Below are 40,832 nucleotides of genomic sequence, written 5' to 3' on the forward strand. Positions count from 1 at the left end.
CTTTTTTTACTGCTTTGATTTCATGTTTAATTTCACGTTGCTTAGTAATGAAAACGTAAACCATTCCAATCAAAAATGGCATCAAATAAGTTGCATAACGATACAACAGCAAGGATGAAACAGCATCGACTTTACCGATGACATGGCGGAACAATAATACATAAACAAATTCGAATCCACCAATCCCTCCTGGTGCTGGTAAAACACCTCCGATAATGACTGAAAAACTGATCAACGCTACCGTTAATAGTAAATCGATTTGAGGATGATCATGAACTAGGATAAAAAATGGGATACTATACCAGACAGCTAATTTAGCCATATTTGAACAAAATACGCGAATGACCGCATTTCGATCATGGATAAAGGTCTGGATCGCCTCTCTTAGTGAATAAATTTGTTCATTCAAACGATCAACGATGTCCCGTAATTTTTGCTTTTTCAAAAAACGATTACAAATACGAACAAAAAAGACTTGCGCATTGATATTTAAGCTTAGAATAAGCAAGGTTGAGATAATCAAAATCGTTACTGCAATTCCCGCGATCACCCAGACAATACCATTGGCGATTTGAGCCTGGATAGCATTACTCTTGATAAACAGAAAAAAGATTGCCCAAACGATCAATGCGATTTTGTATGTGATCATCCGCAAGGTACTCGTCCCTGTTCCTTCAGAAAACTTCAATCCTTTTTTATGATAATAGATCACTTCAGCAACAATTGATCCTGTTCCAAATGTTACTACTCGATAAAAGGTCGAGTATGCTGAGGCAAAAAAACCATCTCTAATAGTAAATTTAGGATTAAATTCACCAGCGATTGTTTTGATCGAATACCCTTCAATTATTTGACTAACTACTCCTAATACCGTTACTCCAACCAACACCGGCAATGATGTTTTTCCTAATTCAGTAAATATTTCGCCTAACGAATCACGAATCACAAAAATAATGATTCCAATCATGACTATAAATAAGCCAATATTTAAAATCAGTTTACGACTGACTGATAAATTCATTGATTTCCCTCATTTTTCATTTATTACTCTAGCCTAACATACGGTCCGCCGCAAAAAAAGAAAAAGCGCTAAGTTTCCTTAGCACTTTTTCAAAAAAATTATTTTCCGTTATTCTCAACGATTTTGACGATCACATCGACAGCTTTTTCCATTGTTTGTAATGAAACAAATTCAAAACGTCCATGCATATTTTCTGCACCAGCAAAAATGTTTGGTGTAGGTATTCCCATAAATGAGATCTTAGAGCCATCTGTACCACCACGAATTGGTTCGATCAATGGTGTGATACCCACTTCTTCCATCGCACCTTTTGCTAATTCAATCACGCTCATATCTTTTTCAATGATTTCACCCATATTATAATATTGATCATACATATTGATTTCAACACGTTCTTGATCAAATTGACTATTCATTTTTGCTTGAAGATCGGTGATGATTTGTTTACGTTCTTCAAATTTATCACGGTCATGGTCACGAATAATGTAAGTCATTTTTGCTTCTTCCACATTACCGTCTAAGGCTAATAAGTGGAAGAATCCTTCACGACCTTCAGTTTTTTCAGGACGATCTGCTTCTGGTAGTTGATTGTGGAAATCGATTGCCATTTGCAATGCATTGATCATGGTATTTTTAGCTGTTCCTGGATGAACATTCTTACCATACATAGTAATTTCAGCTTGGGCAGCACTAAATGTTTCGTATTGCAATTCACCGATTGGTCCGCCATCCATTGTATAGGCAAAATCCGTATTGAATTCTTTGACGTCAAACTTATCTGCGCCGATACCGATTTCTTCATCCGGACCAAAACCAACTCGTACTTCCCCGTGTTTGATTTCTGGATGTTTAATCAAATATTCCATCGCTGTCATGATTTCAGCAATCCCCGATTTATCATCTGAACCCAATAACGTTGATCCATCTGTTGTGATCAATGTTTGGCCTGAATAATTTTTTAAGTTAGGAAAATCTTTGGTATTTAACGTGTATTTTCCATCAGCGTCTAATTTAATCGTTGATTCGCCATCATAGTTTTCAACGATTTGAGGATTTACTCCTTTTGCATTGAAATCAGCTGTATCCATGTGAGAGATAAAACCGATCGTCCGCGCTTCTTTATCTAAATTACTTGGTAAAGTTGCAATGACATAGCCATTTTTTTCATTATAAGAAATATCGCTCATACCGATTTCTTCTAATTCTTTCATCAACTCATGTGCAAAAGTAACCTGTGTTTGTGTTGATGGCGTGGTCGTACTTGTTGCATCTGATTGAGTTTCTGTTTTCACGTAGCGTAAAAAACGCGGTAATAAATTTTCGTACATTTTTCTCTCTCCTTTAATGCTGTTTATTTAAATGAGAATGGATTGGTCGATGTTTCAGAAATAAAGAAATCAACGCTCCAACCTTCTTCATTTTTCCATTGTTCAAATAGTTCCACCATTTTTACTTTGCATAACGACTCAATATAATGACCTGGATCAATTACTAACATGCCCGTTTCCTGCATATCATGGGCCGTATGATAATAGACATCGCCTGTGATATAAACGTCGGCCTCCGCGGCTAAAGCATTGCGATAAAATTTCTCGCCACTGCCCCCGCAAATCGCAACTCGTTTAATGGTTTCTTTTTCTTTGTGCGGATAAACGACGCGCAAACCAGATAAATCAAACGTCTTTTTGACTTTTTGAATAAATTCTTCGGTCGTCAACGCTTGTTCCAATTCACCCACTCGACCGATACCATAGGTTTGCGTTAGATTATCTAAAGTATAAACATCGTAAGCTGGTTCTTTATATGGATGTGCTGCGAGCATTGCTGTAATAATTTGTTTTTCTTTTGTTTCTGGAAAAATCACTTCGATTTTACTTTCTTGGACTTGTTCCGGAACATTTACTGAACCGATTGTAGGATTTGCAGCCGTTTCAGGCGTAAAACGTCCCGTTCCATTGATAGTAAAAGACGTAGCATGATAATTCCCTTGTTCTCCTGCCCCAGCTGTTGATAATACTTCGCGCATTTTTTTTGCTTCTGTTTGTGGCGTATAGACAGCAAGCTTTTTCATTTTTACTGTGTGTGTCGGAATCAGATAGCTTGTATCCTTTACGGCTAAAAGCTCACAAAACCAATCATTCAATCCATTATCGATGATATCCATATTCGTATGGGCTGCATAAACCGCAATATCATGTTTAATCAGTTCTGCATACATATTTGTTTGGATATCGTCTGTGACTAACCGATCGATAGGCCGAAAAATCGGCGGATGTTTTACTATCAGTAAATCAATCTTTTTTTCGATTGCTTCGGCAACGACGGCTGGACGAACATCTAAACTCATCATGATTCGCTCAACTTGTTTGTTCAAAGTACCGATATGCAGGCCAACTGGGTCGCCGTCTTCTGCTAGCCATTCTGGACAATAATCATTAAAACGTTGAATAAATTCAATCCCTTGCACTGGCAATTACCTCCTGGATCCACGTAATTTCTTGTTCTACTTCTTTGATTTTATCAGCCACATCTTGATCGCTGCGTTTTAGACTTACTAATATTTTTTCACTTTTGATCAATTTGTGCTGCCATTTTTCAATAAAAATCTGATTTTTTTCTTGTAATAATCGTGGACCAAAAAATAACTCTTTTAATGAATAGGTGGTGGCGGCAGTATTTTTTTCAGCTACGATAATTTCATAAACTTTTTGATTTTCTTCAAGGATTGATTCAGCGATAATCGTATAACCTTCTTGAACTAACCATTCACGTAATTGGCGTTCCCCAACATTTGGTTGTAAAATCAAGCGTTCATTACCAGATAGGCGTTGCTGTTCTTTTCCTCGTTGTAAAATATCTCGAATCAAAACACCGCCCATACCACAGATAGTGATTGCTGATACCTCATCCGCTAAAGTGACTGCTTCTAGGCCATCCGCTAAGCGAACATCGATTTTATCTACTAAACCATTTTTGGCTACTTGACGTTTGGCTGATTCAAAAGGACCTTTAACTACTTCACCGGCAATTCCGTATGAAATTTTATTTTGTAACATCAAAGCGACAGGCAAATAAGCATGATCAGAGCCGATATCTGCCAGTCTAGCTCCTTGAGGTACATATTCTGCAGCTTTTTGTAAACGCATTGATAAGTCTTTGGCATTCATTTAATCCACATCCCATTTTTAATTATAACACTCATTAAAAAAAAGCCCCCTAAAAAAGAGCAAAATGATAGCGCTTTTTAATAGGGTGTTAGCTTTTTTCTTAGAAAAATTTCTTTTTTTTAACCATTTCGGCGATTTTCACCAACCACCCAAACTTCTCTACTTAAATATCGAACGCGCTCCATGATCCGTTTTGCTTTTAACGGTTCCTCATCGCCGCGCTGTGTAACGGATAGATGTTGCTCCAATTGATTCATATTGAAATTCGATGAAAAAAAGGTCGGTAATTGTTCTTGCATCCGATGTTGTAAAATGACACCTAAGACTTCATCGCGAATCCAAGCGCTCATCGAATCGGCTCCGATATCATCGATCATTAAAATCGGCGCTCGCTTGACTTCATCTAATTTAGGACCAACTTTATCATTTGAGATCGCTTGTTTCATCTCGCCCGCAAATGTTGGAAAATGAATCAAGGTTGTTTCAAAACCCTTAACAGCTAATTCGTGGGCAACCGCACCTAATAAATACGTTTTACCTACACCGAAATCCCCAACTAAATAAAGTGCCTTATGAAAATTTCTAGGATTCTCTTCGTATTGATTGATGAAATCCAAGGTTGCTTCTAATGCTTCACTTCGACCCGAGGTCACTTCAAAATTACGGATGGAAGCTTTACGAATATCTTTTGGCATATCAACAGAATTCACCCGATTGCGGATCTCTTCTTCACGTTTGCGGCGAAGCAAGTCATCTGTCGGCACATACGTCACATCGATAAAGTGAAAATTCAAACTCAATTGCGGCTCATAGCCTGGTGCGATCATCGTCGGATCTGAATTCAAATATTTTTTCTTTTCTTGGACGAATTCGTATAGTTTTGCAAAAGACTTTTCAATGTCTTCTTGCGTCAGTTTTGCTTTATGCACTTCGATGAATTGATTCACGTCCGGATCAGCTAACACTTCTTCCATCATTTGTCGGTAACGACCATCGACACCGCGACTTTTAATGATGCGATTTAATTCTTTTCCTACATCTTCCATTAATCGTCACCTTCTTTGTTTAAATATGCTGCTAATTTACGATTCAGCTCAGCTTCCTTTTCAGGGCTGAGTTTTGTTTCTTTTGGCGGTTGTTTGATATGTTCAGGCAGTGCCTCTTTTCGGCCGGCTCCTCTTTTTTGATAACTTGGCCGACTCGCTTGCGGTTTACGAACAAGCTTTTGATTGTTTTCTCGAACATGATTAATCGCATCTTCCGGCGTTGCGATTTTCTTTTGGGCCCAATCATTAGCAATCGCATTGAGATAGTTCGCATTGATCACTGCTTGATTTTGGATGACTAAAATATAATTGATGATGATATTGATCACACTCTTCGGTAATAGATTCCGACCAATCAGTTCTTCTAATAAACGGACTTCCGTATTTGTCTCAAAGCCGCCTTTTTCACGTTTGATAGCTCTTAAAAAAGTAACTGGCGCAATTTTTTTACTTTGAGCAATAATTTCTGTTTCTTGGGGTGAAAAATTATTTTCAGCACTCGTTGATTTCTCAGTAGACTGTTCGTTCACCTTTGTCGCTTCTGCTGCAACATTCGGCCGTTTTTCTTTGTTCATCAATTGACGTAAGTAATTAAAGTTCAGGCCATTTTTTTCACCCGCACTTGCTTTAGCTACATATTCAGCTAAGTCAAGTTCGTTCAAACCATAAAGTGTTTGAAAAGTTTGTAGTTTTTCTCGTTCTTCAATCGTTAAAATCAAATTGAATCGGCGCAATTGTTGACTGAAAAGCGACCAGTCAAAATCACTTTTTTCTGTAAAATCATCTTGGGTTTGTTCTAGGATCTCACTCTGGCTAGCAAAGGCTTGTTCATCTAAACGATAGACTTCTCGAAAGCGTTTAGTAATATTTTGGGCTTCAGACCTATCGATCATTTTAGGTTTGAAACGTTCAACTAAACGCCCATAGCGACGTTTGCCGATTTTATCCATCAATAAATAGGACATTAAAGGATCTTGGAAAAATTTTTCCGGCGTTAATGGCGCACGCAAAACATAAAGTAATTGCATCCCTAATTCCGGGTCTTCCTTTTGATACGTTTCTAATAACCCGATACCTTCTAAGTGTTCCCGTGCTTTTAAAAAGTGCATCAACCCAGTATCGATTGCGGATAAAAGATCAGCGTGCATAAAACTAGCGCTCATCCCTTCTGCATCAATATCACTTTTCATTGTAAAATAAACACTTAATGCAACACTACCGATAATCGGTTGGTATAAATACACTAAGGCATCACGCTTGCTTTCATCGAGCTGTGGCTCACCATAAACAGTGTAAAAGGTGCTAGGTTTTAATTCTTCTGCCACAAAAAAGCCTCCTAGTCATTATCTGTTGATTTTGCTTTATCAACAATTTCTTGTAATTCTTTCAAAAAGACGGACATATCTTTGAATTGTCGATAAACACTTGCAAAGCGGATATAGGCAATCTCATCAACATTCATCAAATCTTCCATAACAAATTCTCCGATTTTACTCGTTGGCATTTCATTTTCTCCCATGCTGCGTACACGATTTTCAACATGATCAACGATTTGTTCCATCTGCTCCATCGCAACTGGGCGTTTTTCCGCTGAACGAATAAGTCCGCGTAAAATTTTATCACGGCTGAACTCTTCACGATCACCATTGCGTTTTACTACTAATAAAGGAACGACTTCGATTCGTTCAAAAGTTGTGAAACGAAATCCACAATTTTCGCATTCTCTACGACGACGGATCGCACGTCCATCGTCCGTTTGTCGGCTATCGATCACTCGAGAATTATTATGATTGCATTTTGGACAACGCATATTCTCCCCCACACTTTCTTGACTATTTATAAATTCACTTTAATTTGTGAAAATTGATTTGTTCATTCATTTTTTATTCCACAAATAACCTTTTATTACTTCTGGTTATTCGTTTATATAACAAGAGTTTACCATAACAAAGCGACTAAAAAAAGCGTCGTACTGCTACGACGCTTAATTCTTTAAGAAACAAATTGATTTTTGATCAGCCAATCGATAACTTGTTTTCTCAATTGTTCGAGAGAGCCGCAATTATCAAAAATAATCTCTGCTTTTTTCTTTTTCATTTCCAATGACATCTGACTGTCGATCCGTTTTTGTGCATCTGATTGTGATAGTAAATTGCGTTTCATCAAACGTTCCAACTGATATTCGGGAGTAACATAAACAACGGCTACCGCATCCATCAACTCTTCATAACGTCCTTCATACAATAAAGGAATATCTACGATCACTAAATTGCTGAGTGACTTAGCATCGATTGTTTGTTGTGTGATTTCTTTACGTATGAAGGGATCCAGTACGTGATTTAATTGTTGGCGTTTTTGCTCATCGTGAAAAACGAGATCGCCTAATTTTTTTCGATCTAATCGGCCGTCAGCTTGCAAAATTGCTGGACCGAATGTATCGATCAAAGCTGCTAACCCCGGTGTCTTAGGTTCAACAACTTTTCGAGCGATCAGATCACCATCAACGATTGGAAATTGTCTTTCGGCAAAAATTTTTACTACAGTCGACTTTCCGCTTGCGATTCCGCCGGTGATTCCTAGTACAAAACTCATCGCTTTCTATCCTTTCGACTCGTTTAATTTTTGACAATGCGGACAAAGATGGGTACCGCGTTGAGCTACTTTGATTTTAATGATCGGTGTCCCACAGCGGGGGCAAGGCGTACCTGTTTGTCCATAAACATGTAATTCCTGTTGGAAATGACCTGCTTCGCCCAAAGCGTTTAAATACGTACGAATCGTTGTCCCGCCAGCTTCTTTAGCTTTTGCGATGACTTCAATAATCGCTTCGCGTAATTCAGCAACTTCCTTGGGTTTCAATGTATTTGCTGGACGTTCTGGGTGGATTTTAGCTAGCCATAATACTTCATCGACATAAATATTGCCTAGCCCAGCAACGATTTTTTGATTTAGTAATAGCGGTTTGATCATTGTCTTCGCTTTCCCTAAGTTTTTTGCGAATTGATTTAACTCAAAGTCTTCCTCAGTCGGCTCAGGTCCTAGCTGTGACAATCCTTTATACTCTTTTGCAGTTCCTTTTTGTAATAACGCCATTCTACCGAATTTTCGAACATCATGATAGATCAATTCTGTCCCATCTGTAAAAATAAAACGAACATGGCTGTGTTTGTCTAGCGGCGTTGCCTCTTTGAAAAATTCATATTTCCCTTCCATTCTCAAATGAGAGACCATCTCATAGTGAGTAAATTCAAAAATCAAATATTTTCCTCTGCGCGTTACTGTTTCGATCGTTTCGCCAACTAATTGACGATTGAAAGTTTCTACTTCGGGAAATTCAATCATCCGCGGCCAATAAACATCGACTTTCGCGATTGTTTTGCCTGTTACTAATGAAACCAATCCTCTTCTTACTGTTTCCACTTCAGGTAATTCTGGCATTCTCTACACGTCCCATTCTATCTAAAAATAGTCATTCGTAATACCGACTGGAAATTTATTTAAACTAGTTGCTTTGAAACGGTATAAAAGAAGCTGGAATCTCTTCCAGCTTTTTTCTATTTCGCTTCGTACCACGTTTCGCCCCAATTACTATCGGTTAACAATGGCACATCTAATTGTACCGTATTCTCCATGACATCTTTTACTAATTGATCCAATGCTTCTAATTCACTTTCAGGAACTTCAAATACTAGCTCATCGTGAACTTGTAACAACATCGTTGCTTGTAAATCAGATTCTTTTAGTCGTTTGGCCATTTCGATCATCGCCAATTTCAATATATCGGCCGCACTGCCTTGGATTGGTGTGTTAATAGCCGTCCGTTCAGCAAATGACCTTACATTGAAGTTTCGTGAATTGATATCGGGTAAATAACGACGACGATTATACAGTGTGGCTGCATAGCCTTTATCTTTGGCTTCTCTGACACTTTCTTCCATATAACGTTTTACATCCGGATAGTTTTCAAAATACGTATCAATGTATTCTTGTGCCGCTTTACGTGTGATTCCTAAATTTTGCGACAAGCCATAATCAGAGATCCCATAAACGATCCCGAAATTTACCGCTTTAGCATTGCGCCGCATATTAGGTGTCACCTCAGCTTCAGAAACGTTGAAGACCCGCATCGCCGTACTTGTATGGATATCCATTCCATCACGGAAAGCTTGCTTCAAATGTTCATCGCCTGAAATATGCGCCAATACTCTCAATTCAATTTGTGAATAATCCGATGAATAAATCAACCAATTTTTTTCTCTCGGTACAAAGGCTTGACGGATCTTGCGTCCTTCTTCTAAACGAATCGGAATATTTTGCAAGTTAGGATCTACTGAACTCAAACGGCCGGTTTGAGTTAGAGTTTGGATATAGCGCGTATGGATCTTGTTGTCTCCTTGGATCACTTTCAACAAGCCTTCAACATAAGTAGATTGAATTTTTGCTAATTGACGATAATCTAAAATATGCTCAACAATTGGTGCTTGTTCTTTTAATTGCTCTAAGACATCCACTGCTGTCGAATAACCTGTTTTTGTTTTTTTTATTACTGGAAGATTCATTTTTTCAAATAAGATCACACCTAATTGTTTCGGTGAATTGATATTGAATTCTTCTCCAGCTTCTTGATAGATTCGTTGTTCGATCTCTTGAAGACGTTTTGAAAATTCTCCCCGCATTCCTTGTAAACGTTGAGCGTCGACTGTAATCCCAGCAATCTCCATTTCAGCTAAAATCCGTGAAAGCGGCAATTCCATTTGATAAAATAATTTGTCTTGTTGTTTCTCTTCTAATTCTTTTTCCAACTTTTCACTCAGAAACTGGATTGCTTTGATTTTACGGGCTAAATGACCATAAAAAAGTTCTGGATCTTCGGGTAAGCCTTTTTTAGCTCCTTTACCGTATACTTGTTCATCTGTTTGGATTTCTGTATAACCATAGTATTGAGAGACTCCTGCAATATCATTGCTATTGTCATTTGTATCTAATAGATAGGCTGCTAGTAAAACATCAAAATTAATCCCTTCTGTTTTACCAATGTAACGATTCAGCGCCACATATGTCCGTTTGGCATCATAAACTTTTTTACCATTAGACTGCTCCAACCATTTTTTAAAGGCTGCATTTTCAAATAAAGCCAATTCATCCGTCACATAAATTTTTTCTTTAGTTCCCCAAGCGACAGCTACGATATCTGAAAGATGGTAATTATCTTCTAACATCTCTACATATAGAGCTGCATCTGGTTCAAACATTGATGTATCAAACTCATTGACTACCTCAAAGACGATATCTTCTAGTTCGACTTCTTCTTCCACGTTCAGTTTGCTAAGAAAACCTTTGAAATCCATTTCCTTATAGAAAGGAATCAATTTATCTAAATCTTTTCCATGGTAAGCTAATTCATCGATTGAGATCTCGACTGGGGCATCTACTGCGATTGTCGCCAATTCCTTGGAAAGAAATGCCTGTTCTTTATCGTTGATCAAGTTTTCTTTCATTTTACTTTTCTTTAGTTCATCGATGTTTTCGTAAACACCTTCGACACTGCCAAATTGTTTCAATAATTTAATTGCTGTTTTTTCGCCGACTTTTGTCACACCAGGATAATTATCCGAAGTATCCCCTGCTAAACCTTTCATGTCAATGATCTGGTTTGGTGTTAATCCATCATACTTTTCAGCCACATGTGCTGGTGTATAAGATTCGATTTCACTAACACCTTTGACTGTGATATCGACTTTCACTTTATCAGTGGCTAACTGAGTTAAATCTCGATCTCCTGATAAAACGACCACATCAAAACCTTGAGCTTCTGCACGATGAGCCAATGTTCCAATAATATCATCAGCTTCATAATTTTCCAGCTCGTAATGTTTAACGCCTAAACCTACTAATAACTCTCGTAAATAGGGCATTTGTTCTCGGAATTCTCCCGGTGTTTTTGAACGGCCACCTTTATAATCTGAATACATTTCTGTTCGAAAAGTTGTTTTGCCTGCATCAAAAGCAACTAAAACGTGCGAGGGCTGCTCACGGTCCATGACATTTTCGAACATATTATTAAACGCATAAATGGCATTTGTATGTAAGCCATTTTGATTTTTGAACCGCTCCAAAGAATTGTGTAACGCAAAAAAAGCACGGAAGGCCACGCTATTTCCGTCAACCAGTAATAATTTATTTTCATTCATAATTTCGACTCCTAGTCTCATTCCTAATTTAAGGCATCTATTTTAACTTTTCGTTTGTCTAAATCTCCACGTTTTATTTTAACAAAGTATCACTTGAAAAGAAAAGATTGAAACTGCTTTATTCAGTTATTCTTGAAAAATAAGGCAAAAAAATAGAGGCGATCGATCGCCTCTATTTAGTATTACCAAAAATTCTTAAGAATGAAATGAACAAATTGATGAAATCTAAGTAAAGACTCAAGGCCATAAATACCGCGGTACCATTTCCAGCTTGACCATTTGAACTGATATAGATTTTTCTGACCATTTGATTGTCATAGGCAGTGATCCCAGACATGATGACTACCATCAAAATCGAAATAAAGAAATCCACCGCACTGCTTTGTAAAACAAAAATATTTAACAGCGTGGCAATGATGATCCCAAATAAACAACTTAGACCCGCACGACCGATTCCTGATAGATCTCGTTTGGTAAACGAACCAATCAATGACATTACTAAGAAAGTTGCGGCAGCTGTTACAAAGGCTTGCGTAACTGTCCCTAGATCATACATGGCTAACGTTACTGCTAACGTCAAACCATTAAGCGCTGAATAAACAACAAATCCGCCGATAGCCAGTGTTGGATTTTTTTGAGCTTTTACACCTAAGAAAATAACCAAAGCCATTTCAGCGATCCATAATCCCCAAAAGCCTAAAGGAAAATGATTGATAAAATTTGATACTTGATAAATCCATGGTCCTAAAGCCATATATGAGATCACAGCACTGATACCAATTCCTAAAGCTAAAAAGGCATAAATTTTTCCGTAAAAACGGTTCAAACCATATACTTGTGTTTCTTGATTATTCATTTATATCATCTCCTATTGGATGTGGCTGATGTGGCTGCGGTGGCTTCACCATAACAACCGCATCTAAGATACGTTTCTCTTCATTATCTGTGGATTCGATAGCTTCAACAGAAATGGTAACAACATCTTTCATTTTATCCACTTTGATCACTTCGAACTTAAAGGTCAATGTTTCATAATGAAAAACAGGATCAATAAAATTGATCGAAAAATTCACAACGTGGGAACCCGGTCCTGGTAAATGTTTTGAAATCGCACTCGTAATGATCCCCATCAACATCACTGATGGCACAAGTGGTTGTTCATATTCGGTGTTTTTAGCGTAATCGTGTTGGATATATAAAGGATTGGCATCATTCGTTAATCCTAAATACAAAAGAATCTGATTGTCTTCAATGGATTCTGTTAACGATAACGAGTCACCTTCCTCGATTTCATCAATCGTTTTTCCAATTTTCCGAGACTTCATGTTATACAAATTTATTCCCTCCGTATATTAGTTATACTACTGATTATTTTAGCAGAAAGTGTTAAAAACACAAGCGCGGGTCTTTTGAAGTTTTAATTTTTCTAAAGTAATCTTCATTTTTCATTAAAAAAGACTCGATGATTTCATCGAGTCTTTTAAAAGTATCATCTGCAATTATAATACGTTACGAGTCGTATTGCTTAATAAATCTTCATACGCACGTTCAAATTTTTGAACATCGCCGGCACCCATAAAGATAACAACAGCATTTTCATGATCCAATAATGGAGACATGTTTTCTTCTTTGATGACTTGGCCGCCTTTTTGGATCTTCGCGCCTAAATCTTCAATTTTTACATCGCCAGCTGTTTCGCGAGCAGATGAGAAAATATCACAAAGATAAACTTTATCTGCACGATCCAACGCTTCAGCAAAATCATCCATCAAGGCGATCGTACGAGTGAACGTATGTGGTTGGAAGACAGCGATCAATTCTTTTTCAGGATATTTTTGACGAGCGGCATCAATCGTCGCTTTGATTTCTGCTGGATGGTGCGCATAGTCATCCACGATTGTCATATCAGCGACCGTTTTTTCACTAAAACGACGTTTGACACCAGAGAAAGTCAACATTTCTTCACGGACTTGATCCATATCTAACTCTTCAAAGTACGCTACTGCGATCACTGACAAAGCATTTAAGATATTGTGTTTGCCAAATGACGGAACTGCAAAACGACCAATGAATTTTTCATTATGATAAACATCAAAAGCAGAGCCATTGGTTGTACGAACGATGTTGCGGGCTTGAATATCATCATTTGCAGACAAACCATAGTAGTAGATTGGAACATCTGCTTTTAATTTACGCAAGTATTCATCGTCACCATAGGCAAAAATACCTTTTTTGACTTGAGATGCCAACGTTTGGAAAGCATCGAAAACATCGTCGATACTCTTGAAATAATCAGGATGATCAAAATCGATATTCGTCATGATTGAATAATCAGGTGAATAAGCTAAGAAGTGACGTTGGTATTCACAGGCTTCAAAAGCAAAGAATTTGGCATCTGGAACACCATGACCTGTACCATCACCGATCAAATAACTTGTTGGAGCTAAGCCATTTAAAACATGCGCTAATAAACCAGTCGTACTTGTTTTTCCATGAGAACCAGTTACAGCGATGCTTGTATATGGTTGAATAAATTTGCCGATAAAATCATGATAACGAATGATTTCTAGGCCTAATTCTTTGGCACGAGCGATTTCTTCATGTGTATCTGGAAACGCATTTCCTTGAATGATCGTCATACCTTCTTTAATATTGTCTTTACTAAATGGCAAAATAGTAATGCCGGCTTTTTCTAAATCGCGTTGAGTGAAGAAATAATTTTCAACGTCAGAACCTTGTACATTGAATCCTTTTTCATGTAAGACCAATGCTAGAGAACTCATCCCTGATCCTTTGATTCCGACAAAATGATAAAGCATATCTTTTTTATTCATCTAATCCTCTTCCTTATATGTACAAAATTGATTGCGGTTCACATTATCATATAAAAAGACAAAAATAGCAATCTTTTATCCTCCAACTAAGACTGGATTCTTCTACATTTCAATTGTCTTCAAAAATTTCAGTCTTCCTTGACAACTTCCGCAAACATAGCGGGCGGTATTGATTTTACGTCGACGTTTGATTTCTTGCTGACACGTTTGGCAACGATACACTTGATAAAGTGACGTACTAAGCGGCGGTGTAAAACGAGAACCGCCTACTAACTTGAGCAACTGTTTAAATTCCCTATCTTTATGTTGATAGCCGCGACCTGTGATATGCAAATGGTAATGACACAACTCATGTTTGATCACCCTGATCAATTCTGGCTCGCCGTATTTTTCATAGACCAATTGATTAAAATCTAAATCATGGCTGGTCAGATGATAACGACCGCCCGTCGTTTTTAATCGCGAATTAAAACTTGCTTGATGACAAAATGGCTGGTGAAAAGATTCTCGCGAAATCTTTTCAACCAAAGCCTGTAATTCTTGATTAGTCATTTTTCTCACTTTGGATCATCGTTAAGCTGATACGTCCTTTTTTCACATCGACAGCCTCGACCCAAACAGTCACAACATCACCGACAGAAACGACATCGGTTGGATGTTTGACATAATTTTTACTTAACTTAGAGATATGGACTAAACCATCTTGTTTCACACCAATATCTACGAAAGCCCCAAAATCGATCACATTACGAACGGTGCCTTGCAATTCCATCCCCGATTTTAAATCTTCCATCGATAAAACATCTTGACGAAGTAATGGTGCTGGCATTTCATCCCGCATGTCTCGCCCTGGCTGTACCAATGCTTGCAACATATCTTTAATCGTTTCTTTCCCGATTTCAAATTGCGCTTGCAAGTCACTGACTTGCAGTTCATTGATTTTCGCAGTCGCTTCATCAGAACCTAGCGCTTTTAAATCTACATTAGCCAACGCTAAAATTTCTTTCACACTAGTATAACTTTCCGGATGGATCGCTGTATTATCTAAAATATTTTTTGCATCAGGAATTCGTAAGAAACCAATGGCTTGTTCGTAAGCTTTTGGTCCTAAGCGGGGAACTTTTTTCAATTGTGGCCGCGAAGTGAACGCACCATTTTCTTCCCGATAGTTCACGATATTTTGAGCAGTAGTTTTATTTAAGCCTGAAACATATTGTAGTAACTGCGGACTTGCAGTATTCACATTGACACCGACTTGGTTGACCGCTGTTTCAACAACGAAATCTAAACGTTCTGATAAATGTTTTTGTGAGACATCGTGTTGATATTGACCGACACCAACTGCTTTAGGATCGATCTTAACCAATTCAGCTAATGGGTCTTGCAGACGCCGAGCGATACTTACAGCACTGCGTTCCTCGACATGTAAATCAGGAAATTCTGTTCGCGCAATATCACTGGCTGAATAAACCGAAGCTCCCGCTTCATTGACAATTACGTAAAAGACTTCTTGTTCAACTTGTTTCAGCTGTTCAGCCACAAATAATTCTGATTCACGGCTGGCTGTACCATTCCCGATGGCAATCATTTGGACTCCATGTTTCTTGATCAATGCTTGTAACGCGGGACCAGCTGCTTGGCGTTTGGCTTGAGCTGCTGGTTTATGCGGATAGATCACTTCGATTGCTAAGACTTTTCCAGTCTCATCAACCACTGCTAATTTACAACCTGTCCGATAGGCTGGGTCAAATCCCAAAACGACTTTGCCCTTCAACGGTGATTGCAATAATAAATTACGAAGATTTTCGCCAAAAATATCGATTGCTTGTTCATCTGCATTTTCAGTCAATTCATTTCGGATCTCACGTTCGATTGCTGGACCAATAAAGCGTTTATAGCTATCTTTATAGGCCTCGCGAATAAATTCAACCGTAATCGAACGATTATTGGTAACTAATTGACGCTCTAAATAATCAGCGATTCTGTCTTCTTCGATAACAATCGAAACTTTTAAGATTTCTTCTTTTTCTCCGCGATTAGAGGCTAATACACGATGAGAAACCATTTTATTGATTGGTTCTGCAAAATCGTAATACATTTCATAGACTTCTTTTTCATCTTTTGCTGCATCTTTGACTTTGCTTTGATAAACCCCATTTTTCTTCGTGTAGTTGCGGATCCATGTTCGATAATCAGGATTATCACTAATTTGTTCAGCAATGATCTCATGGGCGCCTTGTAAAGCAGCTTCCGCTGTTGTTACTTCTTCACTGATAAACTCAGCAGCCTTAGCAAAAACGTCACCTGATTGAGGAAAGCTCAATAAATACTCAGCTAGAGGTTCTAAGCCGTTCTCTTTGGCAATCGTTGCTTTCGTCCGTCGTTTTTGTTTATATGGACGATATAGATCCTCTACTTTTTGAACTTTAACCGCTCCTTGAATCTTTTTCGCCAATTCTTCAGTTAATTTTCCTTGTTCATCAATTAAACGTAACACTTCTTGTTTACGTTTTTCTAAGTTCTCTAAATAGTTATAACGTTCTTCGATTTCACGAAGTTGAACTTCATCCAAACTGCCTGTCATTTCTTTACGATAACGTGCGATAAATGGAACAGTATTACCTTCAGATAATAATTTCAATGCCACATTGATTTGCTGTGGTCGATAAGCTGACAATTCTTTGTTCAGCAGTTGAATGATTTCTTGATTTAAGCTTTCTGCCATTTCATTTCCTCATTTCATCCAAAATCTTACCTATTTTATCATATTTTCTAATAGATTGCTTCTCTTAGAAAAGTAAAAAACCTTTACTTTCAATCAAGTAAAGGTTTTTGCTTCAACGCAAAAATTTCCTTTGATGCAAAAAATTAGGCAATTCAGATAAAAATAAACCGGTCAAAGTCAGTAAAATTCCTAAAAGACTCTTTACGTGCAAAGGTTCTTTTAAAATCAAGACAGATGCAAGTGTCGTGAGCATAGGGATTGTATAAATATAAACAGCTGCGCGAACCGCTCCTAAAGTCTTGACTGAAAAACCCCAAGTCACAAAGCAAATAGCTGAGGCTCCGACACCTAAAAAAATCAAGTTCAAAAGATTTTCTGGAACCCAAAGCCTCGAGAGATTCAGCGAATCAACCGAAAAGAACACTACTGGAACCATAAACAATAATCCGTATAAAAAAATCTTTTGGGTTGCAAAAAATGGATTGTAACCAAAGTGACCGATTTTATTTAAAATCAGTGAATAAGCGGCCCAACAGACAGTCGCTAATAAGGCTAACCCATCACCGATTGGATTGACGTTCAAAGTTCCTGAAAAACTAATTAATGCAACACCGGCCATCGAGCAAATAAAGCCTAAAACAAAGACTCTTGGAATTGTTCCTTCTTTTAATACGAAACGACTAATCAAAGCCGTAACGAATGGACTGACAGAGCCAATGATTCCGACGTTCATTGCTAGTGTGTAGGTTAACGCCACATTCTCTAAATAGTAATATAGGAATACACCAAATAAACCCGCAAAAAGAAAGTATTTTTCTTCTTGCCACCCATTGAAACGGATACGTTTTCTGGAAACAAGTGCTAAAACAAAAAAGCCCATCAAAAAGCGAATAAATAAAATTTCGATCGGTAGAAAATTTGTTAATAAGATTTTGGTTGAAATAAAGGTCAAGGCCCAAATCAATACGGTTAGACTCGCTGCCAGATGCCCTTTTACTGTCTGAGACATTCTTACCTCCTTTTATTTTAAAAAGATCATTTGTAAAAAAAGTGAGATCCCAGCGAATCTCACTTTAGCTTAAAAATCAGGCTGCCAAGGATGATCGGCATTTGAAAGTTCATAATCCTCGACGATTCCTGTCTGATTAAAAACTACACTATGAAGACTTCCGCCAAACACCGCTCCACCATCAATCCCGATTTTTCCATCTGATTGCCATAAAGCGGTTGTTTGCATATCCCCATAAAGCACTGGTGTGATCGTATGCCCGAAGACAACTATTTTTCCTGTATTATTTTTTCCTTGGTGGAAAGGTTCGCGGATCCATAAGAAGTCAGATTCAGCAGTTTCCATCCATGCTTTGGTTAAATCAACACCAGCGTGAACGAATAAGTGTTTTCCCCATTCGCAATAAAAAGGCAACCCTTCGAGAAACTGAAGCATTTCTTTGTAGCGACTACGGATCAACATTGCGATTTCGGTTGGTGAATATTCCTCTGTTGCTCCTTTATGCAACAAACTCTCGATCGTTTCTTTCCCGCCGTTGTGAAGATAGCTTGGAAACCAATCTTCTGGAGCTGCCATAAATTCTAAAAAGTATTGTTCATGGTTACCTCGTAAATAGATTGCTTGGTATTTTTTTACCAATTCCATTGCTAATAACCAGCAGTCCTTACTCTTAGGTCCTCGATCATTTAAATCACCGATCAAAATCAATTGTTGCATTTCAGGTTGAAAGTTCTTTAACATTGTTTGAAACAGATCATACTCACCATGAATATCTCCGATTGCAAAAACTTGTTCCATACTTATCCGCTCCTTTCGTTCGAAGGTGCTAATTAATTGCCAGATACAACAAAATAGTTGCCATCTAAATCCACAAAATTAAATACATACTCTTCGCCGATTTGAGCCAAATCCCCTAATTGGACTTCGACTGTTTGTAATTTTTTGTATAAAGCAAATACGTCATCACTACCGAAAATCAAGGCGGGAGCAGGCTCAGTTACTTCATCATCATTTTTTTCTACGAAGGCCCGATCATAAATCACCAAATGAGTCGTACTATTTTGACTCATCGCTACTTCCGCAACTTGTGATCCATCAAGCTCTTCAAAACTGATTTCAACAAACCCTAAGCTTTGCCAAAATTCACTCGCTTTTTTTACATCATCTGCATATAAAATCACTTTTACTTGTTCATTAAACATTTGATCTCACTCCTAAATATTCACTCTGATAATCTAATCCAAACGCTATCATCACTAATTTATTTTCTATTAACTAACAATTGGCTTCGATTCTTCTCACAGTATATAAAAAAAGACTTGGTCGCGCTAGCCAAGTCTGTTAAAAATTATGAATTTGCTTCGATCGATGCATTTTCATCTTGCAAAATATCACGATCTAATTCATGAATGCGTTCGCTAGTAACTACGCCCGCAACCATACTACCACTTACATTGACAGCCGTACGTGCCATATCGATCAATGGTTCAACTGAGATAACCAACCCAACAATAGCGACTGGCAAGTTCATAGCACCCAGTACGATCAATGAAGCAAACGTTGCGCCGCCGCCGACACCCGCAACACCAAATGAACTGATCGTAACGATGGCAACCAGCATCACAATAAATTTCAAATCAAAGACATTTACACCAACTGTTGGTGCAACAATCGTTGCCAACATCGCTGGATAAACACCGGCACAACCATTTTGACCAATTGAAATCCCAAAACTTCCAGCAAAGTTCGCTGTCGCTTCATCAACACCTAACGCTTTCGTTTGTGTTTCGATATTCATCGGCAATGTCCCTGCACTCGAACGTGAAGTAAACGCAAAACTCAATGCTGGGAAAGCTTTTTTGAAAAATGTGACTGGATTGACTTTAACGCCAGCCAAAATCAATGCGTGAACGATCAGTACTACGATCAATGCACTATAAGAAGCTAAAATAAATTTACCTAAATTGACAATTGCTTCAAAATCACTCGTTGCTAAGACATTCGTCATCAATGCCAACACACCATAAGGCGTCAAACGTAAAACTAATGTGACGATACGCATAATGATTTTATAAAGACTTTCGATCAAATCCGCAAAAAACGCCGCTTCCTTCGGCGCTTTACGTCGTACACCAAGAAAGGCAATTCCGACAAACGCAGCAAAAATCACCACTCCGATCGTACTTGTCGAGCGCGTTCCTGCAAAGTCAGCGAATACGTTCGTTGGGATGAACGACAAAATTTGTTGCGGAATCGAGAAATTTTGGACCATTTCTTGGCGATCCGCTAATTCTTTAATCCGAGCAGTTTCTGCAGCTCCTTTAGTGAAGGTTGCACCATCAAGATTGAAAATCATTACCATTGCAATCCCAATCAAAGCAGCGATTGCTGTAGTAGCTAATAATGTACCTAAGACATTGGCACTGATTTTCCCAAGTTTATTACTTGTTTTCATCTTAGTGAATGCCCCAACAATAGAAATAAAGACTAAAGGCATAACCAACATTTGTAATAATGAAATATAACCATTACCGACGATCCCGATCCATTCCATCGCTTGAGTAATTACTTTGTTATCGTTCCCTAAAAGCAATTGTAAAATCCCGCCAAAAATAATTCCGGCACCTAACCCCGCAAAAACACGAGTAGAAAATTTTACATGTTTCTTTTGCATTTGATAAAAAGCAACTAGCAATGCAACGAATACTAAAATCACCAATACAGTGAACAGAGTTGTCATAGTATTCCTCCTAAAAATAATTCTTAATAATGACAAGTCTGTCAAAGGAAGTAAAGGTTCCCGGTGAACACTCTTCAGTGAACCACCCTAAAATCCAGTTGCGCGATTTCTCAATTTTAGTGACTCAAAAAGTATAACGTAGATTATTTAATTTGTCTTAATTTTTGTTTACTTTCATAAAAATTTTCTGTTAAACAATAAAAAAACCAGTTTGAATTGTGCCTAAATCACATAAGCAGCAATTAAACTAGTTATTATTTAAATCGTATTTGATGAAAAATTAATTTTAATACCTGGTTGATCCAAAGCAATCTCGGTTACTTCATAAACCATCCGTTCGATCAAACGTAATAATGGCGCAATCATTTCATTGGCTTCAGCTTCTGTCAAATCGTTTTGCCGTCTTACTTGACGGTTGATCACATGAACGACTTGAGAAAACACGCCGCCGACAATAAAATTTTCAAACGGAAGAACGAATTCAATCCTTACACCCATAATACTATTTTCAGCTGGATACCCTGGATCTACAGCATCTAATGGACTGAAATTAATCTGCAACTTTTGTTTTACTTCTTGATCTTTTGGTGGCAATCCATAATTAAATGATTCCACGACTTCTTGATCACGTTGTAATTCCATTTCGCACCTCCTTAAACTAATTATAGCTTTCTGATGAAAAAATTTGTACCATTTCTTTTAAATTATTGATGAAATATGTCGCGTTGATGGCTTGATCAAAGTGGTCTAAATCAAAGAAACACGTAGCCACATGTGCATTATTTCCCGCTTCAATATCCAGTTCGCGATCTCCGATCATCACGGTTTGATTTCGGTCCATTTGATAGGTTTCAATCAAATAATTTAATGCCGTTGGATCAGGTTTTCTCGGAAAATTCGAATCACTTCCAATAATATCAACGATCAAATCTTCTAATCCATCTCTTTTCAATAAATTCCAAGTTGATTCGACTGTCCGATGTGTCAAAATAAAATGTCGACCACCCATCGCTTGTAATTCTTCCAACATTTTTCTCGTTTCAGCAAATGGAAAAGAGTCTTTATTTTGTTTCGCTTCATAATCATGGTATTCACGATCAAAATCCGGCACTGGTAATTGCCAATCGATGATCATTTGGCGGATCGATTCTTCTTTGATCTTGCGATACACCATTTTTTCATCTCTTTCGATCTTAAAATCTTTGAATGTTTTCATCAATGACTGCATCATGATCGGATATGTATCATACAATGTGCCATCAAAATCCCAAATAAAATTCATTGTCTACCCTTCTAAGTTAACATAATAATTTTATAAAATTTCTTTTTTGATAATTTCTAACTGTTCGTTGAACGTATAGATCACTGGCGCCGCATTGGGAATGTCGATTTGATCGACTTGATCAGTCGGAATCGTTTCTAAAAATTGAACCAATGCTCGTAAACTATTTCCGTGCCCGCATACTAAAACCGTTTTATGATCCAACAGATTTGGCGCAATTTGATCTTGCCATAAGGGAATTACTCTTTGTGAGGTCATATGTAAGCTCTCCCCTTTTGAAATCAATCGCGGATCTAATTGATCGTACCGACGATCAAAATGATTGTCCACTGTTAATGGCGGAACTTCATCAAAATCGCGGCGCCATTTTTTTACTTGAGCAGCGCCAAATTCTTTTGCCATTTGGTCTTTATTTTTTCCGACTAGAGCTCCATAATGTCGCTCATTCAAACGCCACGTCTTGTATTCAGGAACAAAAGCTGCATCTGCTTCATATAAAATAGTTTCAGCCGTTTTAATCGATCGTTTCAAGACAGATTCAAAAGCAATATCGATGGCTAATCCGCTATTCTTTATTTTTCTACCAGCTAAACGAGCTTGTTCGATTCCTGTTTCAGTTAAATCGACATCTAGCCAACCAGTCCAATAATTTTCAAAATTTGCTTCACTTTCGCCATGTCTAACAATAATTAGTTCCATCATTTCACCTTCTCATAGTAAGAATAGCAGAAAAAGCCTAGTTTTAAAAACTAGACTTTTTTGACAAACTGCGTCTGACAATTTTTACAAGTAACTTTTATTTTCCCTCTACCTTTTGGTGCACGCATTTTTTGTTTACATTCTGGACATTTGAAGTAACGATACGTTCCCTTTTTGCCCTTTAGAAAATCTTTTGTTCGTTCAATCAGTCGAATAAATTTCTGATTTTCATTGCTCCGCGGATAGATTCGTTTTGAACAAAAACGATACAGGATCAAACCAAAAGCTATGATAGCTAAAATATTACCAATATAGAAAGGAATCCAACGATCAACAATCAGCATCACTACCCAAAAAATCACCAACGCTTTATTGATTTGGTCAAATCGGCCGTAGCGACCGCGCATCAATTCCGCATACTTTTGATAATATTTCATCATTCGTTGCATCCAGATATTTCCCAATCGAAGATCGCTCCTTTATTACTTATTATAAATTTTTGGACCTTTACGCATATTTTTACGGTCATTTTTAGGCGTCTCCATTTTTTCTGAACGTCCGCCGCCTTGTTTCTTTTTGATTAGTTCTAACATTTTTTCTTTTTGATTCATTTTTTACACCGCCTTTACAAGTAGAGTCACTGATTCTACATGGTGAGTTTGCGGGAATAGATCGACTGGCTGAACTTTTACCGCATGGTAACCTAAATCTTCATATCTTCTAAGATCGCGAGCTAATGTTGCTGGATTGCATGAGATATAAATGATTTTTTCTGGATTAACCGCGGCTGATGCTTCGATGAATTTTTCATCCAAACCTTTACGTGGTGGATCCACAAAAACGACTGTCGGTTTGATACCCTCACGAGCCCAACGAGACATGATTTTTTCAGCTTTACCAATTTCATAATTGGCGTTTTTGATCCCATTTGTTTCAGCATTTGCTTTCGCATCTTCGATTGCTTGGGGAACGATTTCCATTCCATAAACATGTTCCACTTTATCTGCTAAAGATAATCCGATCGTTCCGATTCCACAATAGGCATCCACGACCACATCATCAGCTTTCAAATCAGCAAAGTCAATTGCTGTTTGATACAATACTTCAGTTTGTTGGGTATTTACTTGATAGAACGATTTTGAAGAGATTCGGTACGTCTTACCTAGTAAAGTATCATCGATCGTGGCTTTTCCGTATAATACTTTTTCTTCGCGACCCATAATGACATTTGTCTTCTCAGGATTGATATTTTGAATCACTGAAACCACTTCTGGCAATTCAGCATGGATCGCTTCAGCAATATCGATTCCTTTAAAGAAACGTTCTGCACGAGTGACTAAGATGACCATCATTTCATGACTGTAATGACCACGGCGAATGACGATGTGACGGATAAAACCAGTATTTTCACGTTCATTATATGCCTTAACATTGAAACGTTGTAAAATATCACGCACTGCAAGAATTGCTTGATCAATCTTAGGATCTTGGATCAAATAATTTTCGATTGGTAGCAATACATGTGAATTTTTACGATAAAACCCAGTAGTTAATTTGTCGTTTACTTTTTGAACAGGGATTTGCGCTTTATTTCGGTATGCAAATGGATGCTCCATTCCTAAAGTTTCTGCTACTGATAATTCAGGTAATTTAGCAATTGATTTCAAAACTTTTTCAATTTGCTCTTGTTTGAAACGTAATTGATAGTCATATGTCATATGACTTAACGGCGCGATCCCACTTCTCAACAAGTCTAGATCTTTGACTTCTTGGCGTTCTGGATTTGCATTGAATCGTTCTACGACTTTTCCATAACCGAATTTTTTTCCGACTTTGACTGCTTTGATCGAAACTTCTTCGTTAGGAAGGGCATTTTCTACAAAAAGCGGGAAACCATCGATATGAGCGACACCCATTCCTTCATATGACAAATCATCGATCGTTACGGTATAGGTTTTATTTTTTTCTACTGTGGTCATTATATTCTCCTTCAAGGCTGATTTATACATTCTAATGAATTCTAGTTAAAAAAGCAAGATAATACTAGCTTTTCACATTTAAGACTTTTATAAATCTCTTTCAAAACAAAAACGTTTCTACCTCGGGCAGAAACGTTTTATTTTTACTCTTCAGAATCTTCGTCTTTGATTTTTTCAAATTCTTTGACAAGTTCAATTCCTGCTTCGCGTTCTTCGATTTCATTTTCGCCAATGATAGCTGATTCTTTGATCTCATCCGTATTGGCATAAAATTCAATATGCTGATGAAGATTTTCAAAATGCATTGGTGCATCGCCACCATATTCTCCATCCAAATTGATCATCATTTTTTTATCCGTATCTACTAAACTAGCCTTTAGGAAACTTGTTTTGACATACAAAACTTTTGAATCATTGACATGTTTCCCGCCATTTAATACCAGCGTGATCAAACGAACGATTTCAAATAAGTTTGCCGTCTTGACAATGATCAAAGAAAATTTCCCATCATCTAATTTTGCATCCGGGGCAATCGTTTCAAACCCCCCGATTGAATTCGTTAATCCTAGGAAAAACATCGAAGCGTTACCTTCGTATTCTCCTCCCTCATAAACCAATCGCATTTTAGTAGGCTTGATCCGCGGCAGCATCTCTGCACCTTTGACCAAGTAAGCTAAATACCCGAAAACACTTTTTAGTTCTGAAGGCACGTCATACGTCAACTCAGTTAATGATCCGCCAGCTGCAATATTGATAAAGTATGTATCTGCTGCTTTACCGATATCCATTTTAACAGTTTGTTGTTTTTGAATAACTTCGGCTGCAGCTTTTACATTATTACGAGGGATCTTTAAAGCTCGCGCGTAATCATTAGTCGTTCCTGCTGGGATGATCGCCATTTTAGGGCGATGTTCTAATCCGGCGATGCCATTGACTACTTCGTTGATCGTACCATCTCCGCCTGCAGCAACGATCAAATCAAAACCTGCCTTTGCAGCTCGAGTAGCTTCTGTTTTTGCTGAATCAGGCACTGGAGTCGTAGCAAAGGCACTAGCTTCATAGCCTGCTTTTTCGATAGCAATTAGAATATCTGCTAAATTGTTACGCATGATTTCTTTTCCAGATACTGGATTATAAATCAGTCGTGCTTTTTTCATAATCGAACTCCTTGCTGTTATAGAATTTACATTTACCGAAAACAATAGAAATTCCCGTCATAGATTATTTTACTAAAATACGACGGGAAATAACAATAGCTACTATTGATTTTTTTCTAGCGTTTAGCTAATTCTTCTTGCAACAATTTGTTCACAACACCTGGATTGGCTTTTCCTTTAGTTGCTTTCATGATTTGACCAACCAAGAAACCAACGGCACGGTCTTTACCATTTTTAAAGTCTTCAACAGATTGTTCATTGTTATCAAGTACTTCATTGATCATTGGTAAAAGTTGTGCTGGATCTGATAATTGAACCAAGCCTTTTGCTTCAACGACTTGTTTCGCATCGCCACCATTTAAGATCAATTCACGGAAGACTTTTTTCGCAATTTTAGAACTGATTGTTCCATCAGCGATCAATTTGATCATTCCGGCTAAATTGTTCGGTGTTAATTTTGTTTCAGCTAATTCAAGTTTTTCGCTGTTCAAGTAGGCAGAGACTTCACCCATCAACCAGTTAGAAGCTTGTTTTGCGTCAGCTCCTTCTTTTAATGTTTCTTCAAAGAAATCTGACATTTCACGGCTCAATGTTAAGACCATTGAATCATATTCAGGTAATCCTAAATCATTCACATAACGTTCGCGACGTGCTGCTGGTAATTCAGGTAATGATTCGCGGACTTCTTCAATCCATGAATCAGCAATTTCAAAACGTGGAATATCTGGCTCTGGGAAGTAACGATAATCACTAGAACCTTCTTTGACACGCATCAAGATTGTTTTATTTGTTCCTTCATCGTAACGACGTGTTTCTTGTTGGATCGTACCGCCTGAAAGTAAGACTTTTGTCTGACGTTGAACTTCAAAGGTCAAACCTTTTTTAACAAAGCTGATTGAGTTCAAGTTTTTCAATTCGGTTTTTGTCCCAAATTCTTCTTGACCGTAAGGACGTAAAGAAATATTGGCATCACAACGCATTGAACCTTCTTCCATTTTTACATCGCTGACGCCTGTAAATTGGATAATTGAACGTAATGCTTCAAGATAAGCATTTGCTTCTTCTGGAGAACGCATATCTGCTTCTGAAACGATCTCGATCAATGGCGTACCTTGACGGTTTAAATCGACATAAGAATAGCCGCCGATTCCATGCATGTTTTTACCTGCATCTTCTTCAAGATGGACACGTTCGATCCGGATTTTTTTCTTCTTACCATTTACATCGATTTCGATCCAGCCATCATGACCGATTGGTTCGTCGAATTGAGAGATTTGGTATGCTTTGGGATTATCTGGATAAAAATAGTTTTTACGGTCAAAGTGCATATCTTTAGAGATTTCACAGTTCAACGCAAGTGCTGCACGCATTCCAAATTCGATAGCTGTTTTATTCATAACTGGTAAAACACCTGGATAGCCCCAGTCAATAATGTTTGTATTTGTATTGGCTTCCGCACCAAAGTGAGCGGGCGCTGGTGAGAAGATTTTAGAGTTTGTTTTTAATTCTACATGGACTTCAAGCCCAATAACTGTCTCTAAATTCATTATTTGTCTCCCCCTAAAATCACTGGTTTTTGTTTATGGAAATCAGTTGCTTGTTCAAAAGCATAAGCTGCTTTATACATTGTTGATTCATCGAAATGTTTACCGATGATTTGTAATCCGACAGGAAGTCCTTCTGAAAAACCAGCCGGTACAGACATCCCTGGAAGCCCAGCTAAGTTTACTGGAATCGTCAAGATATCATTCAAGTACATTGTGATTGGATCATCGATATTTTCACCGATTCCAAATGCAACAGTTGGTGAAGTTGGGCCAATGATCAAGTCATAATCAGCAAAGACTTTATCAAAGTCCTGTTTGATCAACGTACGGACTTGGCCAGCTTTTTTGAAGTACGCATCGTAGTAGCCTGCTGATAATGAAAATGTTCCTAACATAATACGACGTTTTACTTCATCGCCAAAACCTTCTGTACGAGTATTTACATAAACATCTTCTAGGTTTTGAACGTCTTCTGAACGGAAGCCATAACGAATACCATCAAAACGTTGTAAGTTTGAACTAGCTTCAGATGACGCGATAATGTAGTAAACTTCTACTCCGTATTTAGAATGTGGCAAACTAACTTCTTCAACAGTTGCACCTAATGCTTTGAATGTTTCAACTGCTTTTACGATAGCCGCTTTTACGCCTGGTTCAATTCCTTCAGCCATAAATTCTTTTGGCAAGGCAATCTTCATACCTTTGATATCTCCAGTTAAACCAGCTGCAAAATCAGGGACAGCTGTATTTGCCGAAGTACCATCTTTAGGGTCATACCCACTGATAGCATTCAATGCTAAGGCATTATCTTTAACTGTACGAGTAAATGGACCGATTTGATCTAGAGATGATGCAAAAGCAATCAAACCAAAACGTGACACTCGGCCATAAGTCGGTTTCAAACCAACGATTCCGTTGAACGCTGCTGGTTGACGGATACTACCACCTGTATCGCTACCTAGTGAAACAGGAACTTCACCGGCTGCAACTGCGGCAGCTGAACCACCTGAAGAACCCCCAGGAACTTTTGTTTGATCCCAAGCGTTTTTCGTATTTTTGAAATAAGAAGTTTCGCTTGAACTACCCATTGCAAATTCATCCATGTTTAGTTTACCGACTGGAATCAAGTCTGAACCATACACTTTTTCCATGACAGTCGCGTCATAGATTGGATTGAAATTTGATAAGATTTTAGAAGCAGCTGTAGTTAAGATCCCTTTTGTCACGATATTGTCTTTGATTCCGATTGGAATACCCGCCATCGCATTTTCTTCAGTGATCCCTTTAGCATCGATTGCTTTAGCTAAATCCATTGCTTTTTCTTCATTCAAAGTAATAAATGCATCGATATCTTTTTCTGTTTCTTTGATACGAGCATACGTTTCGCTTGTTAGATCAGTTGCTGTGATTTCTTTTGAAACAAGCAGACTGTGTAATTCTTCAATCGATTTATCATATAATTTTTCCATTACGCACCAGCCTCTCCATTGTCGATGATTGCCGGAACTTTAATGAAACCATCTTCACTTTCCGGTACATTTTCCATCAATTCATCACGTGACCAGCCAGGTGCAGCTACGTCTTCGCGCATAACATTGATTGATGCTGAAACATTAGAAGTAAATGGAACACCTTCCGTATCTACCGCTTCTAATTGTTCAACCATATCGATTATTTTCCCTAATTGATCGGTAAAGCCGGCCAATTCATCATCTGAAAAAGAAAGTTTCGCAAGTTTTGCTACATGTTTGACTTGTTCTTCATTGATTGCCATAATATCCCTCTTTCTTTCTTCAATTTTAAATCATTCTATCATATCTTTATTAGGATTCACGTTTTTTTCTTGAAATTTTTTGAAAAATTGTACAATTCAAAAAAATAATCAGAAAAACGTAATTTTGTCTAGCACGACGCTTTTTATAATACCTGTTCGTTAACGCTAGCGTCAATCATCTTCTAAGAAAAAATGTTAATTTGAGTAACTTTCTTCAATTGCATCGATCATTTGCCGTTCATTCCATACTTCGATGCCGAGACTTTCTGCTTTTGTAAGCTTGCTGCCAGCATCTTCCCCAGCAATCACTAGATCCGTTTTTTTAGAAACACTTCCAGTGACTTTTCCGCCAAGATTTTGAATTTTTTCTTTTGCTTCTTCGCGATTGTAATCGATTAATTTACCGGTCAAAACAATTGTTTTATCTTTAAACGGTGACTCCACTTCTGCTAATTGACTCGCGCGAATTCCTTTATAGGTTAAATTCACTCCGCGATCTGCTAGTTCTTGCATCAATTCGTGGACTTCCTCGTTCTCAAAATAAGTCACCACACTATCCGCAATTGTTTCACCGATCGTATTTAGATTGACGATTTCTTCTTTGGTCGCTTGACTAATAGTGGCTAGATCCCCAAAATGTTCGGCTAAAATCCCAGCCGCTTTCGCACCGACATGTCTGATCCCTAAACCAAAAATCAAGCGTTCCACTGAATTTTCACGACTAGCATCGATAGCATTCAAAATGTTTTCGGCTGATTTATCCTTGATTTTATCTAAAGTCAATAATTGTTCTTTTTCTAGACTGTAAAGATCAGCAACGTCTGAGACCAAGCCCTTATCAAACATTTGCGCCAATACGCGCGGACCCAATCCGTCAATATTCATCGCGTTGCGAGAAACAAAGTGACTTAATCCTTCTTTGATCTGCGCTGGACATTTTGGATTGATGCAGCGCAGCGCTACTTCTTCATCCAGATGAACCAGTTCACTCTCACAAATTGGACAATGAGTTGGAACAGGATAGGATTGACTATCTTCTGGACGCTTTTCTAAAATCACCCGAGCAACTTCAGGAATAATATCTCCCGCTTTATAAACTAAGATCGTATCATTCAAGCGAATATCCTTTTTCTCAATATAATCACTATTATGCAGGCTTGCACGGCTAACAGTTGTGCCAGCTAGACGTACGGGTTCCATAATTGCTGTAGGTGTCAATACTCCAGTCCGTCCAACTGTCCAATCGATATCGAGCAATTTCGTCTGCTCTTCTTCCGGCGGAAACTTATAAGCTGTCGCCCAGCGTGGCGCTTTGACTGTGAAACCTAGTTCATCTTGTAATGAAAATTCATTGACTTTAATGACGATCCCATCGATTTCATAAGGAAGATCTTCCCGCGTTTCGTGGAACCGCTCGATATATTCCCATACCTCTTCGATTGTCTCACATACTTGATGTTCAGGATTTGTCCGAAATCCTAAACGCGTCATTTCATTCAATGCATGATCTTGCGTAGTCGATTCTAAGGGTCCAAAATCAGCGAGTGTATATAAGAAAGTGCTCAAATTTCTTTGAGCTGCAATTCGCGTATCTAATTGGCGTAAACTACCAGCAGCCGCATTCCGTGGATTAGCAAATACTTCTTTACCTGCTTCTTCTCGTTGTTGATTCAATTTTACAAAAGAAGCTTTAGGCATATAGCATTCTCCACGCACTTCGATTGAGAGCGGTTCTTTTAAGCGCAACGGAATTGATTTGACCGTTTTTAAATTTTCGGTGATATTTTCTCCTACAGAACCATCGCCCCGAGTTGCGCCTTGAACAAAAACACCTGCTTCATATTTCAAAGAAATAGATAACCCATCGATCTTTAACTCACAGCAATAAGAAACAGCCTGTCCTAGCGCTTTTTTCACCCGTTCATCAAAGGCGATCAACTCTTCTTTACTGAACACGTCATTCAAACTATACAACGGGATCGTATGGACAACTTTCTCGAAACCCGCTAAAACTTTCCCTCCTACTCGTTGAGTTGGAGATTCTGGTGTGATCAAATCGGGATAATCCGTTTCGATTGCGACAAGTTCATGATATTTTTTATCATAAACAGCATCTTCAACAGAAGGTTGATCTTGCACATAGTACTCATGGGCATATTGATTCAATTCTACTCGAAGTTCTGCTGAACGTTTTTCGGCATCTTGGAATGTCATAGGTTCCAAAGAAAATCCCTCCTATTTTATTTATTGACTAATTGATTAGATCTTTTCGATTGGGGCAAAAGCAGCCAATAACCGTTTGACTCCTTGTTGCGGAAATGCAATATCTAATTCAACATCTTTTGAGCTGCCACTCACTTTCACAACAGTCCCTGTGCCCCATTTTTTATGTTGGACTTTATCGCCTGGATTCCAATTTTCGTTTTCTCCGCCAGAAGCGGTTTTGTTGGTCATTGGTTCGCGAGTTGCGTGCTGATATTTAGCTTTCATCGTATTTTGATACGAATTTGTACTATTAAAAACAGCCGCTTTTTGTTGTGGTTGGATACCAATGGGATTCAACAAACTTTCATCGATTTCTGCTACAAAACGTGAAGGTTGATTGTATTGAGTTTTCCCATAAAGAGTTCTTGAGAAGGCATTCGTCAAGTATAAACTTTCTTCTGCTCGGGTGATGCCCACATAAGCTAAGCGTCGTTCTTCTTCCAACTCAGACTCTTCCATCAATGAACGAGATAACGGGAAGATTTTTTCTTCCATCCCAATTAGAAAGACGATTGGAAATTCTAACCCTTTTGCCGCATGTAGCGTCATCAAAGTAACTTGGGCACTTTCTTCTTGGTAGTCGTCTAAATCAGAAACCAAAGCCAAGTCATTTAAGAAGACCGCCAATTTTTCTTCGGGTGCTTCCGTGTCTTCTTCTGTTTGAGCTGCGTTACGTTTATCGAATTCTTGGGTTACTGAACGGAATTCTTCCAAGTTTTCTAGTCGTGACTCTGCTTCTAACGTCCGTTGATTTTTCAATTCATCTAAGTAGCCTGTTCGTTCTAAAACTTGATCGACTAGATCGGTAACTGGAAGGTAAGCAATCATCTCTTGAAATTGGGTGATCATTGCGCCAAATTCACCAATCATACGGCCGGCTTTACCTGAAATATTTGCCAAATCGACATTTTGGGCTGCTTCTACCATTGACCAGTCATGCATTTGAGCAAAATTTCGTAATTTTTCAACTGATGCCGCACCGATTCCACGTTTTGGCGTATTAATGATTCGTTCAAAGCTAACACCATCACGGGGATTATTGATGATATTTAAATACGCGATAATATCCTTAATTTCTTTACGATCATAGAACTTATGTCCGCCGACCATCGTATAAGGTACATTTGATTTCACTAATGTATCCTCGATCACTCGTGACTGAGCATTGGTTCGATAAAGAACCGCAAAATCATTATAACTACGATTATTGGCTTGAATTTCTTCTTTGATCCGACTCACGATAAATTGCGCTTCATCACGTTCACTGTCTGCACGATAATACGTAATTTGGTCCCCGGCTTGGTTGTCTGTCCAAAGATTCTTGTCGCGGCGATTGCTATTGTTTTTGATCACTTGATTTGCGGCATCTAAAATGCTTTTAGTCGAACGATAATTTTGTTCTAATAAGATGACCACAGCATCATTATAGTCTTTTTCAAAGTCTAAAATATTTTGCATATCGGCACCACGCCAACCGTAAATACTTTGATCGGCATCACCAACGACACAAAGATTACGAAAACGCGCTGCTAACATATTGACCAAAGTGTATTGGGCATGGTTCGTATCTTGATATTCATCAACATGCAAATAATGAAATTTATTTTGATAATAAGTTAAAACATTCTCGTTTTCTTCAAATAAACGAATCGTATTCATGATTAAATCATCAAAATCCATGCTCTGATTATTTCTTAACGCTTTTTGATAAGCATCATAACAACGAGCAACGATTTCTTCAAAAAATGAACCTTGGCGTTCTGCATACGTTTCTGGCGTCAGTAATTCATTTTTTGCATTACTGATACTGCCTAAAATCGAACGCGGATCATATTTTTTAGGATCGATATTTAAGTCTTTCAAAATCCGCTTCATCAATGTCAATTGATCCGATCCATCTAAGATCGTAAAATTCCGATCATAGCCGATCGCATCAACATCGCGTCTTAAAATACGCACACACATTGAGTGAAAAGTAGAGACCCAGACGTCTTCTCCTCCTTGACCTAAAATACCGTTCACACGTTCTTTCATTTCTCGTGCTGCTTTATTCGTAAATGTGATCGCTAAGATATTCCATGGATTTACATTCTTTTCTTCTATTAAATAAGCAATGCGATGTGTTAAAACTCTCGTCTTTCCACTTCCCGCTCCAGCCATAATCAATAACGGTCCTTCGGTATGAAGCACCGCTTCTTTTTGTTTAGGGTTTAGTCCTGCTAACAATTCTTGCTTGCTTGGCATGCAAAACGTCCTTTCTCTATTCAATCTTTTTTATTATAGCATCTAAGAAAGTTTCGCGACACTAGCAACAATTCATAAAAACGAATTCATTGATTCCTTCTTGAATTTTAAAAAAAAACGCGCTACATTTATTAAGATACGGAGGAGAAACAATGGAAAAAGAACATGAAATCAAACGCTTGGACAGCACGAAAGTCATTTTTATTTTAAAAGGCATCCTGATTGGGGCACTTGCTGGAATCATTGTCAGCTTATTTCGGTTAGCAATTGAAAAAACGATGGAATTGACCGTATCAATCTATCTTTGGTTCCACGACAATCCACTATGGATGATTCCTTGGACTGTCTTGATGCTGTTTTTTGCTTTTATTATCAGTCGCTTGATGCAGTCTGAAAAAAATATCAAAGGCAGCGGTATTCCTCAAGTCGAAGGCGCTTTGCAGGGCGATATTAAATTGAATTGGTTTTCCATCTTATGGAAAAAATTTATCGGAGGTATTTTATCCGTTGGTTCTGGATTATTTTTAGGTCGTGAAGGCCCATCGATTCAATTAGGTGCTATGGTCGGACAAGGTTTTAGTGAATTTACCCATACGACTACCTCCGAAAAGAAAATTTTTATTTCTAGTGGGGCAGCTGCTGGATTAGCTGCTGCGTTTAACGCGCCTATCGCTGGGCTATTATTCGTGATCGAAGAAGTCCATCATCATTTTTCTCCACTGATTTGGTTGACCTCATTGACCGCTGCTCTAACTGCAAACCTTGTTTCTTTAAATTTTTTTGGGTTACAGCCCGTTTTATTTATTGCCGACGTTCCTTTTTACCCATTGAAAGACTATGGTTGGCTCGTTTTATTAGGCATTGTTTTAGGTGTGTTGGGCTATCTTTATCAAAAAGTCTTATTAGCTTTACCAAAATGGTATCGTCGGACTCATCTACCCGAATCATTTTATAGCATCGTTCCATTTTTATTGATCATTCCGATTGGTTACTTCTTCCCTCATTATCTAGGTGGCGGAAATCAAATCGTTTTAGCCCTTGGTGAGCATAATTTTTCATTATCACTCTTAGTGTTCCTTTTTTTATTACGTTTTATTTTTTCTATGATTTCATATGGCGCCAATCTCCCTGGTGGAATTTTCTTACCTATCTTAACTTTAGGCGCTTTGATCGGTGCGCTTTATGGTACAGTCTTGAATCAACTATTCGGAATCGATACGGATTTAATCAAAGATTTTGCAATTTTTGCGATGGCTGGATATTTTACTGCCATTGGGAAAGCACCTCTAACTGCGATTATCTTAGTTACTGAAATGGTTGGAAATATCACCCATTTGATGCCCTTAGCAGTTTGCTCATTGACTGCATATGTGATCAATGATTTATTAGGCGGAAATCCTATTTATGAATCTTTATTAGAACGTCTCGTAAAAGGTCATTTGCCAAGTATCACTGGAAATAAAACCATTATTGAATTTCCAGTTGCAGCTGAAAGCACCCTCGATGGAACCATGGTACGCGATTTTAATTGGCCGAAAGAAATGCTTTTAGTCTCTATTCGTCGAGGTTCCAATGAAATGATTACCCACGGTGACACTGTGATGAAAGTTGGCGATCTTTTAATGATCCTAACCGATGAAGGGTATACTAAAAAAATCAAAACTTTGATTTCTCAGCGTTCTCATCCAGCCATCGCAAAAAAACAAGAAAAAGCAATAAGAGAGTGAGCCTAAGCTCACTCTCTTGTTTTATTTGCTAATTTTTCATTGATATAAACAGAAACTTGACCATCATTTACTGGGAAGACTCCCTGACCATTTTCATCTAAAGTAATCTTAGCATCATTGTTACCTAGAATATCGACAAAAGTCTCTCCTTCATGGATCGCACTGATCGTCATCTGTTTCTCGCCGCCCTGACTATTTGTCATAATGACTGCCATGCCAGATTCCGCTTGCTCAAAATCACCGGTGCAAGTCCAACCAATAATGTCTGGATCGTCGAAATAATCAACTTGCCCCCCGAATGTTAATTGTTCTCTTAAACGTAATATGGATATCAGTCCTTCTCCGACCGCTTCTGATTTTTCAGTTCCATAAAGATCCCCCCAGAAAACAACCGGTGTTCCTTCATTACGTAATAAAATCAAACTGTAAGCCTGTAATTTAAACCAGCCCTCGACCCAAGATTCTAAACTTTGACCTTGTTGTGTATCATGATTATCGACAAAAGTAACTGCCCAATCAGGACGCGTTTCAAGCAATGTTCCAGCAAACAGCTGACGCATATCAAACTCACCCATCGTTGAGGCTGCTTGGAAAAGATTAAAATGCAGCGGGACATCAAACAATGAAATCAAATTTCCGGATGAATCTAAATACTCTTGCAGTTTGTCTAATTCATCTGACCAGTATTCTCCGACTACAAATAATTCCTCGGCTTTTTCTTCACGACGATGTAAAAGCCAATCAACAAATAAATCAAACTGGATATGTTTCACTGCATCTAATCGATAACCATCGACGTCGGTCAGCTCTTGGTACCATTTTCCCCATTGATCCAATTGATCAACCGTTTCTGGATTAGTCATATCCAAGTTACAACCCATCAAATAATCAAAGTTTCCATTTTCATCATCGACTTGAGGCTCCCACCCCTTATCAGCAAAATTGAAAATCGCATGATCTTTGTTTCTAGCATCGTAATCGACACCAGAAAAGTTTTTCCATGTCCATTGATACTCATTATATTTTCCATTTCTTCCTGGAAAAGTAAATTTTGTCCAAGCCACGATTTGTTCTTCATCCCCAGCAGGTTTTGTCCGATCATCGAATTCATAAGCCACAGCAGAAACTTCTTCTGTTTCATCTGCTCCCATAAAATGGTCAAATACAATATCTGCATAAACTTTTATCCCAGCTTTTTTTAAAGCACGAATACTTTCTAAATACTCATCCTTAGTTCCATATTTTGTTTTTACGGAACCTTTTTGATCAAACTCACCTAAATCATATAAATCATAAGTGCCGTAACCAACATCATTGGCGCCTTCAGATCCTTTGTAAGCTGGCGGTAACCAAATGGCATTGATCCCAAATCCTTTTAACTCTTCTGCTTTTTCAGCTAAATTCTTCCAATGTGTGCCATCAGCTGGAAGATACCATTCAAACCCTTGTAAAATCGTTTGTTTTTTCATAGCTTTCACCTCGTTTTCTAATTACTATCATACCTAATATTTACAATACTACCTAGTAAGATGATTAGTTTATATTCTTTTGAATGTTTTTGATTGATTATGAATGTTTATGGTTGAAAATTAAAATAAAATATGTTAATATTTCAGATGATGGAGGATTGAAAATGCTTACAGAGGAACGACATCAAAAAATACTTGAATGGTTAGAACGTGACGGATTAGTTAAATCACATGACTTAGTCAATTGGTTGGACGCTTCTGAATCAACCGTAAGACGCGATTTGCAAGAACTGGAAGATCTCGGTTTACTCGAACGAGTCCACGGCGGAGCAAAGCGCCCTCAACATTTGGAACAAGAACTTGGAATGATAGAAAAATCATCCAAAAACGTTCAACAAAAACAATTGATTGCACAATTTGCTGTTGAAACGATCCATGAAGGCGATGTGATCTATCTAGATGCCGGAACGACTACTTCTGAAATGGTTCCTTTTCTAAAACAACGAACAGTAACTGTTGTGACTAATTCCGTTGGCCTTGCTGCTCATTTAGTAGAAGCACAGATTGCAACAATTGTTTTGGGCGGTCGAATCAAGCTTACTACCGATGCGATCATTGGTTCGCAAGCAATCGAACAATTAAAACAGTATCGCTTCAATAAAGTTTTCATGGGAATGAACGGCGTAGATCCTATCAGTGGCTACTCCACTCCAGATCCAGAAGAAGCTATTTTGAAACGAACAGCGATCCAGCAATCCGAAGAAGCTTACGTTCTGGTAGATCACAGCAAATTTAATCAAACAAGTTTTGTCAGTGTCGCTCCATTGTCAGCAGCTTCAATCCTCACCGATACCTGTCCTTTGGTTATCCATGATCAAATCACAGAAAAAACTACCTTGAAGGAGGTTTCTGTATGATCTATACAGTGACACTTAATCCATCGATCGATTATATCGTACATGTTGATCAATTAGAAATCGGCGATGTAAATCGCATGAAAAATGACTTTAAATTACCTGGCGGAAAAGGCATCAACGTTTCTCGAATTTTGAAGCGAATCGATAATACTTCAACAGCTTTAGGCTTTTTAGGTGGCTTTACCGGCACTTTCATTAATGATTGGATGCAACGTGAAGACATCGAGACAAATTTTACAACTGTAGCTGATGACACACGAATCAACATTAAATTAAAAGCCGGCGAGGAAACAGAAATCAATGGCCAAGGCCCAACAGTTTCAGAACAAGAAATGGCTGAACTAAAAAAGGTCCTTAGCCACCTTAAGGCCACTGATATCGTTGTTTTATCTGGTAGTAAACCAGCGAGTGTTCCTACAGGCTTCTATCAAGAATTGATCAAGATTATCAAAGCCCAAGGTGCTTCATTTGTCATCGATACAACTGGCGCTGATTTAATGGATGCTTTAGAAAAAAATCCACTGCTTGTTAAACCTAATAACCATGAGTTGGCTGAACTTTATCAAACAACCTTTACCTCTGTTGAAGATATTTATCCCTTCGGACAACGCTTATTAGATGAAGGTGCTCAATATGCCTTAGTTTCAATGGCTGGCGATGGCGCCTTGCTATTCACTCAAGATGGAGTTTATCGTTCAAATGTTTTAAAACGAACAGTTAAAAATTCTGTTGGTGCTGGCGATTCAATGATCGCTGGTTTTGTCGGAAACTATACACAAACACAGGATCCTGTTGAAGCATTCAAATGGGGTGTCGCTTGCGGAAGTGCAACTACCTTCTCAGACGACTTAGCAACTGCTGAATTTATTCAAGAATTATTACCAGAAGTGGAAATCTCAAAAGTAAAATAATGAAGATTTTTATTCTGTAAAAATTATCAAACAATAATGGAGGAACAATGATGGATATCAAAGATCTATTGATTAAAGATGCCATGATCATGGATTTGCAAGCGACAACTAAAAAAGCTGCGATCGATGAAATGGTACAAAAAATGTATGACGCTGGCCGTATTTCTGACATTGATGTATATAAAGAAGGTATTTTGAATCGTGAAGCTCAAACTTCAACCGGTTTAGGCGACGGAATTGCAATGCCTCATGCAAAAAATAGTGCTGTTAAAGAAGCTACTGTTTTATTTGCTAAAAGCAATTCAGGTGTCGATTATGAATCATTAGATGGTCAACCAACTTATCTATTCTTTATGATTGCTGCTCCTGAAGGGGCAAACGACACTCACTTACAAGCTTTAGCTGCCCTTTCAAGACTTTTGATTGATCCTGATTTTGTAGCAAAATTAAAATCAGCGGAAACTCCTGAGCAAGTTCAAGCAACGTTTGACGAAGCGGAAAAAGCTAAAGAAGCAGAAGAAAAAGCGGAGGCTGCACAAGAAGCCGCTGCTGCATCAGTTAAAACTTCAGATCGTCGATATATCGTTGCAGTTACTGCCTGCCCAACCGGAATTGCTCACACTTATATGGCTGAAGATTCATTGAAGAAAAAAGCCAAAGAAATGGGTGTAGATATCAAAGTTGAAACAAATGGTTCAGAAGGAATCAAGCATCGCTTGACCGCTGAAGATATCGCTCGTGCAGATGGCGTTATTGTTGCTGCAGATAAAAAAGTCGAAATGAATCGTTTCAATGGTAAAGAACTAGTCAATCGTCCTGTTAGCGACGGCATTCGCAAGCCCGAAGAATTGATCAACTTAGCATTAAGCGGTTCAGCTCCGATTTATCATGGCGACGGTGAAGCTTCATCAAGCGAGGAAAAAAGTGACAACGGAACAGTCGGACAACGTATCTATAAAGATTTAATGAACGGTGTTTCACACATGCTTCCATTCGTCATCGGCGGCGGTATCATGATCGCTCTTTCATTCATGATCGACCAATTTATCGGTGTCCCTCATTCTGAACTTGCAAATTTAGGTAACTATAATCAAGCGGCTAGCTGGTTCAATCAAATCGGTAGTGCTGCCTTTGGATTCATGCTTCCTGTTTTAGCTGGTTTCATTGGTTCAAGTATCGCTGACCGACCTGGTTTAATTGCTGGTTTTGCAGCCGGTGCATTAGCGAACACAGGTGGGGCTGGTTTCCTTGGTGCATTAGTTGGTGGGTTTATCGCTGGTTATGTCATCATTTTCTTGAAGAAACTTTTCAAAAACTTACCTAAATCACTTGAAGGAATCAAAGCAATTCTTTTCTATCCATTCTTTGGATTACTGATTACTGGATTTTTGATGTTGCTAGTTAATGTCCCTATGAAAGCAATTAATGATGGCTTGAACGGTTTCTTAACAGGTCTTAGCGGTTCCAATGCTATTTTACTAGGCGCATTACTTGGTGGGATGATGGCTGTCGATTTAGGCGGTCCAATCAATAAAGCAGCGTATGTCTTCGGTACTGCAACCCTTGCTTCAAGCGTTGCTCAAGGCGGATCAATCGTGATGGCTGCTGTTATGGCCGGCGGTATGGTTCCTCCATTAGCAATCTTCGTTGCTACTCGCTTATTCAAAAATAAATTTGAACAAAGTCAAGTTGACGCTGGTCTTACTAATATCGTTATGGGACTTTCCTTTGTAACAGAAGGTGCGATACCATTTGCAGCTGCTGACCCAATCCGTGTCATTCCAAGTTTCGTTGTCGGTTCAGCATTAGCTGGCGGTTTAGTCGGCGCATTCGGCATTAAATTATTAGCTCCACATGGTGGTATCTTCGTCGTTTTACTATTGAGCCACCCACTACTTTATCTTGTCTTTATTGCAATCGGTGCTATCGTTTCAGGTGTCATCTATGGTTTGATCAAAAAACCTGCTGCAAAATAATTCAAATAAAAAAGCACTCTCAGTTTGAAGTGCGCCCCCTAAGTTAGACCAAAAAATCTAACTTAGGGGGTTTTTTATGGTGAAATACGCGGATGCGTTCAAAAGACAAGTTGTTGAAGCTTATCGAAATGGCGAAGGTGGTTATGAAGCGT

The 40,832-nt window shown here is 38.3% G+C and carries 36 protein-coding genes (1 of these 36 only partly in view); 4 read left to right on the plus strand and 32 right to left on the minus strand.

All coding sequences use genetic code 11. From position 1 onward, the window contains the following. The 31 genes from ACKTSC_RS07785 to pcrA all read right to left on the minus strand — a co-directional run. On the minus strand, window positions 1–1,021 hold the 5' portion of the coding sequence (locus ACKTSC_RS07785) for a lysylphosphatidylglycerol synthase transmembrane domain-containing protein (RefSeq protein WP_407857285.1). The gene continues 8 nt to the left of window position 1, outside the view; the window shows 1,021 of its 1,029 coding nt (coding positions 1–1,021); it begins with the start codon at window positions 1,019–1,021; the stop codon falls past the left edge of the window. A 98-nt stretch (window positions 1,022–1,119) separates the two neighbouring features. Further along, on the minus strand, window positions 1,120–2,349 hold the full coding sequence (pepT, locus tag ACKTSC_RS07790; RefSeq protein ID WP_407857286.1) for a peptidase T: 1,230 nt from the start codon (window positions 2,347–2,349) through the stop codon (window positions 1,120–1,122). A gap of 23 nt (window positions 2,350–2,372) precedes the next feature. After that, on the minus strand, window positions 2,373–3,494 hold the full coding sequence (locus tag ACKTSC_RS07795) for a Nif3-like dinuclear metal center hexameric protein (RefSeq protein WP_407857287.1): 1,122 nt from the start codon (window positions 3,492–3,494) through the stop codon (window positions 2,373–2,375). After that, on the minus strand, window positions 3,475–4,188 hold the full coding sequence (locus ACKTSC_RS07800) for a tRNA (adenine(22)-N(1))-methyltransferase (protein ID WP_332580101.1): 714 nt from the start codon (window positions 4,186–4,188) through the stop codon (window positions 3,475–3,477). The genes ACKTSC_RS07795 and ACKTSC_RS07800 overlap by 20 nt, the downstream gene beginning before the upstream one ends. 119 nt (window positions 4,189–4,307) lie before the next feature. After that, window positions 4,308–5,234 carry a primosomal protein DnaI gene (gene dnaI, locus ACKTSC_RS07805; RefSeq protein ID WP_407857288.1) on the minus strand — a complete coding sequence of 309 codons (927 nt, stop codon included), beginning with the start codon at window positions 5,232–5,234 and terminating at the stop codon, window positions 4,308–4,310. Further along, entirely contained in the window at window positions 5,234–6,559 is a 1,326-nt protein-coding gene (locus ACKTSC_RS07810; protein ID WP_407857289.1) for a replication initiation and membrane attachment family protein, read from the minus strand. The genes dnaI and ACKTSC_RS07810 overlap by 1 nt, the downstream gene beginning before the upstream one ends. Before the next feature lie 11 nt (window positions 6,560–6,570). After that, entirely contained in the window at window positions 6,571–7,044 is a 474-nt protein-coding gene (gene nrdR / locus ACKTSC_RS07815) for a transcriptional regulator NrdR (RefSeq protein WP_407857290.1), read from the minus strand. Between the two features lie 182 nt (window positions 7,045–7,226). Continuing rightward, window positions 7,227–7,826 carry a dephospho-CoA kinase gene (gene coaE / locus ACKTSC_RS07820; protein ID WP_407857291.1) on the minus strand — a complete coding sequence of 200 codons (600 nt, stop codon included), beginning with the start codon at window positions 7,824–7,826 and terminating at the stop codon, window positions 7,227–7,229. Between the two features lie 6 nt (window positions 7,827–7,832). Then, the gene (gene mutM / locus ACKTSC_RS07825) at window positions 7,833–8,672 is read right to left on the minus strand and encodes a DNA-formamidopyrimidine glycosylase (RefSeq protein WP_407856181.1); all 840 of its coding nucleotides are present in this window, start codon (window positions 8,670–8,672) and stop codon (window positions 7,833–7,835) included. Window positions 8,673–8,788: 116 nt separating this feature from the next. Further along, the gene (polA, locus tag ACKTSC_RS07830) at window positions 8,789–11,425 is read right to left on the minus strand and encodes a DNA polymerase I (protein WP_407857292.1); all 2,637 of its coding nucleotides are present in this window, start codon (window positions 11,423–11,425) and stop codon (window positions 8,789–8,791) included. 172 nt (window positions 11,426–11,597) lie between these two features. Next, window positions 11,598–12,281, minus strand: coding sequence for a Bax inhibitor-1/YccA family protein (locus ACKTSC_RS07835; protein ID WP_407857293.1), 684 nt, complete (start codon window positions 12,279–12,281; stop codon window positions 11,598–11,600). Beyond that, window positions 12,274–12,750: a MaoC family dehydratase gene (locus ACKTSC_RS07840; protein WP_407857302.1), complete on the minus strand. Its 477-nt coding sequence runs from the start codon at window positions 12,748–12,750 to the stop codon at window positions 12,274–12,276. The genes ACKTSC_RS07835 and ACKTSC_RS07840 overlap by 8 nt, the downstream gene beginning before the upstream one ends. A gap of 174 nt (window positions 12,751–12,924) precedes the next feature. Continuing rightward, on the minus strand, window positions 12,925–14,259 hold the full coding sequence (murC, locus tag ACKTSC_RS07845; protein WP_407856184.1) for a UDP-N-acetylmuramate--L-alanine ligase: 1,335 nt from the start codon (window positions 14,257–14,259) through the stop codon (window positions 12,925–12,927). A 102-nt stretch (window positions 14,260–14,361) separates the two neighbouring features. Further along, window positions 14,362–14,811, minus strand: coding sequence for a SprT family protein (locus ACKTSC_RS07850; protein WP_407857303.1), 450 nt, complete (start codon window positions 14,809–14,811; stop codon window positions 14,362–14,364). Then, on the minus strand, window positions 14,804–16,984 hold the full coding sequence (locus tag ACKTSC_RS07855) for a Tex family protein (RefSeq protein WP_407857294.1): 2,181 nt from the start codon (window positions 16,982–16,984) through the stop codon (window positions 14,804–14,806). The genes ACKTSC_RS07850 and ACKTSC_RS07855 overlap by 8 nt, the downstream gene beginning before the upstream one ends. Window positions 16,985–17,096: 112 nt before the next feature. Continuing rightward, complete coding sequence (locus tag ACKTSC_RS07860; protein WP_407857295.1) at window positions 17,097–17,993, minus strand: DMT family transporter; 897 nt, start codon at window positions 17,991–17,993, stop codon at window positions 17,097–17,099. A 69-nt stretch (window positions 17,994–18,062) separates the two neighbouring features. Beyond that, complete coding sequence (locus ACKTSC_RS07865) at window positions 18,063–18,791, minus strand: metallophosphoesterase family protein (RefSeq protein ID WP_407857296.1); 729 nt, start codon at window positions 18,789–18,791, stop codon at window positions 18,063–18,065. A 32-nt stretch (window positions 18,792–18,823) separates the two neighbouring features. Further along, the gene (locus ACKTSC_RS07870) at window positions 18,824–19,195 is read right to left on the minus strand and encodes a VOC family protein (RefSeq protein WP_332580090.1); all 372 of its coding nucleotides are present in this window, start codon (window positions 19,193–19,195) and stop codon (window positions 18,824–18,826) included. A gap of 146 nt (window positions 19,196–19,341) precedes the next feature. After that, the gene (locus ACKTSC_RS07875; protein WP_407857297.1) at window positions 19,342–20,733 is read right to left on the minus strand and encodes an L-cystine transporter; all 1,392 of its coding nucleotides are present in this window, start codon (window positions 20,731–20,733) and stop codon (window positions 19,342–19,344) included. A 258-nt stretch (window positions 20,734–20,991) separates the two neighbouring features. Further along, a complete protein-coding gene (locus tag ACKTSC_RS07880) occupies window positions 20,992–21,375 on the minus strand; it encodes a DUF1149 family protein (RefSeq protein WP_407857298.1) in 384 nt (127 codons plus the stop codon). A gap of 16 nt (window positions 21,376–21,391) precedes the next feature. Beyond that, window positions 21,392–22,015: an HAD-IA family hydrolase gene (locus ACKTSC_RS07885; RefSeq protein WP_407857299.1), complete on the minus strand. Its 624-nt coding sequence runs from the start codon at window positions 22,013–22,015 to the stop codon at window positions 21,392–21,394. A 30-nt stretch (window positions 22,016–22,045) separates the two neighbouring features. Then, window positions 22,046–22,714, minus strand: a complete 669-nt coding sequence (locus ACKTSC_RS07890) for a 2,3-bisphosphoglycerate-dependent phosphoglycerate mutase (RefSeq protein WP_407857304.1) — start codon at window positions 22,712–22,714, stop codon at window positions 22,046–22,048. Between the two features lie 50 nt (window positions 22,715–22,764). After that, window positions 22,765–23,178, minus strand: a complete 414-nt coding sequence (locus ACKTSC_RS07895; protein WP_332580085.1) for a competence protein CoiA family protein — start codon at window positions 23,176–23,178, stop codon at window positions 22,765–22,767. Between the two features lie 18 nt (window positions 23,179–23,196). Beyond that, window positions 23,197–23,325, minus strand: coding sequence for a hypothetical protein (locus ACKTSC_RS07900; protein ID WP_010739029.1), 129 nt, complete (start codon window positions 23,323–23,325; stop codon window positions 23,197–23,199). 3 nt (window positions 23,326–23,328) lie between these two features. Next, the gene (gene rlmD / locus ACKTSC_RS07905; protein ID WP_407856191.1) at window positions 23,329–24,693 is read right to left on the minus strand and encodes a 23S rRNA (uracil(1939)-C(5))-methyltransferase RlmD; all 1,365 of its coding nucleotides are present in this window, start codon (window positions 24,691–24,693) and stop codon (window positions 23,329–23,331) included. A gap of 143 nt (window positions 24,694–24,836) precedes the next feature. Next, window positions 24,837–25,850, minus strand: a complete 1,014-nt coding sequence (locus ACKTSC_RS07910; RefSeq protein ID WP_332580083.1) for a diacylglycerol kinase — start codon at window positions 25,848–25,850, stop codon at window positions 24,837–24,839. A 116-nt stretch (window positions 25,851–25,966) separates the two neighbouring features. Further along, entirely contained in the window at window positions 25,967–27,397 is a 1,431-nt protein-coding gene (gene gatB / locus ACKTSC_RS07915; RefSeq protein ID WP_407856193.1) for an Asp-tRNA(Asn)/Glu-tRNA(Gln) amidotransferase subunit GatB, read from the minus strand. Continuing rightward, a complete protein-coding gene (gatA, locus tag ACKTSC_RS07920; protein WP_332580081.1) occupies window positions 27,397–28,866 on the minus strand; it encodes an Asp-tRNA(Asn)/Glu-tRNA(Gln) amidotransferase subunit GatA in 1,470 nt (489 codons plus the stop codon). Before gatA ends, gatB begins: the two co-directional genes overlap by 1 nt. Continuing rightward, window positions 28,866–29,171 carry an Asp-tRNA(Asn)/Glu-tRNA(Gln) amidotransferase subunit GatC gene (gatC, locus tag ACKTSC_RS07925; RefSeq protein ID WP_332580080.1) on the minus strand — a complete coding sequence of 102 codons (306 nt, stop codon included), beginning with the start codon at window positions 29,169–29,171 and terminating at the stop codon, window positions 28,866–28,868. Before gatC ends, gatA begins: the two co-directional genes overlap by 1 nt. Window positions 29,172–29,366: 195 nt before the next feature. Beyond that, a complete protein-coding gene (ligA, locus tag ACKTSC_RS07930) occupies window positions 29,367–31,385 on the minus strand; it encodes an NAD-dependent DNA ligase LigA (protein ID WP_407857305.1) in 2,019 nt (672 codons plus the stop codon). Between the two features lie 45 nt (window positions 31,386–31,430). Beyond that, window positions 31,431–33,680 (minus strand): DNA helicase PcrA, encoded by a 2,250-nt coding sequence (gene pcrA, locus ACKTSC_RS07935; RefSeq protein ID WP_407857300.1) that lies wholly within the window; start codon window positions 33,678–33,680, stop codon window positions 31,431–31,433. 152 nt (window positions 33,681–33,832) lie between these two features. Between pcrA and ACKTSC_RS07940 the strand changes: the two genes are divergently transcribed. Next, the gene (locus tag ACKTSC_RS07940; protein ID WP_407856195.1) at window positions 33,833–35,407 is read left to right on the plus strand and encodes a ClC family H(+)/Cl(-) exchange transporter; all 1,575 of its coding nucleotides are present in this window, start codon (window positions 33,833–33,835) and stop codon (window positions 35,405–35,407) included. Between the two features lie 8 nt (window positions 35,408–35,415). On the opposite strand, the gene ACKTSC_RS07945 is transcribed toward ACKTSC_RS07940, so the two are convergent. After that, the gene (locus tag ACKTSC_RS07945) at window positions 35,416–36,876 is read right to left on the minus strand and encodes an alpha-amylase (RefSeq protein ID WP_332580077.1); all 1,461 of its coding nucleotides are present in this window, start codon (window positions 36,874–36,876) and stop codon (window positions 35,416–35,418) included. A gap of 164 nt (window positions 36,877–37,040) precedes the next feature. Here ACKTSC_RS07945 and ACKTSC_RS07950 point away from each other — a divergent pair, with 164 nt between their 5' ends. The 3 genes from ACKTSC_RS07950 to ACKTSC_RS07960 are packed head-to-tail and all read left to right on the plus strand — an operon-like array spanning window position 37,041 to window position 40,680. Beyond that, window positions 37,041–37,793, plus strand: coding sequence for a DeoR/GlpR family DNA-binding transcription regulator (locus ACKTSC_RS07950; protein ID WP_407856196.1), 753 nt, complete (start codon window positions 37,041–37,043; stop codon window positions 37,791–37,793). Further along, a complete protein-coding gene (gene pfkB, locus ACKTSC_RS07955; RefSeq protein WP_332580075.1) occupies window positions 37,790–38,704 on the plus strand; it encodes a 1-phosphofructokinase in 915 nt (304 codons plus the stop codon). Before ACKTSC_RS07950 ends, pfkB begins: the two co-directional genes overlap by 4 nt. A 50-nt stretch (window positions 38,705–38,754) precedes the next feature. Continuing rightward, window positions 38,755–40,680 (plus strand): PTS fructose transporter subunit IIABC, encoded by a 1,926-nt coding sequence (locus ACKTSC_RS07960; protein ID WP_332580149.1) that lies wholly within the window; start codon window positions 38,755–38,757, stop codon window positions 40,678–40,680. Window positions 40,681–40,832: the final 152 nt, after the last annotated feature.

It is taken from the genome of Enterococcus hailinensis, from assembly GCF_045862035.1.
GTDB lineage: Bacteria > Bacillota > Bacilli > Lactobacillales > Enterococcaceae > Enterococcus_A > Enterococcus_A hailinensis.

Coding starts and splice junctions, on each gene's coding strand:
- rlmD (WP_407856191.1), bottom strand. CDS start 24,693: ATGACCACAGTAGAAAAAAATAAAACCTATACCGTAACGATCGATGAT.
- ACKTSC_RS07870 (WP_332580090.1), bottom strand. CDS start 19,195: ATGTTTAATGAACAAGTAAAAGTGATTTTATATGCAGATGATGTAAAA.
- ACKTSC_RS07890 (WP_407857304.1), bottom strand. CDS start 22,714: ATGGAACTAATTATTGTTAGACATGGCGAAAGTGAAGCAAATTTTGAA.
- ACKTSC_RS07900 (WP_010739029.1), bottom strand. CDS start 23,325: ATGAATCAAAAAGAAAAAATGTTAGAACTAATCAAAAAGAAACAAGGC.
- pfkB (WP_332580075.1), top strand. CDS start 37,790: ATGATCTATACAGTGACACTTAATCCATCGATCGATTATATCGTACAT.
- ACKTSC_RS07865 (WP_407857296.1), bottom strand. CDS start 18,791: ATGGAACAAGTTTTTGCAATCGGAGATATTCATGGTGAGTATGATCTG.
- ACKTSC_RS07910 (WP_332580083.1), bottom strand. CDS start 25,850: ATGAAAAAAGCACGACTGATTTATAATCCAGTATCTGGAAAAGAAATC.
- ACKTSC_RS07945 (WP_332580077.1), bottom strand. CDS start 36,876: ATGAAAAAACAAACGATTTTACAAGGGTTTGAATGGTATCTTCCAGCT.
- gatA (WP_332580081.1), bottom strand. CDS start 28,866: ATGGAAAAATTATATGATAAATCGATTGAAGAATTACACAGTCTGCTT.
- pcrA (WP_407857300.1), bottom strand. CDS start 33,680: ATGCCAAGCAAGCAAGAATTGTTAGCAGGACTAAACCCTAAACAAAAA.
- ACKTSC_RS07840 (WP_407857302.1), bottom strand. CDS start 12,750: ATGAAGTCTCGGAAAATTGGAAAAACGATTGATGAAATCGAGGAAGGT.
- dnaI (WP_407857288.1), bottom strand. CDS start 5,234: ATGGAAGATGTAGGAAAAGAATTAAATCGCATCATTAAAAGTCGCGGT.
- ACKTSC_RS07860 (WP_407857295.1), bottom strand. CDS start 17,993: ATGTCTCAGACAGTAAAAGGGCATCTGGCAGCGAGTCTAACCGTATTG.
- ACKTSC_RS07940 (WP_407856195.1), top strand. CDS start 33,833: ATGGAAAAAGAACATGAAATCAAACGCTTGGACAGCACGAAAGTCATT.
- coaE (WP_407857291.1), bottom strand. CDS start 7,826: ATGAGTTTTGTACTAGGAATCACCGGCGGAATCGCAAGCGGAAAGTCG.
- ACKTSC_RS07855 (WP_407857294.1), bottom strand. CDS start 16,984: ATGGCAGAAAGCTTAAATCAAGAAATCATTCAACTGCTGAACAAAGAA.
- ACKTSC_RS07885 (WP_407857299.1), bottom strand. CDS start 22,015: ATGAATTTTATTTGGGATTTTGATGGCACATTGTATGATACATATCCG.
- ACKTSC_RS07835 (WP_407857293.1), bottom strand. CDS start 12,281: ATGAATAATCAAGAAACACAAGTATATGGTTTGAACCGTTTTTACGGA.
- nrdR (WP_407857290.1), bottom strand. CDS start 7,044: ATGCGTTGTCCAAAATGCAATCATAATAATTCTCGAGTGATCGATAGC.
- polA (WP_407857292.1), bottom strand. CDS start 11,425: ATGAATGAAAATAAATTATTACTGGTTGACGGAAATAGCGTGGCCTTC.
- pepT (WP_407857286.1), bottom strand. CDS start 2,349: ATGTACGAAAATTTATTACCGCGTTTTTTACGCTACGTGAAAACAGAA.
- ACKTSC_RS07875 (WP_407857297.1), bottom strand. CDS start 20,733: ATGACAACTCTGTTCACTGTATTGGTGATTTTAGTATTCGTTGCATTG.
- murC (WP_407856184.1), bottom strand. CDS start 14,259: ATGAATAAAAAAGATATGCTTTATCATTTTGTCGGAATCAAAGGATCA.
- ACKTSC_RS07880 (WP_407857298.1), bottom strand. CDS start 21,375: ATGGAATTACAACGTGATCAAGAAGTCGTGGAATCATTTAATTATGGA.
- gatC (WP_332580080.1), bottom strand. CDS start 29,171: ATGGCAATCAATGAAGAACAAGTCAAACATGTAGCAAAACTTGCGAAA.
- ACKTSC_RS07800 (WP_332580101.1), bottom strand. CDS start 4,188: ATGAATGCCAAAGACTTATCAATGCGTTTACAAAAAGCTGCAGAATAT.
- mutM (WP_407856181.1), bottom strand. CDS start 8,672: ATGCCAGAATTACCTGAAGTGGAAACAGTAAGAAGAGGATTGGTTTCA.
- gatB (WP_407856193.1), bottom strand. CDS start 27,397: ATGAATTTAGAGACAGTTATTGGGCTTGAAGTCCATGTAGAATTAAAA.
- ACKTSC_RS07950 (WP_407856196.1), top strand. CDS start 37,041: ATGCTTACAGAGGAACGACATCAAAAAATACTTGAATGGTTAGAACGT.
- ACKTSC_RS07960 (WP_332580149.1), top strand. CDS start 38,755: ATGGATATCAAAGATCTATTGATTAAAGATGCCATGATCATGGATTTG.
- ligA (WP_407857305.1), bottom strand. CDS start 31,385: ATGACATTCCAAGATGCCGAAAAACGTTCAGCAGAACTTCGAGTAGAA.
- ACKTSC_RS07850 (WP_407857303.1), bottom strand. CDS start 14,811: ATGACTAATCAAGAATTACAGGCTTTGGTTGAAAAGATTTCGCGAGAA.